General features: G+C 49.3%; 51 protein-coding genes (1 of these 51 running past the window's edge). 20 read left to right on the top strand and 31 right to left on the bottom strand.

From position 1 onward, the window contains the following. Positions 1-182: 182 nt before the first annotated feature. From QEZ41_RS10210 to QEZ41_RS10220, 3 genes are all read right to left on the bottom strand, one after another. The gene (locus QEZ41_RS10210; protein ID WP_289411409.1) at positions 183-1,175 is read right to left on the bottom strand and encodes a response regulator; all 993 of its coding nucleotides are present in this window, start codon (positions 1,173-1,175) and stop codon (positions 183-185) included. Between the two features lie 138 nt (positions 1,176-1,313). Next, positions 1,314-4,220, bottom strand: a complete 2,907-nt coding sequence (locus QEZ41_RS10215; protein ID WP_289411410.1) for an MHYT domain-containing protein — start codon at positions 4,218-4,220, stop codon at positions 1,314-1,316. 2 nt (positions 4,221-4,222) lie between these two features. Then, positions 4,223-5,323: a methyl-accepting chemotaxis protein gene (locus QEZ41_RS10220; RefSeq protein ID WP_289411411.1), complete on the bottom strand. Its 1,101-nt coding sequence runs from the start codon at positions 5,321-5,323 to the stop codon at positions 4,223-4,225. Between the two features lie 541 nt (positions 5,324-5,864). Here QEZ41_RS10220 and QEZ41_RS10225 point away from each other — a divergent pair. Continuing rightward, a complete protein-coding gene (locus tag QEZ41_RS10225) occupies positions 5,865-6,320 on the top strand; it encodes an REP-associated tyrosine transposase (RefSeq protein ID WP_289411413.1) in 456 nt (151 codons plus the stop codon). Positions 6,321-6,444: 124 nt separating this feature from the next. On the opposite strand, the gene QEZ41_RS10230 is transcribed toward QEZ41_RS10225, so the two are convergent. Genes QEZ41_RS10230 through QEZ41_RS10265 form a run of 8 tightly spaced genes read right to left on the bottom strand, consistent with a single transcriptional unit; the run spans position 6,445 to position 16,159 of the window. After that, entirely contained in the window at positions 6,445-6,822 is a 378-nt protein-coding gene (locus QEZ41_RS10230; RefSeq protein ID WP_289411415.1) for a hypothetical protein, read from the bottom strand. Next, the gene (locus tag QEZ41_RS10235) at positions 6,819-7,370 is read right to left on the bottom strand and encodes a chemotaxis protein CheW (RefSeq protein WP_289411416.1); all 552 of its coding nucleotides are present in this window, start codon (positions 7,368-7,370) and stop codon (positions 6,819-6,821) included. The genes QEZ41_RS10230 and QEZ41_RS10235 overlap by 4 nt, the downstream gene beginning before the upstream one ends. After that, positions 7,370-9,052, bottom strand: coding sequence for a diguanylate cyclase (locus QEZ41_RS10240; protein WP_289411417.1), 1,683 nt, complete (start codon positions 9,050-9,052; stop codon positions 7,370-7,372). Before QEZ41_RS10240 ends, QEZ41_RS10235 begins: the two co-directional genes overlap by 1 nt. 32 nt (positions 9,053-9,084) lie before the next feature. Beyond that, positions 9,085-9,447, bottom strand: a complete 363-nt coding sequence (locus QEZ41_RS10245) for a response regulator (protein ID WP_289411419.1) — start codon at positions 9,445-9,447, stop codon at positions 9,085-9,087. A 2-nt stretch (positions 9,448-9,449) separates the two neighbouring features. Further along, complete coding sequence (locus QEZ41_RS10250; protein ID WP_289411421.1) at positions 9,450-11,588, bottom strand: hybrid sensor histidine kinase/response regulator; 2,139 nt, start codon at positions 11,586-11,588, stop codon at positions 9,450-9,452. Between the two features lie 2 nt (positions 11,589-11,590). Then, complete coding sequence (locus QEZ41_RS10255; protein ID WP_289411423.1) at positions 11,591-13,078, bottom strand: CheR family methyltransferase; 1,488 nt, start codon at positions 13,076-13,078, stop codon at positions 11,591-11,593. Then, positions 13,075-14,115: a chemotaxis-specific protein-glutamate methyltransferase CheB gene (cheB, locus tag QEZ41_RS10260; protein WP_289411424.1), complete on the bottom strand. Its 1,041-nt coding sequence runs from the start codon at positions 14,113-14,115 to the stop codon at positions 13,075-13,077. Before cheB ends, QEZ41_RS10255 begins: the two co-directional genes overlap by 4 nt. A gap of 13 nt (positions 14,116-14,128) precedes the next feature. Further along, on the bottom strand, positions 14,129-16,159 hold the full coding sequence (locus QEZ41_RS10265) for a methyl-accepting chemotaxis protein (RefSeq protein WP_289411425.1): 2,031 nt from the start codon (positions 16,157-16,159) through the stop codon (positions 14,129-14,131). 271 nt (positions 16,160-16,430) lie between these two features. Here QEZ41_RS10265 and QEZ41_RS10270 point away from each other — a divergent pair, with 271 nt between their 5' ends. After that, positions 16,431-18,026 (top strand): methyl-accepting chemotaxis protein, encoded by a 1,596-nt coding sequence (locus QEZ41_RS10270; protein WP_289411427.1) that lies wholly within the window; start codon positions 16,431-16,433, stop codon positions 18,024-18,026. 56 nt (positions 18,027-18,082) lie between these two features. On the opposite strand, the gene QEZ41_RS10275 is transcribed toward QEZ41_RS10270, so the two are convergent. Further along, complete coding sequence (locus tag QEZ41_RS10275) at positions 18,083-18,247, bottom strand: hypothetical protein (protein WP_289411428.1); 165 nt, start codon at positions 18,245-18,247, stop codon at positions 18,083-18,085. A gap of 85 nt (positions 18,248-18,332) precedes the next feature. Between QEZ41_RS10275 and QEZ41_RS10280 the strand changes: the two genes are divergently transcribed. From QEZ41_RS10280 to QEZ41_RS10295, 4 genes are all read left to right on the top strand, one after another. Next, a complete protein-coding gene (locus tag QEZ41_RS10280) occupies positions 18,333-19,394 on the top strand; it encodes a FecCD family ABC transporter permease (RefSeq protein ID WP_289411429.1) in 1,062 nt (353 codons plus the stop codon). Continuing rightward, the gene (locus QEZ41_RS10285; RefSeq protein WP_289411431.1) at positions 19,391-20,152 is read left to right on the top strand and encodes an ABC transporter ATP-binding protein; all 762 of its coding nucleotides are present in this window, start codon (positions 19,391-19,393) and stop codon (positions 20,150-20,152) included. The genes QEZ41_RS10280 and QEZ41_RS10285 overlap by 4 nt, the downstream gene beginning before the upstream one ends. A 177-nt stretch (positions 20,153-20,329) precedes the next feature. Beyond that, the gene (locus tag QEZ41_RS10290; RefSeq protein ID WP_289411433.1) at positions 20,330-22,105 is read left to right on the top strand and encodes a methyl-accepting chemotaxis protein; all 1,776 of its coding nucleotides are present in this window, start codon (positions 20,330-20,332) and stop codon (positions 22,103-22,105) included. Beyond that, complete coding sequence (locus QEZ41_RS10295; RefSeq protein WP_289411435.1) at positions 22,014-22,592, top strand: CZB domain-containing protein; 579 nt, start codon at positions 22,014-22,016, stop codon at positions 22,590-22,592. The genes QEZ41_RS10290 and QEZ41_RS10295 overlap by 92 nt, the downstream gene beginning before the upstream one ends. Positions 22,593-23,248: 656 nt before the next feature. Here QEZ41_RS10295 and QEZ41_RS10300 read toward each other — a convergent pair. Then, positions 23,249-24,259, bottom strand: coding sequence for an extracellular solute-binding protein (locus tag QEZ41_RS10300; RefSeq protein ID WP_289411436.1), 1,011 nt, complete (start codon positions 24,257-24,259; stop codon positions 23,249-23,251). Between the two features lie 225 nt (positions 24,260-24,484). Between QEZ41_RS10300 and bioB the strand changes: the two genes are divergently transcribed. From bioB to bioD, 5 genes are all read left to right on the top strand, one after another. Then, a complete protein-coding gene (bioB, locus tag QEZ41_RS10305) occupies positions 24,485-25,534 on the top strand; it encodes a biotin synthase BioB (protein WP_289411437.1) in 1,050 nt (349 codons plus the stop codon). A gap of 169 nt (positions 25,535-25,703) precedes the next feature. After that, positions 25,704-26,870: an 8-amino-7-oxononanoate synthase gene (gene bioF / locus QEZ41_RS10310; RefSeq protein WP_289411438.1), complete on the top strand. Its 1,167-nt coding sequence runs from the start codon at positions 25,704-25,706 to the stop codon at positions 26,868-26,870. A gap of 41 nt (positions 26,871-26,911) precedes the next feature. After that, positions 26,912-27,637 (top strand): alpha/beta fold hydrolase, encoded by a 726-nt coding sequence (locus tag QEZ41_RS10315; protein ID WP_289411439.1) that lies wholly within the window; start codon positions 26,912-26,914, stop codon positions 27,635-27,637. Further along, the gene (gene bioC, locus QEZ41_RS10320; RefSeq protein WP_289411441.1) at positions 27,630-28,424 is read left to right on the top strand and encodes a malonyl-ACP O-methyltransferase BioC; all 795 of its coding nucleotides are present in this window, start codon (positions 27,630-27,632) and stop codon (positions 28,422-28,424) included. Before QEZ41_RS10315 ends, bioC begins: the two co-directional genes overlap by 8 nt. Positions 28,425-28,783: 359 nt before the next feature. Continuing rightward, positions 28,784-29,488 carry a dethiobiotin synthase gene (gene bioD, locus QEZ41_RS10325; protein WP_289411443.1) on the top strand — a complete coding sequence of 235 codons (705 nt, stop codon included), beginning with the start codon at positions 28,784-28,786 and terminating at the stop codon, positions 29,486-29,488. A gap of 22 nt (positions 29,489-29,510) precedes the next feature. Here bioD and QEZ41_RS10330 read toward each other — a convergent pair whose 3' ends face one another. The 5 genes from QEZ41_RS10330 to QEZ41_RS10350 form a co-directional block, all read right to left on the bottom strand. Then, on the bottom strand, positions 29,511-31,361 hold the full coding sequence (locus tag QEZ41_RS10330; RefSeq protein WP_289411445.1) for a Na/Pi cotransporter family protein: 1,851 nt from the start codon (positions 31,359-31,361) through the stop codon (positions 29,511-29,513). Positions 31,362-31,480: 119 nt separating this feature from the next. Then, positions 31,481-31,813: a multidrug transporter gene (locus QEZ41_RS10335; protein WP_289411448.1), complete on the bottom strand. Its 333-nt coding sequence runs from the start codon at positions 31,811-31,813 to the stop codon at positions 31,481-31,483. 122 nt (positions 31,814-31,935) lie between these two features. Then, complete coding sequence (gene mutM / locus QEZ41_RS10340) at positions 31,936-32,748, bottom strand: bifunctional DNA-formamidopyrimidine glycosylase/DNA-(apurinic or apyrimidinic site) lyase (RefSeq protein ID WP_289411450.1); 813 nt, start codon at positions 32,746-32,748, stop codon at positions 31,936-31,938. After that, positions 32,748-33,416, bottom strand: coding sequence for a fumarylacetoacetate hydrolase family protein (locus tag QEZ41_RS10345; protein ID WP_289411452.1), 669 nt, complete (start codon positions 33,414-33,416; stop codon positions 32,748-32,750). Before QEZ41_RS10345 ends, mutM begins: the two co-directional genes overlap by 1 nt. 346 nt (positions 33,417-33,762) lie before the next feature. Next, the gene (locus QEZ41_RS10350; RefSeq protein WP_289411453.1) at positions 33,763-35,157 is read right to left on the bottom strand and encodes an FAD-binding oxidoreductase; all 1,395 of its coding nucleotides are present in this window, start codon (positions 35,155-35,157) and stop codon (positions 33,763-33,765) included. 242 nt (positions 35,158-35,399) lie between these two features. Between QEZ41_RS10350 and serA the strand changes: the two genes are divergently transcribed. Beyond that, positions 35,400-36,629 (top strand): phosphoglycerate dehydrogenase, encoded by a 1,230-nt coding sequence (gene serA, locus QEZ41_RS10355; protein ID WP_289411455.1) that lies wholly within the window; start codon positions 35,400-35,402, stop codon positions 36,627-36,629. Between the two features lie 46 nt (positions 36,630-36,675). Here the strand turns inward: serA and QEZ41_RS10360 are convergent, their stop codons facing one another. After that, positions 36,676-37,605: an alpha/beta hydrolase gene (locus tag QEZ41_RS10360; RefSeq protein WP_289411457.1), complete on the bottom strand. Its 930-nt coding sequence runs from the start codon at positions 37,603-37,605 to the stop codon at positions 36,676-36,678. 94 nt (positions 37,606-37,699) lie between these two features. On the opposite strand from QEZ41_RS10360, the gene QEZ41_RS10365 reads away from it, so the two are divergent. The 3 genes from QEZ41_RS10365 (at position 37,700) to QEZ41_RS10375 (ending at position 39,270) form a co-directional block, all read left to right on the top strand. Beyond that, the gene (locus QEZ41_RS10365) at positions 37,700-38,245 is read left to right on the top strand and encodes a DUF6436 domain-containing protein (RefSeq protein WP_289411459.1); all 546 of its coding nucleotides are present in this window, start codon (positions 37,700-37,702) and stop codon (positions 38,243-38,245) included. Between the two features lie 64 nt (positions 38,246-38,309). Further along, complete coding sequence (locus tag QEZ41_RS10370; protein WP_289411460.1) at positions 38,310-38,999, top strand: Crp/Fnr family transcriptional regulator; 690 nt, start codon at positions 38,310-38,312, stop codon at positions 38,997-38,999. 76 nt (positions 39,000-39,075) lie between these two features. Beyond that, positions 39,076-39,270, top strand: a complete 195-nt coding sequence (locus QEZ41_RS10375; RefSeq protein WP_289411462.1) for a DnrP protein — start codon at positions 39,076-39,078, stop codon at positions 39,268-39,270. Positions 39,271-39,467: 197 nt separating this feature from the next. On the opposite strand, the gene QEZ41_RS10380 is transcribed toward QEZ41_RS10375, so the two are convergent. The 11 genes from QEZ41_RS10380 to QEZ41_RS10430 form a co-directional block, all read right to left on the bottom strand. Continuing rightward, complete coding sequence (locus QEZ41_RS10380) at positions 39,468-40,574, bottom strand: NnrS family protein (protein ID WP_289411463.1); 1,107 nt, start codon at positions 40,572-40,574, stop codon at positions 39,468-39,470. After that, positions 40,571-42,415: a nitric oxide reductase activation protein NorD gene (locus tag QEZ41_RS10385; protein WP_289411464.1), complete on the bottom strand. Its 1,845-nt coding sequence runs from the start codon at positions 42,413-42,415 to the stop codon at positions 40,571-40,573. Before QEZ41_RS10385 ends, QEZ41_RS10380 begins: the two co-directional genes overlap by 4 nt. 221 nt (positions 42,416-42,636) lie before the next feature. Then, on the bottom strand, positions 42,637-44,070 hold the full coding sequence (locus QEZ41_RS10390) for a cbb3-type cytochrome c oxidase subunit I (protein ID WP_289411466.1): 1,434 nt from the start codon (positions 44,068-44,070) through the stop codon (positions 42,637-42,639). A 66-nt stretch (positions 44,071-44,136) separates the two neighbouring features. Continuing rightward, on the bottom strand, positions 44,137-44,577 hold the full coding sequence (locus tag QEZ41_RS10395) for a c-type cytochrome (protein ID WP_289411468.1): 441 nt from the start codon (positions 44,575-44,577) through the stop codon (positions 44,137-44,139). Positions 44,578-45,235: 658 nt separating this feature from the next. Then, positions 45,236-46,006: a MetQ/NlpA family ABC transporter substrate-binding protein gene (locus tag QEZ41_RS10400; protein ID WP_289411469.1), complete on the bottom strand. Its 771-nt coding sequence runs from the start codon at positions 46,004-46,006 to the stop codon at positions 45,236-45,238. Between the two features lie 19 nt (positions 46,007-46,025). Further along, positions 46,026-46,691 carry a methionine ABC transporter permease gene (locus QEZ41_RS10405; protein ID WP_289411470.1) on the bottom strand — a complete coding sequence of 222 codons (666 nt, stop codon included), beginning with the start codon at positions 46,689-46,691 and terminating at the stop codon, positions 46,026-46,028. After that, positions 46,688-47,695, bottom strand: coding sequence for a methionine ABC transporter ATP-binding protein (locus tag QEZ41_RS10410; RefSeq protein WP_289411471.1), 1,008 nt, complete (start codon positions 47,693-47,695; stop codon positions 46,688-46,690). The genes QEZ41_RS10405 and QEZ41_RS10410 overlap by 4 nt, the downstream gene beginning before the upstream one ends. 332 nt (positions 47,696-48,027) lie before the next feature. Further along, positions 48,028-48,513, bottom strand: coding sequence for a serine protease inhibitor ecotin (gene eco / locus QEZ41_RS10415; protein WP_289411473.1), 486 nt, complete (start codon positions 48,511-48,513; stop codon positions 48,028-48,030). 209 nt (positions 48,514-48,722) lie between these two features. Next, on the bottom strand, positions 48,723-49,508 hold the full coding sequence (znuB, locus tag QEZ41_RS10420) for a zinc ABC transporter permease subunit ZnuB (RefSeq protein WP_289411475.1): 786 nt from the start codon (positions 49,506-49,508) through the stop codon (positions 48,723-48,725). Continuing rightward, positions 49,501-50,277, bottom strand: a complete 777-nt coding sequence (gene znuC / locus QEZ41_RS10425; protein ID WP_289411476.1) for a zinc ABC transporter ATP-binding protein ZnuC — start codon at positions 50,275-50,277, stop codon at positions 49,501-49,503. The genes znuB and znuC overlap by 8 nt, the downstream gene beginning before the upstream one ends. Next, positions 50,274-50,759: a Fur family transcriptional regulator gene (locus tag QEZ41_RS10430; RefSeq protein ID WP_289411477.1), complete on the bottom strand. Its 486-nt coding sequence runs from the start codon at positions 50,757-50,759 to the stop codon at positions 50,274-50,276. Before QEZ41_RS10430 ends, znuC begins: the two co-directional genes overlap by 4 nt. Positions 50,760-50,824: 65 nt before the next feature. On the opposite strand from QEZ41_RS10430, the gene QEZ41_RS10435 reads away from it, so the two are divergent. The 5 genes from QEZ41_RS10435 (at position 50,825) to gcvH (ending at position 57,527) form a co-directional block, all read left to right on the top strand. Next, entirely contained in the window at positions 50,825-51,730 is a 906-nt protein-coding gene (locus tag QEZ41_RS10435) for a zinc ABC transporter substrate-binding protein (protein WP_289411479.1), read from the top strand. Between the two features lie 220 nt (positions 51,731-51,950). Then, entirely contained in the window at positions 51,951-54,143 is a 2,193-nt protein-coding gene (locus tag QEZ41_RS10440; RefSeq protein WP_289411481.1) for an EAL domain-containing protein, read from the top strand. A gap of 123 nt (positions 54,144-54,266) precedes the next feature. Then, on the top strand, positions 54,267-55,841 hold the full coding sequence (locus tag QEZ41_RS10445; RefSeq protein ID WP_434556812.1) for an ABC transporter permease: 1,575 nt from the start codon (positions 54,267-54,269) through the stop codon (positions 55,839-55,841). 178 nt (positions 55,842-56,019) lie between these two features. Then, positions 56,020-57,102, top strand: coding sequence for a glycine cleavage system aminomethyltransferase GcvT (gene gcvT, locus QEZ41_RS10450; protein ID WP_289411484.1), 1,083 nt, complete (start codon positions 56,020-56,022; stop codon positions 57,100-57,102). A 41-nt stretch (positions 57,103-57,143) separates the two neighbouring features. Beyond that, positions 57,144-57,527, top strand: a complete 384-nt coding sequence (gene gcvH, locus QEZ41_RS10455; protein WP_289411485.1) for a glycine cleavage system protein GcvH — start codon at positions 57,144-57,146, stop codon at positions 57,525-57,527. Between the two features lie 25 nt (positions 57,528-57,552). Here the strand turns inward: gcvH and QEZ41_RS10460 are convergent, their stop codons facing one another. Then, positions 57,553-57,671 carry the final stretch of a dihydrofolate reductase gene (locus QEZ41_RS10460; RefSeq protein ID WP_289411487.1) on the bottom strand. It continues 391 nt past the right edge of the window, so 119 of the gene's 510 nt are visible here — the last part of the coding sequence; the start codon falls outside the window, past its right edge; the stop codon is at positions 57,553-57,555.

Below are 57,671 nucleotides of genomic sequence, written 5' to 3' on the forward strand. Positions count from 1 at the left end.
GCTTTTGTGGGAGCGCAACTCTTGCGCGATTGGAGCCCGAACCTGGCACAAGTGGTTTTATCCTGTTGCTCATGTGGGCCCCTCAAGTCCGCTTCGCGCATAAGATGCGCTCCCACAGGATACCTTGCTCTAGCCTTCGCTCAGAAGCTGGGTTCCCACAGGGTGCCTTGGCCTGTTTGTAGTTATTCCGGTTTATCTGCCCAGCGGTCGCGGATACGGAGTATTTCGGGTAAGCAGTTGATAAATACGTCGACGAGCATGGGGTCGAAGTGGCTGCCGCTTTGGTCGCGGATGAACTCTAGTGCTTCTTCGATTGGCCAGGCTTTTTTGTAGGGGCGCACGCTGGTGAGTGCGTCGAATACATCGACCAGTGAAACAATGCGTGCTTCGAGGGGTATGTCCTCACCTGCCAAGCCATTTGGATAGCCTGAGCCGTCCCATTTTTCGTGGTGACAAAGTGCAATGGTGGCGGCCAGTTGTAGCAAGCTTGATTTATGTTCGCCGATTATTCGTGCGCCTATGGCTGGGTGTTGGCGCATAACTTCCCACTCTTCTGCGGTGAGTTTACCTGGTTTAAGTAAAATCGCGTCGGGAATACCTATTTTGCCAACATCGTGCATCGGTGCAGCATGTAATAGCTCGTCCGCCTGTTCATCCGAAAAACCAATGGCTTTGGCAATAGTGCGGGCAAAGTGGCTGATGCGCAGGATGTGCATACCGGTTTCGTTGTCGCGATATTCTGCCGCTTTTCCCAAACACTGGACTATTTGTAGGCGGGTTTCTAGGACTTCTTCCGCTTGTACCAAGGACAAATGCGTACGCACACGCGCTTTGACGATAGCTGGGTTGAAGGGTTTGGTGATGTAGTCAACTGCACCTAGGGCAAAGCCTTTTTCCTCATCGCCACTGTCGCTAAGCGCGGTGACAAAGATAATCGGAACGTGACGTAATGCCTGAATGTTTTTCAACTGTTCGCATAGGTCGTAACCGGACATATCCGGCATCATAATATCTAACAGGATCAGGTCAGGCTGTTCTTGCTGCGCCATTTTTAGTGCGGTTTTGCCGTCTTTGGCAAAGATGAGTCGGTATTCGTGCTGTAGGGTATGGCGCAATAGCTGTAGGTTGGTGGCTTCGTCGTCTACTAACAATAGGCTGTGTTTTTTTCTATTCATAGTTTTTATGGCTTCGTTTTTAAAAAATTTACGACCTGTTGGTAATCTCAATCGCGTATAAGATGCGCACCCACAGGATACCTTGCTCTAGCCTTTGCGCATAAGATGTGCTCCCAAAAACGATCTATGTTGGTAACCTCAATCGCGCAAGAGCTGCTCAAGACATGCGCAAGCTTGGTCAAATTCAAAGCTATCAATGGCTGTACGAAGTTGCTCGGTCTGCTCTGTTTCTAGGCTTTGGTAAAGGGTTTCGAGCAGTTGATTATCAAGCTCATTACGTTTTAGCACGACCAATAATTGCTCAATGATTTGGGTAACAGGCTGGTTGGTCCGTGTTGCCGACTGCGACTCCTTTGCTTGGTTATCGTTCTCAACCCGCCATGTTTGGATCTCAGTCTGGATTGCCGCAAACAACGCGTTCAGCTCTGGCAGTTGCTGCAGTGCTTGCTGTTGCTGATCGGTTTTTAGCATGTGTTCTAACTGGGCCGTTTTTTTCGATAACGCGTTGAGCCCTAAGTTACCGGTGACACCACGCAACTTGTGCAGACTAAACAACAGCGCGTCTAAGTCGATAGATTCCGCCGTTCCATGGAGTTGCGGATACTGCTTGGCTGCTGTCTCAAGAAAACTGCTAATTTGCTTTACCAGTTCTTGTCGACTGCCCCACAGGTTTTCGCCTGTGTGCCAGTCAATGGTTTTGGCTTTAATGGCTTTGATAGGCTCTGCGAGCGTTTTCGTGTGTTTGAGTACGCGGCGCATTTCAGCAAATAAGTTGGGTACATCTAGCGGTTTTACCGCAAACCCATCCATACCTGCTTGGCGCGCCTCGTCACGATCACGCTCCATTACGCTGGCGGTCAAGGCAATAATGGGGGTGCGCTTAAGGTTATGCTGTTGTTCATTGCTGCGAATTGTCGCGCAGGCCTGCAAGCCGTCAATGATCGGCATGTGCAGGTCCATCAGCACCAGATCAAAGCTGTCGCTCTGATATAGTTCAATCACTTCTTGACCATTGCTGGCACTGAATACCTCATGCCCTTCGCGCTCCAGTATCAAGCGTAGCAGCTGAAGGTTTTGTTCAACATCATCGGCTATTAGCAACTTTAACTTAGGTAACTGCACTGCTTGCTCAGCCTGCTTTTGTGGTACAGGCTGATCGGCGACTCTCAGCGGCAGGGTTACGCAAAAATTACTGCCCTGTCCCAACTCCGTTTCTACTTCAATTGTGCCACCCATGGTTTCGGCCAATTGTCTGGAAATAGTGGTGCCCAAACCGCTGCCGCCAAAGCGTCGGCTGATGGAGGAGTCGGCCTGGGTAAAGGGCTCAAAAATGCTGCTGACTTGCTCCGGCGTCATGCCAATGCCTGTATCCTTAACCTGAATGCGGACGTTGCCGTTGGCATAATTAAGCTTAATGCTCACTGTGCCCCGCTCAGTAAATTTAATCGCATTGCCGATAAGGTTGGTTAATATTTGCGCAATACGTAGCGAGTCACCAATAAAAAACTTAGGCGTAGACTCGGGGTAGTCTGTGTGCAGATGAAGCCCCTTGCTTTGCGCTGATAAGTTAAGCGTCGCTAGTATTTGCTGGATAAGTGCGGGCATCGAAAAAACATTATTTTCAAGTTCTAAATAGCCCTGCTCAATTTTTGTGGTATCTAAAACATCGTTAATCAGGCTGAGTAAAGAGCGTGATGAATTTTTGATTGTTTGCAGATGCTCTCTTTGTGTCGGCGTCAATTCGGTGTGTAGCAACAAGTCCGTAAAGCCGATAATGGCGTTCATTGGTGTACGTATTTCATGGCTCATGTTGGCTAAAAAGTTACTCTTCGCCTGAGCTGCTTGCTCGGCACGCTCGGCAGCTTCGCGCAATGATCTTTCCAGTGCGTGGCGCTCGCTAATATCGGACAACATGCCGACAAACAGCAAATCATCGGCTTTTTTTTGTGCCACTTTACCCACCGCCAAACGCACGGGTAAGGTGCTGCCATCTTTACGCCGCGCGACCACTTCACGCCCTATGCCAATAATATTAGCTCTTTGCGTTTCACGATAATTAGAAAGATAGCCATCATGCTCAGAATGGTAAGGTTCTGGCATCAGCATTTTGACGTTATGACCTACCACTTCAATCGCTTGGTAGCCAAAGAGTCGCTCAGCTGATTTGTTAAATTCTTGCACTTTACCTTGCCCATCAATGGTAATAATGGCATCCACGGCGGTGTCCAAAATCGCCTGTACGCGAGATTTATTTTCTTCCATGGTGCGGTAAAACATGCTGGTGCGTATCAGTCCGTTTAACGCTGCCACCATGCCGCCGGCGGTAATACACAACGAAGACAAGGCCAGTGCAATGTAGCTTTCCTCTATCATTATGCCGGACAGTTTTGGGCTCGCCACGCCGTAAAACTCTGTTGCTGCAAGAGCAGTGTAATGCATGGCCGCAATAGCAAGGCCAAACAAGATAGCGCTTAGATAAAAGCTGTATTTTTTAGGTAACTTAAGACCTAGGCGAAAACGTATTCTAAGTGCCGCTATGGATAACAACACGGCCAGTGCAACCGATAGCGCAAAGACCCAAGGGTCGTACAGCATGACTAGCGGGGTGACCATCGCCATCATGCCCAAATAATGCATTAGTGCGATACCTAAACCGATGATTGTGCCGCCAATAATAAGCTGCTGAAGGGTAAATTTGGGGCGCGCCAAGATGTTCATAGCCAAGGTAGAAGCCACTAATGCCGGCACAAAAGACAGCATGGTTAAGTCGGCACGATAATCGATCGGTGCAGGCAAAACGAAGGCGAGCATACCGATAAAGTGTGTGCTCCAAATACCTGCGGCCAAAGCAATAGCGCCGGTTATAAGAGCAATTCTCTGATAAAAAAGGCTGGCTGAGTAGCGCGCAATATGGGCGGTTTCCAGCGCCATCAGTGACATAAACACAGCCACCACGATGGAAAGCACGACCAGCCCCATTTTATGTTCGCCCTGAACCAGAGGCAGACCGTCAATTGCAGCTGTTGAAAAAAAGTTGTGTAGCATGATTAGTGTAAATTCGCCTTATTGAGCAAGCGTACCAAGCCTTCCATCACTGTTAGATTAGCCAATTCCATTGCATTAAGCTCCTGCAGTGCGTCTTCTAAACGCCCTTTAATATGTAAGTCGATCGCTTTAATGGCGTGATCATGCACTGCTTTGTGTGGGACTTCCAGTGCCGTGTAGTCGGACATCTGCTGAAACAGCGCACGGCCATCACCGGAGTAGTACCACTGCCCTAAGCGGCAATGTTTTTCATCGGGGAAGTCAGCCGGCGTGGCATCAGAAATACCGAAGAATACTTTGTATACCTCAAGCTTAAGCTCCAGCTCATCAATATTGGCGAGCTCCACGTTGGCCAAAATAGCAGATGAGTTAATGGCTTGCTCCATGCGCTGCGATAGCTGCAGTAAATCATTCATGTTAACGACGGCTTGCTGGCTTTGTACGGCGTGCTCTTCCGCGTCCGCTGCACCCGCTTCAATTACGCTGTGCGCGTCACGGGTTTCTTCCTGAATATTTTTAACTAGGGTGGAAATATCATCGGTAGCTTGCGAGGTGCGCTGGGCAAGATTACGCACTTCGTCGGCTACCACTGCAAATCCGCGCCCTGCTTCACCAGCTCGTGCCGCTTCAATCGCCGCATTAAGCGCCAGCAAGTTAGTTTGATCGGCCACTTCTTCAATCAGCTGCACAATGCCACCGATCTCTTCGGCACGACGACTGAGCGTGCTGACCTTTTCTGACGCCTCACGCATGCGTTCAAAGGTCGACTGCAGGTTGGCGGCGATTTGGGTGAATGCCTGCCGGTTGGTGCTTGAGTGTTCAGCGGCTTGTAACGCTGATTTCTTTTCTTCGTTAAGGGTTAGAGCCAGCTGTTCGAAGGAGTTTTTTACGCCATTGAGTGAGTTACCAAAGGTGCCTAGACTGTTAAAAACACCATTATGGACAGTGCGTTCACGCTGCAACTGCGTCAGGGTGCCAGTTTCTGCGCTTAGCTGCTGTTCTAGTTCATTAACGCGAGCCTGCAGTGCTGCATTTTCATGCAGTAATTGTGCGTTATCCGCTTGGGTTTGTTTAAGTTGTGCTTTTATTCGGCTGGAAAACATAACATCCTCGCTCTGCAGCATCCTGTTGCAGTGATTTCAGAATAAACACTCACAGACTAATGCTCTGTCTCGATAAAATTTCAGCAAGTTTTAACAACTATTGGTTTTGCAGCTCGATGCCGTCCCTGACCAAAATTCGACCTGCTAGCAAAACAACAGTATTAATGACGTGCTGTTATGCTAAGCAAGCCTGAACGAGAATGAATTCTGTTTTCGTAAATTCCTTGATCAAACGCACGGATGATGAAATAAGTACCCAACCGCCTGTGGTGATACTGCTGGAACCCTGCTTCAGTGCTGCTGGTGGGTCCAATCGCGCATAAGATGCGCTCCCACAAAGGTGCCTCCCTCCCACAAAGGCTGGGCTAATACAAAGGTTGAGCTTGCAGGGTATACGGTATGGTTCTTGTGGGAGCGCAACTTTTGCGCGAAAAAGGCGTGAGCCAGACGCGAAGCAAGTCACGATGTCCGCACAAGCGGCTTTCAAATACTGGGCTAAAATAACTGGATACGTCTCTGTCATTACATTAAGGATGATGCTATGCAGGAAAAAGGCTATAAAACCCTTCGTAAAGGACGGTATTCATGCGCGGGCAATCTCTATTTCGTTACTGCATCCACCAACAATAGACACCCTTATTTTACTAATTTTCGTCATGCACATGCCGCTGTTAGTGGTTTTACCGCTACTGCTGTTTTAACAGACTCACAGTTATTGTGCTGGGTGCTAATGCCTGATCATGTGCACTGGCTTTTACAGCTTGGCAATGACAAAACACTGTCGTCATTAATTAGACATATGAAAGCAGCAGCTACTCGAAATATCAGGATGGCGGGGGTCTCAGAACCGATTTGGCAGCATGGCTTTTATGACCATGCTTTGCGCAAAGAGGAGAATATACATGAACTTGCTCGCTATATAGTGGCTAACCCAATACGAGCTGGGTTGGTTAACTCAGTAAGGCATTACCCTTTCTGGGATGCCGTGTGGTTGTAAACTTACCTATAACCCTGCTGTTTTTTTGTTGGTGGCAATTTTGGGTGATACTGGCTGGGTTCAGTGCTGCTGGCGAATTCAATCGCGCAAGAGTTGCGCTCCCACAAGTTGTGCTTTTACACAGCTAAGTTGTGAGTTGTTGGGCGTTGAGTAGGGTGAGTAGTTGGTTGTGGTGCCAGGCTAGGGCTTGGATGCTGGGGTGTTGTTTGGCGTGTTGCATTAGCGGGGGCAGCGGCCAGATTGAGTCAGCATTGAGCTCAATAATTTGTGCTTCCTGCTCTAGGGCGAGCAGCAGCTCATTCTGCTGGCCGCGTAGGCGTAAGGCATAATTTGCGGTCGGGGCAATTTCAGGGGTAGCTGTAAACAAGCCGCTTAGGTCGATGTTTTTTTGCTGATTATGCGCCAAGTCCTCGAATGTGCCCATCGCCACGACATACCTTGCTTCAACCGCAAAGCCATAGCCGTTGTATTGAAACGCCACTAAAACTATCGACTGCATCATGGTGTTTGTGGCTGTGTCTGCGTGCGCCAAGCTTGCAACAGCAAATCCAGATTGAGCAGCGCGATCGGCCAGTCGTTGTAACTTAGCAGCGCCGTGACATAAGGCTGCATGTGTTCCGGCAGGCTGTCTAAGGGTGGCTTTAACTGACTTTCCGGCACATCCACCACTTCCAACAAGGCATCGATGCGAATGCCGGTGGTAATCCCCGCGCCAGCACAGTGCAAAATGGAAGACTCTTTATTTTGCGCCTGCTCAAGACTGGGCAAATGCAGCAGGTGATTCAGGCTAAGCACTGACTCTATGTCCCCGCGCAAATTAATCACGCCTTCCACTGAGTCGTGCATACCCGGAACAAAGTTAACTTTTATATCATTGCTCAGCACTTCTTTCACCGAGTGCCCTGGCAAAGCGAAGTACTTGTCTGCCAGCTGGAAGATAACCAGCTTGATCAGTAGCTCATCCACATCCACTACTTGGTTATCGCCTTGCTGCTTGGCAGTTAAAAGCTCATCCAAAGTTTGCTCTACACTCGATTTGCTGTCTGTCATTAGCTTTTATAATCCACGTTAACTCGGTTGCGGCCATCCATTTTAGCTTGGTAAAGGGCTTTGTCGGCGGCAGCGAAAAGCTCTTCTACTGTGCTGTAGTGGGCATATGAACTGAGCCCAGCACTGAAGGTGCAAGTAAATTGCTCTGTGCCGGTAGAGAATACGATTTTTGAAAAGTCTTCGCGCAAGGTATCGATAAGCTCATAGGCCTGCTCAATAGAAATTTTACGCAATAAAATAGCAAACTCTTCGCCACCGTAGCGACCTATAACATCAGTACCGCGTAAACGATGTTTCAGCACGCGCGATAAAGCTACCAGCACTTGATCTCCGGCTAGATGACCATGTTTGTCGTTCACTTTTTTAAAGTAATCCAGATCCAGCATCACCATAACCAGGTTTTCTTTAGTGCGTCCTATCTGGCCCACTACGTTGTCAATAACGTCCTTGGTGGTGCCGTGATTAAACAATCCCGTCAGGCTGTCTCGAGTCATTAGGCGGCGCAAAGCACGCATACGTTCGGCACGTAAAGCTACGGAACTGACCAATTCACTCGGCACTACGGGCTTGGTAATAAAGCCTTCAACACCCACGCGCATAGCGCTAAATTGCTTTTCGCGATCGGTTTCTGAGGATAGATAAATAATAGGCATACCCAAGTATTCCGGCACCATACGGATGATTCCCGCTAATTCTTGACCGGTGCATTGCGGCATGTACACATCGACCAAAATCAAATCTGGAGAAAAATTCCGTAACACATCGAGCACTAGTGAAGGTTCATGTACCTGCTCAACCAACATACCGGCGTCTTCTAAAATAAGGCTGTGGTACTGGGCGACATCGGGCTCGTCATCCACGATCAAAATCCGGAGCGGTTCTACCAGCTTGTTTTTTAATAAATCATCCAGTGCAGCGGCTAACTCCAAGGGTCGTGCCGGCTTGGTAAAGTAACTGCGACAACCCGCACGAAACGCACTTAAGCGCCCTGCAAAGCAGTCTTGCCCAGAGAGCACAATCGCTGGCAGTTGTCGGCCAAGAGCTTCGTTGACCCGTCTTAGGGTTTCAGTACCGGCAATGCTGCTTTGTGGAAAATGCACATCCATCACCACAGCATCAGGTGCTTGCTTTAATACTGAGGTTTCAAAGCTTTCCACATCGGTAAAACGTCGAATTTTATAGCCAAAACAGCTCAGTTGATAATCAAGGTGGGCGACCTGCTCTGATTCATCGTCGCAGACATAAATTAACGGCGCTCCCTGTTCTTGCCAGTTGTTATTAGTTTGGCTCATTTCAAAACTTGACGTACGATAGGGTCGCTCAACGCTTAGGTCCATTTGCTCGAGCTCTTCTTGCTCTAAGCGCAGCTGTTCCAAAAGCTCATTGAACATTTGGCTTTTACTGCTGTTTAGCACGCCTTTAGTATTCATCAGCCCCTGCGCCAGCTGCTCCCCCATTCCTGCGCCATCAGCCAACCCATCAAAGCCAAATGAACTGCTGGCTCCTTTTAAGCTATGAAAAGCGCGAAACAAGTCGCCCATAATACGCTCGTCATATTCAGCACAGCTGTCTGCTTGCTGAATAGACGCTTCAATTTCTGCTAGGCGCTTGGGCAACTGCTTAACGAAACTGGTTCTAAGCTGAAGTATTTTTGCCTGTAGATTGGAGTTAGTCGATGCCATAAAGAATATTTTTATACCAATGAGCGGTTGAATTAATTAACGCTAGTTAACGCCTCAGCTACCAATTCAGGTAGCGTTTCCGTGAGCGCAAAGTCTTTAGCTAAACAGTGGCTAAGTGCCGGCTCGACTTCTAATAGAGTTGCCGGGTTATCCCCGGTTAGGAGTATAAAAGGCAACTCGCTTTGCTGTGCTTTTAGCTCGCGGAAGAAATCAATGCCTGAAATAAGCGGCATATTCATATCGCTGATAATAAGCTTAATATCCGGATGCTGCTGCAGACACTCAAATGCCTCAACGACATTTTCCGCCACTATACCCTGATAATTATCGTGCTCAAGAATGGCGCAGACCATTTCTGCCGCCAACGCATCGTCATCAACCACTAAAATTTTCATCACTACCCCAATAAAGCCCGTATTGTATCGACCAGATTATTTTGGTCAAAACTACCCTTAACGATATAGGCATCAGCGCCCACTTCAATACCGCGCCTGCGGTCACTGTCTTTTTCCCGCGACGTAATAATAATGATGGGACGGTTTTTATAACGTTCGTGCTCGCGCAAATGTGTGGTCAGCGTGAAACCATCCATAAAGGGCATTTCAACGTCGGTGATAATGGCGTCAAAGTCACCGTTGCGCGCTTTATTAAGTCCGTCTAATCCATCTTCAGCCAGTGTCACCTGGTAACCCCAAGCTTCAAGTACATCTCTTTCAATTTCTCGCGTATTCAGTGAATCATCAACCACAAGCAAATGCTGTTGAGTGATTGATTTGATGCTGTTGTCTGCGGTTTTTTGATGTTTTTTGCGCGCCAGCTCCAGCAAGCGAGGAACATGTATCAGGCTAACCAGCTGCTGATAGCCGTGATTGACCATGCCTGAAACTAGCGGATTATGTGCCAAGTGCTCGGGCAGGGTATTAATAATCAAGTCGTGTTCATCCACCAGCCTATCTATTACCAAGGCTATTTTTTCATGCTGCACGCGCACCACCAGCAGTAATAGGTTTTTGCTTATTTGGCCCGGCGTATTGGTTAAGTTTGGCAAGCCAATAAGCTGGTGTAACTCAAAAATAGGCACAAACTCGTTACGCAGCACAAACACATTACGGTCAGCAACCTCCAGTATTTGCTCTGGCGTTATACGGGTAAGCTCAACAACATATTGCGCACTAAAACCAAGCATATGACCAGCAGTCTCAACCAGCAGCACACGCAACATGGCCAGCGATAAAGGCAAGCGTAAAGTAAAGCTGGTGCCTTTACCTTCTTGGCTACGCACCTCAATCAGTCCTTGTAAATCATCGACTACTTTGCGTTTAACTACATCTAAGCCAACACCGCGCCCTGATATTTCGGTAATCATGCTGGCGGTGGTAAAGCCTGGCAGAAACACTTGGTTAAAAAGCTCTTGTTCGCCCATATTGGCGATTTCATCGGCGGATAACTGCTGCTTGGCCAGCTTTTGACGAATTTTTTCTAAACTTAAGCCTGCACCGTCATCAGACAGCTCGATGACTACCCAACCACCGTCTTGCCACGCAGAGAGCTTGAGCAAACCGGCTGCGGGTTTGCCTTGGTCTAAACGCGTCTGCGGTTCTTCAATTCCATGATCCATCGCATTGCGCAATAAATGCACCAGCGGCTCGGATAGCTGTTCAATAATGCTGCGATCCAGCTCAATGTGCTCGCCGCTAATCTGTGAGCTCACCTGCTTACCCAGCATGCGCCCTACTTCACGTATATGTTTGGCTGCTGGCTCAAACACTTGCTTGAGTGGCAACATGCGCAGACCCATCGCTTGATCATGCAAGCTGTAGATCAAAGCCTCTTGACTGCCCACGATTTCTTTGAGGTTGTTAAATAACGAATCAAATCGCTGTTTACTGAGCACCGCATCTTGCGCTGATTCCCAGCTTAGTTTGAGTGCTTGAGCATCGCGCACCAGTTCGCGCAACCCTGCATGACTGGCCGTTACTTCGGAAATAAGCTTGCTGAGGCTTTCTAAGCTCTCTAAGCGCAAACGTACGCTGTCTGAACTGGCTAATGCTGGTTGCGGCTTACTTGTTTGTGCTGCCGCCACTTCATTAGCCATGCTGACCGGCTGGGCTAGGGGTTGAGCGGTTGTAGGTGCGGATTTTTCACCCGCAGCAAGTGCCAGCAAAGCATCACAAAGTGCCTGCGGTGCGGACGGTAAGCTATTGGGGTCTTGCGAGCTGGCAAGCTGTTCCACCATGTCGCTAAGACTATCTACCGCCTGATAAATCCCGTCCACAATCGGCTGAGTTACTGTTATTTTCTGATCACGCAAAGCACTTAGTAACTCTTCTAAGCTATGTGCTGTATCTGCAATGGATTGCAGCTTGAGCATGCGTGACGAGCCTTTGACGGTATGTGCAGATCGAAACAGACTGTTAATCAACTCCGCATCGCACTGGCCCTGCTCTAAGTTCTTAACGCCCTCGCCCAGATAGCCTAATAAATCACGGGCTTCATCAATAAAACGATTAAGAAACTTTGTTATATCTAACACCATGCCTAGGCCCCACTCACATTATGCCCTGGTTGTTGTTTAGCATTGAGCAAGTAACGCTCTGCAAGAAACAACACATCCTTCACCGGCAACGCCAAGGGCAACCACTCAGAGCCCGAATGTGCTGTGATGTTGTGCGATAAAATACGCCGCACCGTCTGAAACGCTTGTTGCGCTGCCGTACTATCTTGCAGATGTTTAAGCGCATCGGCTAGTTGATAGTGTGCCAGCCAACTTTCTGGGTTGGCATAACAGGCTTTTTTAAAGCTCTGCACGGCCAGCTCTAACTCAGACTGCCATTTATGACATAAACCCTGCGCTATCAGCGCATCAACACACCAAGGTCTAAGCTCCAACGCTTGCTCGATTAATTTTTGCGCCTGGTTAAAGTCTTTTTGGTTCAACGCAATCCAGCCTTTCATCAAGATGGCCGGCGCATTATCCGGCTCTTGCTGAGTAATTTTTTCCAGCCTAACTAATGCCTGCGGATACTGGGCGCTGTCATGTAGCATTTCTACAACCTGCTCCACAGTGACATGATTCGTCACCGTCTGCAGCTTGGGTTGATGCTGCGCAGTGCTGTGCATACTGGCCGCTTTAGTTGGGCTTAAACCGTCTGCTGTTGGTGCGGTATTTTTTGGCTGCTCGACTTGAATATCGAGCGGTCGCTGATAATTTGCTTGCTGGAGTAACTCGGCTCCCTGCACAAAATAGTATTGGCCTTGTTCTTCAATCAAGTCGAAGATATCAAAATCATTACCTAGGGTTTCTGAACTGCCCAAAAGTAAAATCGCATTGGGTTGCATCAGTTTTTGCAACTTATGCTGAATAGCTTTACGCGTATCCAAGTTAAAATAAATCGAGACATTGCGAAAAAAAACCACGTCATAGTAGTTATCTTCTGCTGGATAGTGTTCTGCTTTTAGGTTAAAGGGGAAAAAGCGTACGGCTTGACGGATCTCGGGGTTAAGTTGATAGCCTTGCGGTGTTGCCTGAAAGTATTTTTTTCGCAAGTCTTCGCCCAATGCACGAAAAGAAAAGGCTGAGTACACCCCCACTCTGGCTTTGTTGAGGATGTGCTCATCCAAATCCCCTGCATCAATCTGCACCTGGCTAAGCATATGTTTGCCCCAGGTTTCTTGAATAGCCATGGCTAGGCTGTAGGGTTCTTCACCGGATGAGCAGCCAACGCTGAGAATACGTACTGTTCTGTTTTGCGCCAATTTTTGTAGCCGGGGTAATAATGTTTGCACAAACAGCTTGATTTGCGCTGGTTCGCGATAAAAGTATGTCTCGTTCACCGTCAGCTGATTAACGAGTTCTGTTAACTTGGCAGGACTGCCCTTTATTTTTTCAAAATAACTGACCAGACCTAAGCCAAGGCTTTCGCTGTTTTTAATCACTTCCTTATGCAAACGCTGTTCAGCTATACCATTAAATTCGAGCCCCGAGTATTGCTCAACAAGGTGTTTAAACGGCTGAAACTGGCTCATCTTGCACCTGATACAAGTTGGTTGAGCTTGTGGGGTATTTTATCCAGCGCAATAATTTCATCGATACAGCCTAGGCTTATGGCTTCAAAATTCATACCAAAAATAACCGAGCTGGCTTCGTCTTGCGCCAGAGTTATACCGCCACTTTGCTTGATTTTTTGCATGCCGCTGGCACCATCACGCCCCATACCTGTCATGATCAAGGCGATGGCGTGGCGGCCAAAATGCTGCGCTACCGAATCAAAAAGATAATTACAGCAAGGCCGATAAATATCCTGTTCTTGGCGTGGCAAGAGTTTAATTCTGTGGCTGGCATCGACCGTCATATGCTGCTCTGAGGGCGACAAGTAAACTTGCTTCGCTTCGATACGCTCGCCATGCACGGCAACTTTAATCGGCAAGCTGCTAAAGCCAGATAGCCACTGCACCATGCCATCCACAAAGCCATCGCTCATGTGCTGGCTAATTAGAACAGGCGCTTGTAGGTTGGCGTCAAGATTCGCTAACAAATAGGATAACGCCTGCGGCCCGCCAGTGGAGCAAGCAATGGCAACCACCTGTGTGAAACTCTGCGGCGCAGCGTCTGTGTCTTGGGGAGCCTCGTATAACTCAGGCATATAGGTCTTGCGGCGCATGCGGGTAATCACAGGCACACCTGCTAAGAGTCGTACTTTATGAGCAAACTCAGTGGTGTCGTGCTGGGTAAAGCGTGGCTTTTTTATCACTTCCAGCGCACCTAAGCTCAACGCTTCATAGGCTTTTTGCGCATCATCTTCACCGCTGACTACCAAAATAGGTACGGCTTTGCGGTGCATAATTTGATCAATGACCTCGGCACCACTCATGACCGGCATTTCTAAGTCCATGCACACAACGTCGGGCTTTAACTGCTCAACCATCGCTACTGCTTGCTGGCCATTATGTGCTTCGCCCACCACGCTAATATCATCGGTGGCATGCAAAATTTCGCGCAAAAAATCCCGTGATATTTGACTATCATCGACAAGCAGTACACGTATAGGTGGTTTATTGTGCATGCGTTTGCCTCATCTATGGCTGCTCACTGAGGTTCTTTTTGGCTGGTGTTTGGGTCAGAGTAAATTCATTCACCAACGCATTCAGCGTATTGGCCATGCTCAGCAATTCCTCGCTGATGTCGGTAATATTTCTAACTGACTCAGCATTATTAGTACTCGCATTGGCAATATCACGCAAGGCGATAACCACTTGGCTACTGGCTGTTTTTTGCTGCTTAGTAGAGAGCGAGATTTGCTGCGCCGCATTACTGGTACGACTAGCCGCCAGTACCAAATCGTTTAATTCGCCAGCGGTGCTGGCACTCACATCCATGCCGGCCTGTACAGAGTTGACTGCTTTTTCTGAGGTAATCACTAGACGGCTAATGGAACCTTGAATCGTTTGAATACGGTCCTCAATACTGCGCGTTGACTCACTAACACTGTCGGCTAAGCGACGAATTTCACCAGCTACTACCGAGAAACGCTTACCCGACTCGCCCGCACTAGAGGCCTCCAGTGCCGCGTTAAAAGCAATCAGCTTGGTCTGTCCGGCCAGCGTATTAATTAAGTCCATGACCTTGCTAATTTCTTTAGACTGATTACCTAGGTCCAAAATATCCTGCAAGCTTTGCTCGTAGTCTGCATGTATCGCCGCCATGCGCTGCTGCAAGTCTTGCATGGCTTGCGCGCCTCTCTGACTACTCGATAGCGTGTCGTTTGCCACATCAACCACTGACTGTGAATGGTCGGCAATCTGTGTGGACGAGGCAGATAACTCCTCCATAGTTGAGGTGATTTCTGCAACCGATGACGACATTTGCTCAATCGCTGCCGCCATGGATTGGCTAACCTGCTCATGCACATCGGTATTTTTATGCACTAAACCCGCGGTGTAGGCCAGTTGGCTAGCTGAATTATTTAAACGATCGGAAGACGCTAATATTTCTTCTATAGCGCCGGACATGCGCTCAAGCAGTTTGTTAACCTCAGCAGCTAAACTACCAATCTCTGCTCGATCATTAATTTCAATACGTGTGGACAAATCCAAACTCTTAGTAATCGCACTTAACTGCGCCTGCACAAATCGCAACGGACGCGTCAATCTGCTTGATAGGGGATAAATCAAAAACATCGCGCCAATTAAGAGCAAAATACTAATGCCGATAGCCGTCATGGTTTGCTGTTGAATCGGCTGGGTTAACTGGCTTTTAGGCAGTTCTAAAATCAAAAAACGCTTGAGGCTGTCGACCCACACACTGGAGACAAAGTAGCTTTCGTCTTGTAGCTGCTGCTCAAACACGGACTGTTCAGCTTTATTAAGCAGCTGCGTGAAGTTGCTGTTTTTTTTCAGCTCATTAAGAATCGAACCAGCCGCACTAACCTCAATACCGCCTTCTTGTGTGACCAATGAAACAAAACCTTTCTCACCCACACGATATTGACTGATTAATTCAGACAGCGCCTTCATATCCAAGGCCACACCGGCCACCAAAATAGGCCCACCCTGCTCGTTTAGTTTTTTGCTGCGGTAGTTAATAAATAATTTTAGCTGCGCACCGCTAAACTCATTGGTATCTAAATGCAGCTCGTATTCGGCTTGCGAGTTTACAAAAGCAAAATACCATGCGTCATCTGGGTTATCTTTGCGAATACGACGCTGCGCCACCTTATCACCGGAAAACTGGTAATAGTTGTTGTCCCAAGCAGTATCAACCGCTAGAAACATGGTTTCCACGTCTAAAGCCTGTTGCACACTGTGCATTTTTTGCATCAGGGCAGCGTCTTTTTCAGCAGAGTCCGCTTGCTCTAACCATGCATGCAAGCCCGCATCATTCACCAACACTCGTGAAGTTTGCAGGCTGGGCTCTAGCTGCAAACTGACTTCGGCAGCCAGCTTTTCGAGCTGATTGGGTATTTCAACGCGGGTTAAGTTTTCAATGCGTGTATTAATGTAAAACTGGGCCTGAAAAATAATGGATAGTAGGGTTACCAACACCATAAAAACGCCAAAAACCACAGACAGTCGTAGCGCTAGCGGTAAGCGCTGCCAGAAGTTACCCATATTCAATGCCTTTATTTTTAATTTGATTTGCCGTCAGGTATAGACTGCTTGCTGAATTATAGAATAGCGTTAAAACCATGCACTTAGCAGGATCAGCAACCGGTTTTTATTGAAAAACAGCTGCGCATACACATCTTATTACTCCAACTTTGTTTTATGTACCCCTACTGATCGCGCAGTATATCAATTTTTAAAATATCTTTATCTTTAAGTTCATTAGCAAGCTGTCGATACTGTATATTACTGTTCAATTCTATTTTTGGCCTATTGTATGAAAATCAATCTTCCTGTAGTGGATAAAGAAATCTCCTTCGCACAAGACGCACAGCTTATTTCGACTACCGACCTAAAGGGCACTATTACTTTTGTAAACGATGCCTTTGTCGATGTTTCGGGCTTTTCTCGAGAAGAATTGATCGGGCAAAGCCATAATATAGTTCGCCACCCTGACATGCCCCCCGCTGCTTTTAAAGATCTTTGGGAGACCATTAAGTCTGGTCAATCCTGGAAGGGTATGGTGAAAAACCGTTGTAAAGACGGACGCTACTACTGGGTTGATGCCTTTGTATCGCCAATTTCAAAAGACGGGCAAACTGTTGGTTATCAGTCTGTGCGCACCTTACCGACGCACGAGTGTAAAAAGCGTGCACAGACTCTGTTTCAACAGTGGAGTAAAGCCGATAAGAAAGCTGGGGTTAGCTTTAAAAGCGGCCTTTCTATTGCCAGCCTATTAAACCTTGCAGTGTTAGTCCCCGCCATTGTTAGCGTATGTCTGCTGGCGTACTTATTTAATTGGCAAGCGGCTGCAGTAGCTGCCTCAGGGTTTACTGCCAGCGTTATAGGCACTGCTTGGGTGGGCAGTCTTATTAAAAACATGGTTAACTGCGCGAAAAATATCGCCCACAACCCAGCCATGAGCTACATCTATACCGGCATGAGAAACGATCTTGGTCTAGTGCTGTATGCATTACAGGTACGCACCTCTGAGCTACGTGCCGTTGTATCGCGACTCGAAAATACTGGACTGTATTTAGTGCGCGTTAAAGACAGCAGCGTAAGTAACTTACAGCGCTCAAAACAAGCCATCGCCAGTCAGGGCAAGATTGTTGCCGATGTGGTAATGGCTATGGAGCAGCTGGTCGCCAGCCAAGTGGATATCAGTCAATCCTCATCGCAAATGGCACAGGGTTCAGGTGAATCACAACGCATCATGCAAGCTGGACAGCAGTCCATTAGCCGTTTAATGGACTCTATCAGCAGCCTGTCTAGTGAACTGGAAAATATTAAAGCTCAAGTCCATGCCACCGCAGAGCGCAGTGTTAACATCGGCACTGTGCTGGATGTGATTACCACGGTTGCCGAGCAAACTAACCTGCTTGCACTTAATGCGGCTATTGAAGCTGCACGCGCTGGTGACGCTGGACGCGGTTTTGCGGTAGTAGCCGATGAAGTGCGTAAATTGGCTCAGCGCACCAATGAATCTGCAGCTGAAATCCAAACCATTATTGCCGATCTGCAAGCTGACACAACCGAGTCGGCACAAGCAATCGAGCTGGGGGTTCAGCGCTCTGAGCAAACCATCGAGATCGCCAGCGAAGTGGATCAAGAGCTGGGGCAAGTGGTAGAGCAGGTACGCCACATTAGTCAACTGGCACTGGCCATTGACGGCTCGATTCAAACTCAGTCCGCCTTAAGTGAGCAAACCAGGCAACGTATGCAGGAGCTGAGTCAAAGCGCTGAGCACGCAATAGCCGCAGGAGATGAGGTCGCCGCCGACAGCGACAAGTTAGGCTGGCACATCAACAACCTGAACATGTTGGCTAGGCATTTCTTGTCAGTCACGGTACGTAACAGCCAAAAACTTTAAACAGCACGTTCTTTTTTCGGCGGTGTGGATTATGAAGCTGGCTTAGTTGCTACCTGTTAACCAATCGCGCATAAGATGCGCTCCCACAAGGTGCGGTGCACCAAAGGCCGGCAGCGCAGCGACTGCTTTGTAGTGACTGCTTTACTGTGGGAGCGCAACTCTTGCGCGATGGGATCTTCAGCCGGCTCAAAAACCAAGCCAACGCTAATGTCAATCGACATCACCTGTTAACTAAAGAGCTGATAACATAGCGTTTTTCTAAATATCCTGCTGCGAGCCACTCAGCGCAGCAGCAGTTGTGAATTTTTGAGACGCACTGACACCATGCAGCAAGCAATCAGCCCAGCCATTTCTTTAGCCCAGCAAACTCCAAAGCGAATTCGCATAGCTTGGCTGCTCTTGCTGGGCATCCTGTTAATGGCTGTGATGGGCGCTTTGTTGGCGGGTTCTTTTTCTGTTAGCTTCGCTGAAATCGGCCACGTCATCTATGTTCGCCTAGCGGGGATGCCACAAAGCGGCACGCTAGACACTATCATTTGGCAAGTACGCATTCCGCGCATTTTTGCCGCACTATTGCTGGGCACCAGCTTGGCGGCAGCCGGTGCGGTATTTCAGGCGTTGTTGCGCAACCCTTTGGTCTCGCCCGATATTTTAGGTGTATCCGCCGGCTCTGGCTTAGGCGCCGTTATCGCCATGCTTCTAGGTTTATCCTTATTCTGGTTGCAGGTGCTGGCTTTTCTTGGCGGGTTAGCGGCGGTTTTTTTGGTTTATAGTATTGCCAGTCTATTGCGCCAGCGCGATCCCATATTAATGCTCGTATTAGCCGGTATCGCCATCGGCACTATGCTGGGCGCAGGAATTTCCGTAGTTAAAGTAATTGCCGATCCCTACGATCAACTCCCCGGCATTACCTACTGGTTACTCGGTGGTTTAAACGGTGTGAGCATGGCTGAACTAAGCTGGGCAGCACCGTTAATACTAGCCGCATTAACGCTGGTTTATCTATTGCGCTGGCATATTAATGTGCTCAGCTTTGATGATGAGCAAGCCTCGGCATTGGGCATAAATGTAGCTCAAAGTCGTTGGGTACTGATTGCTGCCGCCACGCTGATGACCGCCTGTGCGGTATCTTTTAGCGGAATTGTTGGTTGGGTCGGCTTACTGGTACCGCATATTGCAAGGCTTTGGGTCGGCCCGAATATGTCGCGCTTACTGCCATTCAGCATTGTGTTGGGCGCAAGTTTTGTCCTACTGACCGATACCCTAGCACGTAGCGTCAGCGAACTAGAGCTTCCGCTGGGCGTGTTGACCGCGTTATTGGGCGGCCCGTTTTTCTTGTTTGTTTTACTGCGCAGTAATCGCCCATGACTATTTTTTTGCGTGCTCAGCAGCTATGCATTGGTTATAAAGGCCAAGCATTAGGCTCAGCCTTTGATATTCAATTAACCGCTGGACAGGTGATTGCGTTACTGGGCCCTAATGGCAGCGGCAAAACCACTTTACTCAAAACCTTACTCGGTTTATTGGCGCCAGTTAGCGGACAAATTCACCTGCTGGATAAAACCCTCAGTGATTGGCCCGCTAAACTCAGGGCACAACACATCGGCTATGTGCCTCAAGCTGTGCAAAGTCACTTTTCTTTTAGCGTTTTCGAGATGGTATTGATGGGTCGCAGCGCCTACCTCTCAGCTTTTAACCAACCCGGTGCCAACGATCAGAGTATTGCACTGGAGTGCTTAGAACAATTACAGATTACACACCTTGCCACGCGCTCATTCGCTGAACTTAGCGGTGGTGAACAGCAACTGGTTATGCTGGCACGCGCCTTGGCACAACAACCGAAAATTTTAATTCTGGATGAACCTACCGCCAGCCTTGATTTTGCTAATCAAATTCTGGTGCTTGAGCATATTAATCAACTCAGAGCACAAGGTTTAGCCATTCTTATTAGTACTCACCAACCGGAACACGCCCTGCAAAGTGCTGATTATTTGGCTTTATTTAAGCAAGGCACTTTAACTAAAACTGGCACCGTTACTGAGCTGGGCACTGCTGACAATATTGCTTGGCTGTATGACTTAAGTGTCGAGCAGGTTGAACAACAGTTATTCCTCCACCCACGCTAGAAAAACTTTGCCGCGCCATCAACCAGCTCAACAGATAAACTTTACTATTGCTTAAAGTTTGGTATTCGCGTGCCGAAGTATTATTGCAGCCTTGCTTGATAGCAATGCGCTACTAGCCATATACTTTACTAATTTTAATTTAATGCCAGACATAATTTAAAGGGATAGATATTATTTATGCTTAATAGACTCAGCATCCGTACACGTACCTTACTCGGTTTTATTTTGGTATTAATTATTGGCATTGGTGCTCTGCTGCCGCAGTTCCTCAATACGCTGGACAAGCAAGCCGCTTACCACGAAAACCTCTATATTGAGAGCTTGCAGGCGGCCGTACAGGAGCAAATTGGGACTCAACGTGCACAAGCACTCAATCTTGCTGCCGCCATTGCCAACCAACCCAGCTTGCAATACTTTTTTGCCCAGCGCGATCGTCAAGCGCTCCTCGAAGAACTTTTGCCAACCTTTAAGTACCTGCAAGAAAACGCGGGCATTGAGCAGATGCAATTTCACTTAGCGCCAGCAACTTCATTTTTGCGGCTGCATGCCCCCGATAAATTCGGTGATGATCTGTCTAGCTTTCGCCGTACTGTAGTGGAAACCAATAATCAGAAAAAAGAGATTTCAGGGCTTGAGTCTGGGGTGGCTGGTTTAGGTATTCGAGGCGTGGTGCCCGTATTCTGGGAAGGTCGACACCTAGGTAGTTTTGAGCTGGGTTTGTCTATGCGCCAAGCGTTCGTCGACACCTTTAAAACTAATCACCATGCTGACATCGGTATTTTGCGTCCCGACGGCAGCAGCTTTAAACCGCTGATTACCACCTGGCAAGGTGACAGCATGTTCAACACCTCTGAACTACAAAGGGTGATGAACGGCGAAACCGTTAGTCAACGTCTGGAATCTGCAGGCAAACAAATTCTAGCCACAGCCAGTCCTTTAAAAGACTTTAGCGGGAACATTATCGGTGCGGTTACTGTGTATACCGATCGCTCTGCCAGTGCTGCGGCTTTTAATGATACCGTGGTAAGCACAATCATCATCGCCCTTGCGGTTTTATTTGCCGGTTTATTAGTGGCCTGGTTTATTGCACGCAGTATTACTAGCCCTGTTATCAGACTCACCGAGGCACTGCGTAATATTGCTGAAGGCGAACAAGACTTACGCCTGCGCCTGCCTGTGGTCGGAGATGATGAGCTCACTCAGGTTGCCAAGCTGTTTAACACCTTTGTTGGTAAAGTTGAGCACACTGTTTTACGCGTACTGGAGCATCTGGGCGAGCTGGGTTCAAGAACTGAATACAGCTTCCGTATGACGGGTGAAGCTTTTGAGGTGTCACAGACCCAGCAAGTTAAAACCCAAGAAGTCTCTGCGGCCATGAACGAGATGTCTGCTACGGCGATGGAAATTGCACAGAACGCAACCAACACCGCCGAAGCCACTGAGCTGGTCGAAACCAGTTCGGTAGAAGGCAGTAAAGCGGTTAATCACGGCAGTCAAGCGATGCTAAGATTGGCAGAAAATGTCATGCAAGCCAGTAGCAGTATTCAAACCCTAGATGAATACAGTAAAAACATTGGTTCGATTCTAGATGTGATTACCGGCATTTCTGAACAAACCAACCTGCTTGCACTTAACGCAGCGATTGAAGCAGCGCGAGCTGGTGAACATGGTCGTGGCTTTGCGGTAGTCGCTGATGAAGTGCGTCAGCTGGCTCAGCGCTCCAAGTCGGCCACCACTGAAATTCACGAAATGATTGTGCAGCTTCAAGAAGGCGTGTCTCAGTCTGTTGCGCTGATGGAGCAAAGCCAAGATCAAGCCACCTCAGTAGCGCAATCTTCAGAGATGATGCAAAGCGCGCTGAATGATCACCTCAGCCATTGCCCGCGTCAGCGATATGAGCGCACAAATTGCCTCGGCAGCGGAAGAGCAAACCAGTGTGGCGGAAGATATTAACCGTAACTTGGTGAGCATTAATGACGGCGCCGTGGTAGCGGTGGATCACTCCTCCAATATCAGTTCTGCCACCAGCGATATGGGCGGCACCATTGGTGAGCTAATGTCTGAAATGCGCGCTTTTAAAGTTGATATTCCGGTGCAGGTTGAGCTAGCGATGGCCAAAAGTGCACACAGCGCTTGGCGTGTTCGCATTAGAAGCTTCCTAGACGGTCGTGCTTCATTAGAACTAAACGAAGCCACCAGCCATAATGATTGCGATTTAGGCGTTTGGTGCCGTAGCAATGGCGCACAATTTGCCGCGATGCCTGCCTTCCAAGAACTACAAAAACCGCATGAGCGTCTGCATAAACTGATTCAGGATATTATTAAAGCCAAGCAACAAGGTAACGAACAAGACGCTGAGCGCATGTACGAGGATGTAGAGCTGTACTCAGAGGAAATCATCGGCTTACTGAACCGTTTAATCAGCGAAGTTAGCCACTAAATTACATAGGCTTGGTCTTTGAACTGGCTGAAGGTCCTATCGCGCAAGAGTTGCGCTCCTACAGTAAAGTGGTCTGGTCTAAGGGTTGGACACAGTTCTGGTTGGTACGGCTCTTGTGGGAGCGCATCTTATGCGCGATTGGGGTTAATCCTAACGCCTAACCATGCAGTGATAGTCCGCATCGCCCAGAAACCTGGCTTCAACAAGCCTTGCCAGCAAACGTTTGCATAAGCTTAGCTTTTGAGCTGGCTGAAGGTCCTATCGCGCAAGAGTTGCGCTCCTACAGTAAAGCGGTCTGGTCTAAGGGCTGGACACAGTTCTGGTTGGTACGGCTCTTGTGGGAGCGCATCTTATGCGCGATCGGGGGTTAATCCTAACGTCTAACCATGAAGTGATAGTCCGCATCGCCCAGAAACTTGGCTTCAACAAGCCTTGCCAGCAAACGTTTGCATAAGCTTAGCTTTTGAGCTGGCAGAAGGTCCTATCGCGCAAGAGTTGCGCTCCTACAGTAAAGCGGTCTGGTCTAAGGGCTGGACACTGTTCTGGTTGGTACGGCTCTTGTGGGACTTGACTTGCAGGGAACCAAAATTAGGCTGTGGCAGTGAATTTAAATTTGCACACAGCCTAATCTCAGTGTTCATTACTTAATTTACTGCTTAACGCCAGCCAGCACGATCCATCAAGCGTATTGCTTCAGCTTGGCGCTTACCGGCAACCTCAACTGGGATGCTGTCTGCTTTAAACTCGCCCCAAGCCGCTACCACTGGATCAATCTCGGCTGCTGGGCTGGCAGGAAACTCCATATTGGCGCTTGCAAAGAAATGCTGTGCTTGCGCGCCGGTCATCCATTCGAGCAGTTTTTTCGCTGCTGCTGCATTGGGTGCGTTTTTGGTAATTCCAGCACCAGAAAGATTCACGTGAACACCACGATCTTGCTGGTTAGGCCAGAAAATTTTTACTTTCAAGTCAGTCTGCTCTTGGCTCAAACGGCCGTAATAATAGGTATTCACCACGCCCACATCGCACTGACCAGCATCAATCGCCTTCAGCAAAGCGGTATCATCAGAGAACGGTTCGGTCGCTAAGTTACCCACCCAAGCACGTACCAATTGCTCAGTTTTCTCTGCGCCATGAGTTTCAATAAAGGTGGCAGTCAGTGATTGGTTGTACACTTTTTTACTGGTACGCAAGCACAAACGGCCTTTCCACTTTTCATCAGCCAATGCTTCATAGGTGCTCAATTCATCTGGGTTTACACGCTCAGTAGAGTAAACAATAGTACGCGCACGCAGGGATAAACCTGTCCAGCTATCGGTGCTGGAACGGTATTGGCTGGGAATATTCGCCTTGATTACGTCTGAGCTATAAGGCTGCAAAATACCCATTTGCTCAGCCTGCCATAAGTTGCCCGCATCCACAGTAATCAGCATATCGGCTGGTGTATTCGCACCTTCTGCTTTTAAGCGCGCCATCAGCGGTGCTTCTTTATCGGTGATGTATTTGATTTGCACACCGGTTTCGGCAGTGTATTGATCAAAAACAGGCTTGATCAGGCTTTCTATTCGGGATGAATAAACAACAATCTCATCACTGGCAAAAGCCTGACCTGATACTGCAGCTGCAGTGGCTAGAGTGATAGCGGTAAGAAGGGGAGTGCGAATTTGCATAGCAACCTCGGGGGTTAGGTGAGTGATGTTGAAGCGCTTAGAGTACGGTAGTGTGTTTACGCATGAGCACTTATCAAAAAACATCTAAATGATAGTCAATCGCATTTGATAACACAATACGTTATCAACAAATATATCAACTAAATTGTAAACCGTCACAATTCATATAGTTGACAGATGCATGCATATGCCTGAAAATTTCGCGTCAACCTCAAGGATGCCGCTATGTTTACAATTCGCCACGACTGGACACTCGATGAGGTCCTTACTTTACTGCAACAACCCTTTAACGACCTGCTTTTTCAGGCGCAACAAGCGCACCGACAACACTTTGATGCCAATCGCGTACAGGTTTCTACGCTGCTGTCGATTAAAACAGGTGCGTGCCCTGAGGACTGCAAATATTGCCCGCAATCAGGTCATTACAATACCGAGCTGGAAAAGGAAAAACTCCTTGAGGTGCAGCAAGTACTGCATGAAGCACAACAAGCAAAAATGCAGGGTGCCACGCGTTTTTGTATGGGCGCTGCATGGAAACATCCCAGCAAAAAAGAAATGCCTTACGTGCTGGAAATGATTAAAGGCGTCAGAGCATTAGGGCTGGAAACCTGCATGACACTGGGTAAGCTCGATGAGCAACAAACCAAAGAACTAGCTGATGCTGGGCTGGATTATTACAACCACAACCTAGACACCTCGCCTGAGTTTTATAACCAGATTATTACGACGCGCAGCTATGCAGATCGCCTGCAAACGCTCAATTATGTGCGCGAGTCAGGTATGAAAATCTGCTCCGGCGGAATCCTAGGCATGGGCGAGTCATTGGCCGACCGCGCCAAACTGCTGATTGAGCTGGCTAATTTGCCGGAACACCCGGAAAGCGTGCCTATTAATATGCTGGTTAAAGTGCCGGGCACACCCTTGGCCGATGCTGAAGATATTGATCCTTTCGATTTTATCCGCATGCTGGCCGTGGCGCGGATTATGTTGCCAAAAAGCCATGTGCGCCTGTCCGCTGGGCGTGAGCAAATGAACGAGCAGATGCAAGCACTTGCCTTTTTAGCCGGTGCGAACTCTATTTTTTATGGCGACAAGCTGTTGACTACAGGTAACCCACAGGCTGAGCGTGATCGCGACCTGTTTGCCCGTTTAGGTATTCAGCCTGAGCAGCGCCACGACCACAGCGACGAGTCGCATGCCGCGACAATTGAGCAGTACGTACTAGAACAACGCACCTCCAACCTATTCTACAACGCGGCCGAGCAAAGAGCATGACCACAGGTTTTTTAGCGCCATCCTGCTGGGTTTCCTGCAGGAGCGCAAAAAATTTGTGGGAGCGCATCTTATGCGCGATTACAGCCCGAAACCGGCATCTGATGAGCCTGCCCACACACTCGCATCGTCCAGATGCTGGGCTCCAATAGAATTTCGCCCCTTATAAGCTATGAAAAGCCTCAACCTTAAAGAACGCCTGGCGCAGCAACAAGCGGCACAGCTTTATCGCCGACCGGTATGCCTTGAAAGCCCTCAGGGCGTACAGATTCGCATCCAAGGGCGCGAATATCTGTCTTTTGCCAGCAACGACTACCTTGGTTTAGCCAATCACCCTGACGTAGTCGCTGCTCTGCAACAAGGGGCAGCAACTTGGGGTGTAGGCGGTGGTGCAGCGCACTTGGTCACCGGCCATCTTTTGCCCCACCAGCAACTAGAAGAAGCGCTGGCACACTGGACTGGTCGTGAGCGCGCTTTGCTATTTAGCAGCGGTTATCAAGCTAACTTGGCCGTGATCTCTGCCCTGCTTGGCAGTGGCGATACTCTACTGCATGACCGCCTTAATCACGCTTCATTGTTAGATGCAGGCCGTTTATCAGGGGCGCGTTTTTCACGCTACTTGCATAATGACATGGACAGCCTTAGTACTCGTTTAAGCCGTGCACGCGGCAACACTCTGATTGCTACCGATGGCGTATTCAGTATGGATGGCGATCTAGCGCCTTTACCTGATATTTGCCGCCTCGCGCAACAACAGGACGCTTGGGTCATGGTCGATGATGCTCATGGCTTAGGCGTGCTCGGCAAAACCGGCGCTGGCTCATTGGAGCTCTTTAATCTATCCAGCCAAGAGGTTCCCGTACTCATGGGTACGCTAGGTAAAGCCTTGGGTACCAGCGGTGCGTTTATTGCCGGCAGCCACGAATTAATTGAGGCACTGATACAGTTTGCGCGCCCGTATATTTACAGTACCAGCAGCTCACCGGCTTTGGCTTGTGCCACCCTGGAGAGTCTGCGCATCGTGCAAAAAGAACACTGGCGACGCCAACATCTGCAGCAATTAATTGCACTGTTTCGCCAAGGTGCGCAGACACTGGGACTACAGCTGATGCCCAGTACAACAGCAATTCAACCGATACTCATTGGTGACAGCGCACAAGCCATGCGGCTTGCACAACAATTACAAGAACATGACCTGTGGATTACCGCAATTCGCCCGCCCACTGTGCCCAATAGCAGCGCCCGTTTACGCATTACCCTCAGCGCCGCCCACAGCACAGCCCATATTGAGCGTCTGTTAGAAACATTGGCGAACATCCTGCCAAAGGAGCAAGAATAAGTGACCCTTTATAAACAAGCAGCCAACTATCGAGCATGGTCATGACTAAGCAGACATTAATCCTCTTGCCCGGTTGGGGACTCAGCAGCACTACGCTGCAACCTTTAGCTGAACTATTGTCACGAGACCTGTGCGTAGAAATACGAGCACTGCCGGATTTTAGCCAAGTCGATTGGTTAACACAGTTGGAACAAGAACTGCCCGATAACTGCTGGCTCGCGGGCTGGTCATTGGGTGGAATGTTGGCAACGCTGTTAGTCAGCCGTCAACCTGAGCGCTATGCGGGTCTAATTACTCTAGGCAGCAATGCCAGCTTTGTTGCTCATGCTAACTGGCCGCACGCCATGGCATCGCTTACTTTCTCTGTATTCGCCAAGGCCGTGAAGCACTGCCCCAGCATGGCACTTAAGCGTTTCATCAGCCTGTGCGCCCAGGGTGATGATCAGCATAAACGGCTTGCCCAACGCCTAGTCGCGCTAAATGAAAATAAAACAAACCCATTAAGTAGTGAAGCGGCCATAGCTGGCCTAGAAGTGCTAGCCGAGCTGGATAACCGTGCGCCAATAACCGATTATAGCGGCGCACAGCTGCACCTTTTGGCAGAACAAGACGCCCTAGTACCCAGCGCAGTGCTGAAAGACATGCAGCAACTAAATCCCCTTGCCCGGGTTGAGCTTATGCTCGGCAGTCACGCTTTTGTGCTCTCTGATGCACAGCTGGTGGCCGAACGCATGTTAGATTTTATCCACGAGACTCAGCATGCTTAGTTCAGTTATGCCATTGCACGAAGTCAATCCCATTGCCACATGTTTTTCGCAAGCGGCCTGCAGTTACGACAGTGCGGCACACTTGCAGCGCGAAGTGGGTCAGCAATTATTACAGCTGTGTCCTTCTGCTCTAGCTGTCCAGCACTGGCTCGATCTGGGTTGCGGCACCGGTTATTTTTCTCAGCAACTGGCGCAGCGTTACCCACAGGCTCAGGGGTGCGGTGTGGATATCGCCCAAGGTATGTTGCAACATGCGCAGCGATTGCGCCCCTATGCGAGTTATCTGTGTGCTGATGCGCAAGCATTACCCCTCGTCAGTAACAGTGTGGATTTAATTTTTAGCAGCATGGCTTTGCAATGGTGTGATGATTTTGCCGCCGTGTTAGCCGAAGCTAAGCGAGTGTTAAAACCCAATGGGATTATTGCCTTTACCAGCGTAGCCGAAGGCACCCTGTACGAGCTAAAGCACAGTTGGCAGGCGGTCGATAACCAACCGCACATTAATCAGTTTCGTCGCTTTGCGGACTATCAGCGATTGTGTGAGGCCAGTGGTTTAAAGGTTGTGCACTTGCGCTGCCAAACGCTGCAACAGCATTTTTCTAGCGTGCGCGAGCTAAGTCAAAACCTTAAGCAGCTTGGCGCCCACCATGTGCAAACGGGCCGCAACAATGGTTTAACCAGTCGCCAGCAATATATGAAGCTCAGTCAAGCTTACGAACAACAGCGCCAGCCCCAAGGCTTACCAGTAACCTGGCAGATGGTCTATGCCGTGCTGCAAGCGGTTTAATTGAATTATGTGGGAGCGCAACTTTTGCGCGATGCGGACTGTCCGGCAGCGGTTAGGCTTAATCCTAAAAATTTGGATTTGGCTTAACTGACGCAGAACTTCAACCAAGGCACAGTCAAATGTGGGACCTGCCTTGGCAGGGAATTAGAGCCTCTTGCTCCGTTACGGCTTGGGTGCATTTCCCGTTCCCCGACAAGTCGGGTCCCACAAAAGCGAGCGTCATGACTGGGCATTTGAGTGGCTGGCTAAGCTGGCTCCAACAGTTGAGGCTTACTTGTGGGAGCGCAACTTTTGCGCGAATCGAAGGTACCGCTGCTTTAAACGCATTTTTTACACAACTCAGACAGGCAATATGATTAATGGGTAACGCTTTTTTTATCACTGGCACCGACACCGATGTAGGGAAAACCACCGTCGCGGCGGGATTGCTCTGTGCCGCACGCCGACAGGGATTCAGCACCTTGGCTATCAAACCCGTCGCCTCGGGCTGTGATTTAACCCCGCAGGGGCTACGCAATAGTGACGCACTGGCACTAGCACAGCAATCCAGCATCAAACTGCCCTACGCGCAAATTAACCCTTTTGCTTTTGCCCCAGCGATTGCACCACATCTGGCTGCACAGCAGGCTGGCGTAAAGTTAGACGTGACCACCTTGCAACAGGCGTGCCTGCAGGTCGTTAACCAACAGGCTGACTTGACGATAATTGAAGGCGCAGGCGGTTGGCGCGTACCCATCTGTGCTAGCCAAACTATGGCGGATTTAGCAAAAGCATTGCAGTTACCGGTCATTTTAGTGGTGGGTGTACGCTTGGGTTGTATCAACCATGCGCTCTTAACCGCAGAAGCCATTGCCCAAGATGGTTTAAAGCTAACTGGTTGGATTGCCAACTGCCTAGATCCGACTATGCCTGCTCTGGCAGACAACCTTATCAGCCTAGAACAGCATCTTAAGTCCCCATGCTTAGCTCAGGTCCCATGGGTGGCCGATGACAATATAGAGCACATTGCAGAACACTTCTCAGCGTTAATGCCGCAACTGCTCGCTGTATCAGATCCAGATTAAGTCTTTTTATTGAATCAGGTCATCAAAGCTCAATCAGCGGCGCTTCTTCATCACCAACCAAGTGACGCAGTCCGCGCAGTAGTTGATTTTCTTCCATCAAACCTAGCTGCAGCACGTTTCTTAAACTCTGCGTAATTCTGCTGCTGTAGCCGAGATCATTAATCAACGAACTGGCCTGCATGCTATCAAGCTGTTGTTTACGCACTTCAGAAAAAATGCGTTGACGAAACTCAGTGTCAAACTTTGCTGCCTGTTTATCCAACCACTCCAAACGATTGCGCCAAATATCATCCGGCAAATCCAAGCGACTCACCTCGCGCACCTGACGTAGCACCCAGAGTAAATGACGGCGCAAATCCAAATAATGGTTATGCACGTACGATCGATCATCACGCAGATAGCGGCCCAGATTTTTTTGTAAATGTTTGGCATCTTTTACCGCGTCTACCAGCTGCAACGCCGCCAACTGGCAGGTCAGTAAAAAGCTTTGATGCTCCTCATCCATTTCCACGGTCAAGCGGCTCATAAAACTCAGTAAATCCGAGTAAACGCCCTTGATATGCCTCTGATACAGCAGCTCTGCGTCCAAACTCGTGACATCATCAGGGCGCGCATTAAGACAAGTTTCATCCACGCGCGATGCAGTCAATTGCGCTACTGGCTGATACAGCGCGTGACAGATCACCTCCAGACTCAAACGCCCTAAATGCTGTAATTCTTGTACCACCGCACGCGATGCCGTATCGGCAGAAGTTAAGGCTGAATCGCTTAAATAACGTGCTTTAGTAACAGGCACAATCAGCTGCTCTTGCAAGCTTGGTTCGGGTGTTTTTTTATCCGTAATCAGCACCGCCGGCTCAACCGGGTCAGGCAAGTAACGCAACAAAGCCTGCTCTAGCCAGCGCTGGATTGGCCAAAAAATAGTCACACCCGTCAGGTTAAAAATAGTTTGAAACAGCGCCAGTTGCAGTAGTGAATTACCGTCCACCATGATGGTTTGTACTAGCCATAGTAAGGGCGTGAGCAGCACGAAGGTCACCACACCGGTAACTATGTTAAACATAGTGTGCACCAGCGCCAAACGTTGTCCACTGCGATTGCCGCTGAGCCAGCCCATAATAGCCACATTAATACTGCTGCCGACACTGCCGCCAATAGCGATCGACATGCCCTGCCATAATTCAATTTGTCCTGCCGCCAAAGCCGCCAGCACCAACATGAGCGTCGCATGGCTCGACATCAACATCGCCGTTAATGCCATCCCCATTGCCACAAAAATCAGCTGTCCAACATAGCCGGTCTTAATCTGCTCGGTTAAGTCTAAGCTGCCACCTAAGTCAGCAAAGCCGCCTTTCATCTGCTCAATGCCCATAAAAATAAAGGCAACGCCAAAGATGATACGCCCCGCTGCTTTACCTTTATCGCCTTGAAAGCCGGCCAAAACACCAAACACCAACATGGGTAACGCCAAGGGCGACAGGCTCACGTTTTGTCCGGCAGCGGCCAACAACCACATGCCGCCGCTTGTGCCTAAGTTAATGCCCAATAAAATTGAGATGCCACCAGCTAACTGAATGAGTCCCGTACTGATAAAGGCGATGGTGAGCATGGACATCAGGGTGGTTGACTGCAGAACCATGGTGCCAACCATGCCAAACAGAAAACCCTTAAACTGTGTGGCTGTACTGCGCTCTAGCCACTGCTCAAGCTTACCGCCGGCCAGTTGCTTAAGCCCTTCTTCCAAACACTGCATGCCAAACAAAAATAACGCGATCCCAGAACTCAGGCGCAACCACGCCGTGCTGTACCAAAAACTTATCGATAGCACTATGGCAGCGAGTAGCAGGAAAAAGTATTTTTTTGTTAGTGCCATTATTCAGTGTGACCGTAGAGTTTGTGTCGGCTGGCATGCATTATCACTTATTTTGTACGCCCAAACCAACAAAGGCCGCGCTCCGAAAGGAGGCGGCCTTAAACAAACTTGATTTGAATCTACTGTTCGGCTTGATAACCCGATTTGGTGCAACCTAGGCAACGAACAAAAGCGGCCTTGCCCGGTTCGACCACCAAGGCTTTACCGGCTTTATCCACTGTGCCGCTTAAAGCCGTAAAAGGCAGAGTAACAACAAACAAGCCTGTACCTATAACGGTACCCGCGATTAAAAACGGGCGGGCAATCACAGCATCTGCAACCATGGCATAGGCTTCAGGAGTATCAGTGTTGTACTCTGGGTTACCACTTGGATTGCCCCCGGCCATTGCAGGTAACGAACCTAGGCCCATTACTAAGGCAAGTGCAGCAGCGATTACACGAAATAAGCTCATAACAGCGTTCCTTCAGCAGTTTATTGATAGACAATTTAACTATATAGGCGACTGATTGTTTTGTCAGCGCATAGTTGTTTTTTCAACTAACTAATTACCACTTTCGCCAAGTACATCAAAGATTAACGCTGACATTTTGTACAGTACACGCTTGAACGCTGACCTAGCTTGACCTCTTTTAACACTGTACCGCATTTTAAACAGGGCTGCCCAGCACGACCGTAAACAAACAGCTTTTGTTGAAAATAACCCGGTTTGCCATCACCACCAACAAAGTCTTTCAATGTCGTGCCGCCTTGTTCAATGGCGGCAGCTAAGATGCGTTTGATCTCATCCACCAATAACACGCAGTGTTTTTTGCTTAACGTGCCCGCGGCTTTACGTGGTTCAAGGCCCGCCGCAAACAGCGCTTCATTGGCGTAAATATTGCCCACGCCCACCACCACGGCGTTATCCATAATAAAGGGCTTGATGGCTTGTTTGCGCCCCTGCAGACGCGCATGCAAATAGTCTGCAGTAAAATCATCACTCAGTGGTTCAGGGCCAAGCTTGAGCAACAGCGGATGCGCAGCCAGTTCCGTTGTCCACAGCATGGCTCCAAAACGACGCGGATCGGTGTAGCGCAGCATCTGCCCCGAGGCCAATTCAATATCCACATGATCATGTTTGGCTATGGGCTCATTATGCGGTACTAGGCGCAGACTACCGGACATACCCAGATGACAAATCAGCGTGCCCACCTCTGCATGCAACAATAGATACTTGGCGCGGCGCTCGATCTTGGTAAAGCGTTGTCCTGACAGGCGCACATCCAAATCATCTGGAATAGGCCAGCGCAAGCGTGCATTGCGTACCACCACGCGTTCCACCTGCTGATTGAGCAAGTGCGGCTCAATCCCGCGGCGGGTGGTTTCTACCTCGGGCAGTTCAGGCATTAGCGGACAAAGGTTTCAAAGCGGCTTTTCAACTCAGGTAGCTCCATAATCACCTGATCACCAGACTGCAAAGGTCCTACGCCTGCGGGTGTGCCGGTGAGAACAACATCGCCTGGCTGCAAGGAAAATTGTCCGGAAATATGTTGAATAAGCGGCACAATCGGATTGAGCATTTCGCTACTATTGCCCTGCTGACGCACGTCACCATTCACGGTGAGTCGTACTTGGATGTTATTGATGTCGCTGACGGCATCGCCACTGACAAAAGGCGCGAGCACGCAGGCGCCATCAAAGCTTTTCGCTACTTCCCACGGCCAGCCTTTTTTCTTAAGTTCGTCCTGGACATCACGCAGGGTTAAATCCAGCGCAGGCGCGTAGCCAGAAATGGCATCCAATACTTCTTCTTCGTTGGGACGCTTAGACAAAGGTTTACCAATCAGTACGGCGATTTCGATTTCAAAATGCACCGCGCCGCGTTCCTGCGGAATATTAAAACCATTCACTGGGCAAACCACTGAGCTGCCAGGCTTGATAAATAACAGCGGCTCGTCAGGGACTGGGTTGTTAAGTTCTTTGGCGTGCTCAGCATAGTTGCGCCCTACACACACCACTTTACCCATGGGGTAGTGAATATTAGTGCCATCTTGGTATTGATGTTGGTAACTCATTTTTGCTTACCTTCTTTAATTCGCTGGTGAAATTGGCTTAGGTGTCAGTCGCAAGCGATGCATATTCCGTAAAGTCGCCGTGAATACATCCCTGTAGGCTCCACGGCGGCATCCATGCCGTCAAGGCTTTGCTCCATATACAACGCTCGCGCCCAGTTTAAGCGTTAGCGTTGGCTGGCGGTTTTGCTGCGTGCGGCTTGCACTGCTCTTAATGTTGCGAGCATGGCGTATGTTTAAGCAAAGCTTTGGCCGCCAAGGATGGCGACCGAGAGCCTACATGGACGTACTCGCGGCGTCTTTGCGTGACGTGCGCCATGCTCGCAACCTGCACAGTATGCACACCTCATCAAACAGCAAAAATTTTCCCCGGATTCATAATGCCATTAGGATCGAACACGGCTTTAACCGCTTTCATCACTGCGATTTCTTCTGCGCTACGACTGTAATACAGGTAATCACGCTTAGTCATACCTACACCGTGTTCGGCAGAAATCGAGCCGTTGTATTTTTGTACTGTTTCAAACACCCACTGATTAACCGTGGCGCATTTGGCAAAGAACTCGTCTTTATCCATCGTCTCAGGCTTGAGAATATTCAAATGCAGGTTGCCGTCGCCAATATGACCAAACCACACCACTTCAAAATCAGGGTAGTTTTTAGTGACAATCTCATCAATATCACGCAAAAACGCTGGAACCTTACCAACAGTTACTGAAACGTCGTTTTTATACGGCGTCCAATGAGCAATGGTTTCGGAAATGTATTCGCGCAACTTCCACAGGTTTTCTAACTGCTGCTCGCTCTGGCTCATCACGCCATCCAGCACCCAGCCTTCTTCCATACAGCGCTCAAATACCGCCAACGCCTGATCCATCACCTCTTCGCTTGCGGCTTCAAATTCCAGCAACGCATAAAACGGGCACTCAGTATCAAAAGGAGCAGGTACATCGCCACGCGCCAAGACTTTCGCCATGGCTTTATCGGAGAAAAACTCAAACGCTGTGAGGTCTAGTTCTTTTTGAAAAGCGTGTAACACCGGCATGATGGAGTCGAAATCCGGCGCGCCCAATACCATAGCAGTAAGATTCTTCGGCGCGCGAGTCAGGCGCATAGTAGCTTCAACTACAAAGCCAAGCGTGCCTTCTGCACCAATAAACAACTGACGTAAATCATAACCGGTGGCATTTTTTATCAAATCCTTGTTGAGCTCTAACAGCTCACCTTTGCCGGTAACCACTTTAAGACCAGCGACCCAGTCGCGGGTCATGCCGTAGCGAATCACCTTGATGCCGCCGGCGTTAGTGCCAATATTGCCGCCAATCTGGCTGGAGCCGGCTGAAGCAAAATCGACCGGATAATACAAACCCTGCTCTTGGGCAAACTGCTGCAGCTGCTCGGTCACTACACCCGGCTCACAAACCACGGTGCGATCCATCTCGTTAAACTCAAGGATACGATTCATATAGTCAAAGGACACCACCACTTCACCATTGGCAGCCACCGCCGCGGCAGACAAGCCTGTGCGCCCACCAGACGGCACGAGCGCGACGTTACACTCATTGGCCCAGCGTACAATGGCCTGCACCTGCTCCACACTGCGCGGAAAAGCAATCGCCATGGGGGCTGGGGTGAAATGTTTGGTCCAGTCGATACCGTGACTGGCTAAGGAGTCGGTATCAGTTAAGAGCTTGCCGCTATCAACAAGTGTTTTAAGCTCTTCAATCAGGGCTTGATGGGTCATTGTGTTACTCTCAGTTTTTTCATCACGGCCCTGAGCAAACTTCAAGGCAAAAAAGTTTAGGTTAGTTGTAGAATTATACAGGCACAGAGGAAATCATGCTGACTTTACTCTGGCTTATGATAGCATAGACACCCCGCTAATCGCGCACCCTGCCGATTCCCGGGCCGGTCTTTTTAGTCACCGTTCCGGCCAGCATTGACTGTCCGTTTCATTGAACACTTCAGGACAACAGGTTTACGCAGATGAGTAAGACATCGCTTGATAAAAGCAAAATTCGCTTTCTTCTTCTTGAAGGAGTACACCAGAACGCTCTCGACACACTGAAAAAAGCGGGCTACTCCAACATTGAATACATAACCGGCGCATTGCCCGAAGATGAGCTGAAAGAGAAAATTGCTGACGCACACTTTATCGGTATTCGCTCTCGCACCCAGCTCACCGAAGAGGTGTTTGAGTGCGCCAACAAACTAGTCGCTGTAGGTTGTTTCTGTATTGGTACTAACCAAGTTGACCTGAACGCTGCACGCGAACGCGGTATTGCCGTCTTTAATGCCCCTTATTCCAACACCCGCTCAGTCGCAGAACTAGCAATCGGCCAGGCCATCATGCTCCTGCGCGGTATTCCCCAGAAAAACGCCGAATGTCATCGTGGCGGCTGGATGAAAAGCGCAACAGGCGCGTATGAAGTACGTGGTAAAAAACTCGGTATTATCGGTTACGGTTCTATTGGCACACAACTTTCCGTATTGGCCGAAGCCATGGGCATGCAAGTGTACTTCTACGATGTGGTCACCAAGCTGCCCTTAGGTAATGCGGTACAGATTGACAGCCTAAACGAGCTACTGGGCATGGCGGACGTTGTCTCGCTGCACGTACCACAATTGCCTTCCACACAGTGGATGATTGGCGATGAACAGATTCGCGCTATGAAAAAAGGCAGTATTCTGCTTAACGCAGCACGGGGTACCGTGGTGGTTATCGAAGCCTTGGCAGAAGCAATCAAAGACGGTCATTTAGCCGGTGCCGCCATTGATGTATTCCCCGTTGAGCCGCGCGCCAATGGTGAGGAATTCACCAGCCCACTGCGCGGTCTAGACAACGTTATTTTGACTCCGCACATTGGCGGCTCAACCCAAGAAGCGCAAGCCAATATTGGCTTTGAAGTGGCCGAGAAGCTGGTTAAATACAGTGACAACGGTACGTCGGTCTCTTCTGTTAACTTCCCTGAAGTGGCACTACCTTCACACCCCGGCAAACACCGTATCCTGCATATTCACAAGAATATCCCAGGCGTAATGGGTGCGATCAACAAAGTCTTTGCTGATAACAACATCAACGTTTCCGGTCAGTTTTTACAAACCGACGACAGCGTTGGCTATGTGGTGATTGATATTGCCGCCGAGCACTCTGAATTGGCACTGAGTAAGCTGCAGGAAGTTGAAGGCACCATGCGCTGCCGGATTCTTTACTAAGTCAGTCATGCGCGGGTGATAGCCTTGCCCGCGCGCCCGCTTAACCTTACAAGAACCTCTCAATAAAACTAAACTCTTGCTGCCGGTAATGTGCCTGCTCATTGACTAAATGATGTCCAGCGCCCGGTAACATGAAGAGTTCAGGTTGCTTAAACTTATCTTCTAACACGTTAAGATTGTGTCGCCAGTCCACCGTCTGATCGCCATCTCCCTGCAAAATTATCGGGCTCATCTTTTTAGCCTGTGCCTTCTCAATTTGCGGAATCCAACGCGATAAAGCACCCACCCAAGCCGTGGGCAGCACATTCGCTTGCAGCGGATCGCGCTGCAAAAACTCAACAAAATCTTTATCCGTCGAATTATTGGTGCGCTGCCTAGGCACCTGCTTAACAAAAGGACGTAGGCTTTGATAGAGCAGTTTCGATTGGCGCCAAGCCCGCGGACGCACTAGGGGTGCAAAGAGTATTAAGTGGCCTATTTCTGACAATGGCTGCTGGTTCAGCGCATAATCCAGCGCAATAGCACCCCCCATACTTTGTCCCGCCAAGTGCCAAGGCGCAGGCAAAGATAATTGCTGCGCCACCTCAAACAACGCAGCCAATACCGCTTGGTACTCAGAAAACTCAGAGATACTGGCGCGCGCACCCGTAGACAACCCATGCCCTGGCAGATCACAACTCAGCACGGCAAAATTATTATTCAGTGCCCAGCGAAATAAATGTCCGTACAATCCCATATGATCATAGTAGCCATGAAGCACAATCAAGGTCGCCACTGCGCGCTGCGGTATAAAATAGTGCACTGCTAGCTGATAATTAAGCACTTGCATACGCCCAAGGCGCTGCTCTATATTGCTCGGTTTAAAATCCAGCCGATAGAAATCACGCCAGTTTTGTGTCCAAGCGGGCTCGACCTGTTCGGAAAACAGCTGGGGTAAAGAGTTTTGCGGATTTAAACTGATAAAATCAGGCGGCATAGGCTTTAATCGTCTGCGACAATCTGTTCATTTAGTTAACTCTTGAGACCTGTCAATCTAGACTGACTCTGCAAGCATAGCGCACTTAATAAAAATGATTAAAAAATTTCTTATTGCCTTAGTAATTCTACTCTGGGTGGGCGTTTTGCTCAGCGCGCTCTGGTGGTACAACACCACCTACATTCGTACCGAATTTTTTGCGGGTCAAGAATTACAGCTGCCACAAGACATTGCTGGGCCGGGTCGGATTCGCTTGGTACATTTTTGGGATCCCAGCTGCCCCTGCAATCTTGGTAATCAGCAACACCTCGGCGAGCTAACTCGCGACTACGCCGACAGCGTTGATTTTTATCATGTGCAAATGCCCGGCAGTAACGGTCACCTGCCGAAAACACTAAACAGGCTAAAACCTATAAAAATCCACGTTAATACTGATATTTTGCCGGCAAGTCCCGCCGTTGCAATTTGGGATGAATTTGGTCAACTCGCCTATTTTGGCCCCTATAGTGAAGGGGCTATCTGCAACTCCAGCAATAGCTTTGTAGAGCCCGTTCTTGAGGCGCTCAAGCAAGGGCGCTCGGTGTTATCTGGCAGCAACCTAGCTGCTGGATGCTTTTGCACTTGGCAACCTTCACCCTAGCGCGACAAGTGTGCTAGTCTTGGACTCAGCAGTCTGTTTACATGCCTCAAGCCGAGAACCAACTATGGAACCGCATCCGCTATACCAGAAGATTTTGCGCGAGCATCATCTTTTCCAGCCACTCACCGAAACACAACTTGCCAAATTGCTGGAAGAAAGCCAGCTGGTTAACTTAGAGAAAGACCAGTACGTATTTCATCAGGGTGAGCCCTGCGTCAACTTTGGCTTTGTAATCTCCGGCAGCATTAAAATTTACCGCCTCACACCAGACGGGCAAGAGAAGGTTTTTGAAGTTGTAGGCGATCGCAAGACCTTCGCCGAAGCTATGATGTTTATGGATCACCAGCAATACGTCGCCACATCTCAAGCAGTGACGCCCACACAAATGCTGCTGATACCCAACACCAGTTATAAAGCTTTGATTAAAGAAAATAGTGAACTCTCCACTGCGCTACTGGCTGCCTTGTCTATTCGGCTGCACCAACGCCTTAATGAAATCGAAATTCTCTCACTGAAAAACGCTACTCACAGAGTGATTCGCTATATCCTTTCACAAGCGTTGCGCTCCTGCAGCAGTTGCCAAACCCCTAGCTTTGAGTTGCCGATTGCCAAGCGTTTAATCGCTGGTCAGTTGTCGATCCAACCAGAAACTTTTTCACGCATTATTCACCACCTCAGTCATGAAGGCATTATTCGTGTTGAAGGCCGCCTGATTTGTATTTTGGATAGGGACCGCCTAGAAAAGTACGAGTAATCTTTGATTGCTATCAAGCTGTTTTGACAAGCTTACGTGGCATATTTGTATGCACGCTTTAAACAGGGTGAACACAATGGCCACGTGTCTTTATTGCCAGCAAGATAATCCAGACGACCTCGCAACTTGCCAACACTGTGGCATGGCACTGCCGCAGCAGCAAAAACAGCGCGCCGCGCAACGCTTGGTGCGTTTCAAGTGGTTTGTGATTGCCCTAACTATTTTCTGCGCAATCATGATTATCTGGTTACCCCGCTCGATGCCCAGCTAGGTTTAACCCCTGCAATTCATGGGTATGAATGCCTCCCTTAGGTAGGAGCGCAACTTTTGCGCGAATGTGACTAGCCGGCAGCGCCTAAGTTAGGTTTTTAACCGGCAGCGCCTGAGTTGGCTTTGTCATCCGCCAGCACTTGAGTTGGGTTTAGAGCCCGTATTGCGCATAAGATGCGCTCCCACAAGTGCAGTGTGTTATCTGCACTGCCAAAATACCCAGATCAGGCTGGCGAAGCCGAGTGACCAGCACAGCATGGCGCTGTGCACTAAGGGTAGGTAGGCGGCTGGAAAGACAGGCGCAAAAATGCGTAGCAACGCCCCCATGACTAGCAAAGCCGTCGCCAGATGACTGGAGCGCAGCGCGTTGGCGTCTTTAAAGCGTTTCACTACCGTCACCCGTGCCATAATGCTTACCATTAACACACCCATCGCGCCCACTGTCAGCGTGTGTATGGCAACTAAACCAGCCAGCGGCGAGTAGGCCCCCGCTGCCAGCAGCAACAAAGCTGTGCCCAGACTGGCGTAACCAAAAAACAACCACAGAATATCCAGTCGCCGCCAATAGCGCCAAGGTTGCCAACGTAACAGCCTTAGCCAAACAACAACTCCTGCCACCCCTAAAGCCAACGCCTGCAGTAGCGCGGTTGCATCGAGCACTTGCAACAACAAAGCCAGCGTGAGACTGATTAAACCCGCACCCTCCAAATTCGGCTGAACTCGGTTTTCCATGCGGATGTTTTGCTGCAGCCAAAAACTCGCCAAGGTAGGTGCTATTACTCGCCCACCCATAAAAAACATCAGTGCCGCCAGCACCAACAAGCCGTGCGCTAACAGCCGGTGCAACACCAACGCATCGTAGCCAGCCAAGGTGGTAGCAATACTAAATAAAATAATGATAGGCGCGACACTTTGATTACGCCATTTCTTGGCACGCCAAAAACGCGGTACCACCCAATAACTCAATAACGCAGCACCGGCAGCAGCAAACAACATCACCGGCAGGCTAAAGGGCCAAGCCAAAAAACCAATACGCGCCAGCAACCACAAAGCGATATAGCCCAAGAGCTGCGGCTTGGGCATAGGTCCCAACAAGTAACCAGACACCACCAAAAATGCCATGCCAAACAGCATTTCATGGGCATGACCAAAGGGTGTCTGTAGTCCAGCAGGTACAGGTAGGTAACCCAGCATTCCCAGTACCGACAACGGTAGCATCAGCACGCCATAGGCAGCGGCTAGGGGAAATAGCCATTGCCTGGCTTGTACTTTGACGGGTTTGCGAGACGTGTTTACTAGGCTCATGGCTCAGTTAGTAGCCGGTATAACTGCGGTAAGCGCGTAGGCAACTGCCCGGGCTCTTTAATCAACGTATAACCATTAGCGCCGAACATATAGGGCAGATAGTCACCCGCTTTTTGATCAATGGTGATACAGAATGGCAGCAAGCCTGCCTTACGTGCTTCTAATACCGCTTGGCGGGTATCTTCCACACCGTAGCGTCCCTCATAGACATCCAAGTCATTGGGCTTACCATCGGTAATCAATAACAACAGTTTGCGCTGATGTGGACGCTTGCTCAGTAACTGGGTAGCTTGACGAATCGCAGCACCCATACGGGTATAATAACCGGGTTTTAACGACTGAATCGCACCGCACACCTTGGCGTTATATTTGTTGTCGAACCCTTTAATTTCTATCATCCGCACATGCTGGCGACGCAGCGAAGAAAAGCCATACACAGCAAAGTCATCGCCAACTACGGATAACGCCTCGGAAAATAACATCAGGCTATCGCCGACAACATCAATCACACGACGCTCGTTATCCACGTGGGCATCGGTCGACATAGACAGGTCTGCTAGGGCTAAGCAGGATAAGTCACGCTGCTTGCGCTGCAGATCCATAAACAAACCCGGCTGTTGGGTTTGCCCCTGTTTACGCTGCACGTAAAAATCCACACAGGCTTGCAGATCCAGTTCACTGCCCTGCATTTGCTGTTTATACCAACGTGGCTCACTGCGTAGGTTTTCAAACTGACGGCGTACTTTATGTGCTAAAGCAGTTAAACGCTCCGGCAAGGGCATAGGCTCTTGCAAGCGTGGCTGCATCATTTGCACGTTAACGTAATCCTCGCGCAAACAATTTCGGCGAAAATCCCATTCAGGCAGCTTGATACCCTCGCCCATCGGCAAATCATCAACATCGGCTGGAGGCAAGTCCAAGTGCAGCTTTAAGCCACCGCCCTTACGTTTGCGTTTTTTCGACAGCGCAATCTCGTCCAGATCATCGGCGACCCGTGCAGCATCAATATCATCGTTATCATCACCACAACGATCAAGATCAATGTGCTCTGTCCAGGTAAAGAGACTTTCTAAACGAAACAGCAACAAACCCTGCTTGCCGGTATTGTCATCTACACGGCTGGCTTGTTTGCGTACCTCTTTCCCCTCACCTTGAGAGCGACCTAATAAATCGCCATCTTCCTCTTCTTCCCAGTGCGTTTGCTGGGGATCACCCAGATTAAGCGGCGGATAGAGCCACAAAGCCACCGGCCATGGCGCACTCTCACTCACTGGAAATTCGGTAATAGAGCCGGGTTTTAATAATGCTTGACGAATCGCCTCTTCCACAGCGGCCTCTGCCGGCGGAAGATCTTCTGGTTTAGGACGCAAGGCAATATGCGCCAACACCAGTTCGGCATAGCGCGATTGTAAGGCGGGATATTGCTCTAACAGCTCCGCAATCCATGTTTGGTTATCGCGCGCCCAGTGGCGCATAGAGCCTGCATGGGCGGCAAGAATGGTTAGCCAACGATAGAGCTCGCGGTTGTATTGCGTTTCTGGGTATACCGCGATGCTGGCTGGTAGACGCACGCTATGCGAATCACGCCAAGCAACTGACAGCTGCTGGGCTGTGCCAGCAATTTTTTGCAAGAAAGAGCGCCTAACCATCATTTGCCGGGCATGCGCCGCTTCTAAGCTGACTTCATGACCGCCACCCATGGCGCGGAATAATAACGCTAGGCCAGGCTGGATGGTTTCTAATTCTATCCGAGCATCTGGGTATTCAGGATCAGCTTTGCGCGTAATAAAGCGGTGCCAAATACTACCTGCTAACTCTTCAACTTCAATCGCAAAACTCATGCTCTTTCCTCCTGTACCCCTAGATACTGCGAGCTGTAGGCAGAAGAACAATACACGATTAAAACCGTCGCTGTCGCGCATTAACATGCGCTCCTACAGCTCCTAGCTGTACCCAACTAAACTGGGGTTTTCTAGAGAGTTATTTATACAACAAATAACTCTGTACAAAATCCCGCTTAACATACGCTGGATTATTATAACCCAGCGCATGTTGCATTGTTTTAGCCTATTTCATTAGCCAAAACAGGTTTGCGAGTATCCTGAGCAGTTTGCAGCTTCTTGCTGAAACTCATCAAGTAGCACACTAAACCAACCAAGAAGCCAACACCAGCAATGAAGCGTAACCAGTAGAACAGCATTAACTGATCTTGAGTCGCCATAAAGGACATTGCGGCACCATCTTCAGGGATACGACGTAACCATACTTCAACCACACCAGCACCGGTTAGGAACAGAGTGATAAACACCATGCTCACAGTCATTAACCAGAAGCCCCACATTTCCATGATTTGCGCTTTGTTACTTGGCGCCTCACCAATACCACGTAAGCGCGGCATAGCGTAGGAAACGACGGTCATCACAATCATGGCGTAAGCGCCGTAGAAAGCCATATGACCGTGGGCAGCAGTGATTTGCGCACCGTGTGTGTAGTAGTTAACTGGCGCCAACGTATGTAAGAAGCCCCACACACCTGCACCTAAGAACGCCATTACTACAGTACCCATTGCCCAAAGCGAAGCAGCTTTGTTCGGGTGCTCACGACGGCGACGGTTAATCATATTAAAGGCGAACAGTACCATCACAAAGAATGGCAGCGGCTCTAGGGTGGAGAAAATCGAACCAACCCAAAGCCAAACCGTTGGTGCACCAATCCAGAAGTAGTGGTGACCTGTACCTAAAATACCGGAAATCAATGCCAGCGCAACAATCACATACAACCACTTCTCAATCACTTCACGGTCAACACCGGTGATCTTAATCAATACGTACGCCAGAATGGCCGCCATGATTAATTCCCACACGCCCTCTACCCACAGGTGAACAACAAACCACCAGTAGAATTTATCGCGACTGAGGTTTTCTGGGTTATAGAAAGCGAACAAGAACAACAACGCTAAACCAATCAAGCCGGTCATCAATACGATGTTAACGGCCGTTTTGCGGCCTTTAAGTACCGTCATACCTACGTTATAGATGAAGCCCAGGGCTACGATAACAATACCCACCTTGGTTGGCAGGGGTTGTTCAAGGAACTCACGACCCATGGTCGGTAGCAAATCGTTACCTGTTATGGCTGCCAAACCAGCATAGGGTACAAACAGGTAGCCTAAAATGGTCAGCACACCAGCACCAGCAAACACCCAAAACAGCAGCATTGCTAGTTTAGGACTATGCAGCTCACGGTCAGCTTCTTCTGGAACCAGATAGTAAGCCGCACCCATAAAGCCAAATAGTAACCAGACAATCAACAGGTTAGTGTGGACCATACGGGCCACGTTAAAAGGAAGTAACGGGAATAGGAAATCCCCGATAATATATTGCAGCCCCATAATCAGGCCGAACAGAATTTGACCCACAAAAAGTATGAGCGCAAACACGAAATACGGTTTGGCCACTTTCTGCGACTCAAATTTTACTAGGGTTTGACTGGACATAGTCAGTCCTCCAATAACAAGCAATTCAATTCAATCAATGCCATCTAAGGTTCAGCTAAAGCAGCATTAACCTTCTTTGTTTGGTGGCCAATTATTAGTGTTAATTTTGGCGGTCCATTCCAAGAACGCGGTGAGATCATCGAGCTGCTCATCGGTTAAATTGAATTGCGGCATTTGCCGGCGACCTGGGACATTGGTTGGCTGCGCCTTCATCCATGCTGGCAAGAAGAACTTAAAGCCGTCTTCACCACCACGACGGTGAAATACGTTACCCAGCTCAGGAGCAAAATATGCACCTTCTCCAAGCAAAGTATGGCAGCCGATGCAGTTATTGGTTTCCCATACGTGCTTACCGCGAACGATAGAGTCGGTTAACTCAGCGTCGTTGGTGCGCTCTGGAAAGGTTTTTTCTGTGTGGTATGCCAATGCAAGGAAAACCAGAATGAAGAACAAACTGCCTCCATAATAGATATTCCGTGCCATACCTTTTGTGAACGTTTCAGACATGATGCAATGCCTCCTGATGAGTTTTACGGGCCCATCATAGAAACACCTTGTTGCAATTACCCTTGATAGCAATCAAGAATACCAACTAACTTACTAAACTATTCCCATGCAGCTCGCGTATTTACTGCCTACGCAAACCTTAACAGCCATGCTGCATAAGCGTTTGCTGACGTCATTCAAGCCACAAAAAACGAGGCTCTTCGCATTTAAGGATGTAGAAAAAACCTGACCGGCTGGAAAAGGAGTCGGGGAACTTAGGAAATGTAAGTTCCCACAAGAGCTGTGCCAAGCAACGCGGCTGCGTGCCAACCGCTTTACAGTGGGGCTGTGGGATTGTGGGAATGTGGGGTTGTGGGGTTGTGGGGTTGTGGGGTTGTGGGGTTGTGGGAGCGCATCTTATGCGCGAAGCGGACTTGAAATCACGCAAGAGCAACAGGATAAAACCGGTTGTGCCGGATTCAGACTCCAATCGCGCAAGAGTTGCGCTCCCACAAGAGCTGTGCCAAGCAACGCGGCTGCCAGTGGGACTGATAGCCAGGTGCTTGCTGAAGTCAGGAGAGTTTAGAAATCAGCTACACCCTTAAATGCGAAGGGCCAAAAACCACTGTGAATAAAAAAGGAGCCACAAGAGCTCCTTTTTTAGTTAATAACCGCTGAATTAGAACGCTGGAACCACAGCACCCTGATATTTCTCCAGAATAAAAGTTTTTACTTCTTCTGTTTTTAATGCATTAACCAGCTTTTTTATCGCATCTGCCTGCTGATTATTATCACGCGTGACCAAAATATTCACGTAAGGCGAGTCCGCACCTTCAATGACCAACGCATCTTCCATCGGGTTTAAACCGGCTTCCAGCGCATAGTTGGTATTGATCAGCGCCAAGTCCACCTGATTTAACACACGCGGCAAGGTCGCTGCTTCCAACTCACGAATGCGTAGTTTTTTCGGGTTGTCGGCAATGTCGCGCGCTGTGGCGGTAATGCCTGCCTCTGGCTTGAGCGTTAACACCCCCGCAGTTTGCAACAGCAGTAACGCACGGCCACCATTGGTTGCATCGTTAGGAATGGCGACCTGTGCGCCATCTTTCAGCTCGGACAAGTCTTTGATTTTGCTAGAGTAGGCACCGAAGGGCTCTACGTGGACACCAGCCACACTGACCAGCTTAGTACCTTTACTGGCATTAAACTCATCCAAGTAGGGCTGGTGCTGGAAGAAGTTGGCGTCCAAACGGCCTTCGGCTACTTGGATATTGGGCTGCACATAGTCCGTAAAGACTTTAACTTCGAGGGTCACGCCCTGCTTAACCAGCGTAGGTTTGAGAAATTCTAAAATTTCTGCGTGCGGCACCGGTGTTGCTGCCACTTGCAACGTTTGTGCTTGAACTGAAAAAGCTGCGAAGGTGGCCAAGGCCACTAAAATGCGTTTCATGTGTATGTTTCCTCTTTTATTATCGTCTAGAAAAATGAACCACTAAGCGGTCACCAATCATTTGTAAAATCTGTACTAAAATCAGTAGCAACACCACAGTCACTACCATCACATCGGTTTGAAAGCGCTGATAACCAAAGCGTATGGCTAAATCGCCTAAACCGCCGGCGCCGACTACGCCCGCCATGGCGGTATAGGATACCAGCGTAATGGCGGTAACGGTGACTGCGGCAATAATGCCCGGGCGCGCCTCGGGTAATAAGGCGCTGATGATAATTTGCTGGGTGGACGCGCCCATGGCTTGCGTGGCTTCAATGATACCGCGATCGACCTCGCGCAGGGCAGTTTCCACTAGGCGGGCAAAAAATGGTGTGGCCCCCACCACCAAAGGCGGAATAGCGCCAGCCACACCTAATGAAGTGCCGGTTAACACCACGGTGAGTGGAATCATCACGATTAATAGAATAATAAAGGGCAACGAGCGCAGTACGTTCACCAGCAACGATAGCAAGCCATAAAAGGCTTTGTGTTCAAACAGCTGCCGTGGGCCTGTTAAAAACAGCAGTACACCCAAAGGTAAGCCCAGCACAATAGTGAACAGTAACGAACCGCCGAGCATCAACAATGTGTCTAATGTCGCCAGCCAGATTTCATACCAATCAATGTTGCTCATTAAACCGCTCATGGACGCACTACCTCAATCTTCACGCCTGCCGCGCTTAGCTGTTGCTCAGCCAGCTCGACCTGCTCGCCGGTTAACGCAATGGTCAGCTGACCGCAGGGTTCATCTTTAATCCGCCCAATGCGTCCGGCTAAAATGCTGTAGTTAGCACCTGTGGCTTGCATCACCTGGCTCAGCACAGGCGCGTAAGTGCTTTCGCCGAGAAAGGTTAGGTGCAGTATGCGCCCGGCAACATGGGCAAAATCCTCTTGCTGGGTGCCGTCTTCGCCCTCAGACAACTGGACAAAGCGTTGCGTGGTAGGGTGTTGCGGCTGTAAAAACACCTCCGCCACCGGCCCGCTCTCAATCACTTGCCCCTCTTCCATCACACCCACGCGGTCACAAATACGGCGGATCACATCCATCTCATGGGTGATTAGCACAATGGTTAAGCCCAGCTCTTGGTTGATTTGCCGTAAGAGCTGTAACACCTGCCCAGTGGTTTCTGGGTCTAGGGCGCTGGTGGCTTCATCGCAAAGCAAAATACTGGGGCCAGTAGCCAGTGCGCGGGCGATCCCGACGCGCTGTTTTTGTCCGCCTGATAACTGGGCTGGGTATTTGCTCGCCTGATCCGCCAAACCAACCCGCTCTAGCAGTTCACGCACGCGTTTATCGATCGCCGAGCGCTCGTACTCACCTGCAAGGCGCATGGGCATAGCCACGTTTTGCGCCACGGTTTTGCTCGACAGCAGGTTAAAGTGCTGGAAAATCATACCGACGCGGCGACGAAACCCACGTAAACCCGCCGCATCCAGCGCGGTCACCTCAACGCCATCGGCGATAATTCGTCCTGTGGTGGGTTGTTCCAGGTGATTAATTAAGCGCAGCAAGGTGCTTTTGCCTGCGCCGGAATAGCCAATTAAGCCAAAAATCTCACCGCGATTAACGTGCAAATCCGTTGGTTTAACCGCTGCAATGCTACGGCCTTTCACCTGAAAGGTTTTACTGACCTGTTGAAATTCAATCACTGTTTAATTTTACCGATAATGCGCACAATAAAGAGCCCGTATTGTCCATGAGCAACCTCTGAGTTACAAGAAACTTACTCTAGAGTTACGCTCCAACAAAGTGCCCTGCTGGAGCGCAGCTTCTGGGCGATGCGTATTATAAATACTCGCTCAGGAGTTGCCGGAGAATCATCGCGCAAAAATTACGCTCCCATAGCCAAATGGTCTGCTCTAAGGACAGGGCATAGCAATTGCGGGAGCAACTGTCGCACTTCACTACCTTAGTGGCACGGTTTCTGTGGGAGCGCATCTTATGCGCGATAGCAATTAAGCAAATAAGCTAGCGCTTAAGCTTACTGTGGCTGTGTCTGTTGGTATTTGGCGGGTGCGCTCCATACTCGGTAACGCAGTTCTATCTCTACTGGGGCGTACAGCACAATGGGTAACTTGCTGTTATAAGGCAGCAACGTATTACTCAGATTGACCGGCACAAAAGCCGGGGTTTGCTCCCCATCTGGGCAAGCCATCAATGTACTTATCGACCCCTTCAAACCGTCAACCTGATAATAGCTATAACCCCAACCATCTAAGCTATGCTCGCTCATTTCTGCCGCCAGCGAGCGAGTATTGCAGTCGGTCAGCATTTGTTTACCGGGCAACAACTCTACTTGGTAGCGGCTTTCATCCTGCTTTGCGGGCAACCAAATAACATGCCGCTGATAACCTTCTTCTGCTTGCGGATAAGGCGCAACATCGGCTAGGTTTTGCTGCGAATTGGCCGCACAGCCGCTGAGGGTGATCGCAATTGAAACAATGAATACCGGAAAAAATTTACGCATAGAATTCTAACTCTTGAAAACAGCCTGTATTGTCCATGAGTCATCCAGCAGTTACAAGAATTTTACCATTCACGAAAAAACTGCGTTCCAACAGAACCGAGCCAGTAATGCACTCATGTGGCAGCGCAGCTTCTGCGCGATAGCTGATTATTAAGCAGCTTAATAATTAAGGCTGACACTAAAACTGCCGACACGATTTTTTAGGGGGCTTAACGCCTTGCCGGCACTAGTGAGCTGACAACAAACAAAGCGGCTGCACAGACGACGATGGAGGGCCCTGCTGGGGTATCCCAATACCACGACATCGCCAAGCCTAAACACACCGAAAACATGCCCAGCACCGTTGCGATAATAACCATCTGCTCAGGGCTACGCGCATGGCGTTGCGCGGTCGCCGCTGGAATTATCAGCAAGGAAGTAATCAGCAGCACGCCAACGATTTTCATCGCCACACCAATCACCAACGCCATAAGCACCATCAACGCCAGACGTAATCCAGCGACAGGCAAACCCTCTACCTGCGCCAACTCCTCGTGTACAGTAATCGCCAATAAAGGTCGCCATAACCACAACAGACCCGCCAAAACCAAGGCGCTGCCCAATACGATCCAAGCCAGATCGGTGCTGGTCATCGCCAGTAAATCGCCAAACAGATAGCCCATTAAATCGACCCGCACCGAGTCCATAAAACTCAGCGTCACCAAGCCCAGCGATAAAGTACTATGGGCGAGAATCCCTAATACCGTATCTGAAGCTAGCGGCTGACGTTGCTGCAAGCCCACCAGCGCCAGCGCCAGTAACACCGAACCGAAAACCACCGCTAGCCCTAAGTGAATATCCAGCAACAAGCCCAGCGCAATACCAAACAGCGCCGAATGCGACAGCGTATCGCCAAAATAGGCCATACGCCGCCAGACCACAAAAGCGCCCAAAGGCCCTGCCACCAATGCCAACGCCAATCCCGCCACCAACGCATAAAGTAAAAAATCAGGCATGATTGCAGTCCGGTCCGTGGTTGTGTTGTTCGTCAGTTAATACGCAGCCATGCAAGTCATGAGCGTGATCGTGCTGGTGGTGGTAAACCGCTAAATCTTGCGCCGCTTGCGTGCCAAACAGCTCAATAAAGGCAGGATCATGACTGACCTGCTCAGGCAAGCCCGAACAACAGACATGGCGATTTAGACAGAGCACCCGATCGGTAGCGCGCATCACCAAATGCAAATCATGCGACACCATCAGCACTGCACAGCCGTAGCGTTCGCGCAACTGACCAATCAAGCTATACAGCTCCAGCTGGCCATTCACATCCACCCCTTGCACCGGCTCATCCAACACCAGCAGCTGCGGTTTACGCAACAATGCCCGCGCCAGCAGCACGCGCTGTAATTCACCACCGGAAATACGCTGCAGCGGGCTATTAAGAACCTTTAAAGCGCCCACTTCAGTGAGTGCAGCTTCAATTTGCACCAAGCTCACGCCGGGCACTAAGCGTAAAAAGCGCCACACACTTAACGGCATGGTTTCATGTACCGCAAGTTTTTGCGGCATATAACCAATGCGTAACTTAGGTGCGCGCCATACAGTGCCTGTATCTAGCTGCAACAAACCCAGCAACACACGCACCAAGGTGGTTTTACCTGAGCCGTTAGGGCCGACCAGCGTGACAATTTCACCTTTGTGTAGAGTAAAATCAATATCCTCCAGCACTAGCTGGCCAGCAAAGCTCAAGCGACCTTGCTCAATACGCAGTAATTCTGTGCTCATAACTCAGCCTGACAAGGGGCGCACAAGCCAAAAACTTCAATCACCTGCCCTTCTACCGTAAAACCTGCTTTGTGGGCTTCGTCGGCAATCGCCGCATCGATAGCACTATGGGGCAGCTCTCTGGCAAACCTGCATAAGCGGCAAATAAGAAACTGTGCCTGATGGGGTTGTTGCGGATAAGCGCATCCGATAAACGCATTGAGCGAGGCAATTCGATGAATCAGACCATGTTCCAATAAAAAATCTAACGCACGATACACAGTCGGGGGTGCGGCTGGACGACCCTCTTCAGACGTCAGCTGCGCCAAAATGTCATAAGCGCCCATAGGCTGGTGACTTTGCCACACCAGCTCCAACACACGCTTGCGTAAAGGGGTAAGACGAAGCTGTTCTTCATCGCACATGACCTGAGCAATGTTCAGCGCATCATCAATACACTGCTGATGCCCACTGGCCACACATAAGGAATATTTTTTCTGCATATCTCTTGCTAACTCAACAAAAAGTAATGTTATGATATAACAATTCTTTCCTTGGAGACCAGCGCATGGCCCGTTTATTGGCTACTTTTTTATTGATTGTCTGCAGTACAGCCGCTCAAGCACAGGTAAATATCCTCACCAGCATTAAGCCATTGCAACTTATCGCCCAAGCCATTCAGGGTGAACAGGGCCAAGCGCAAGTATTGTTGCCACCCGGCGCATCACCTCACTCGTTTAGCTTGCGTCCATCAGATAGAAAACGTTTAGCTGAGGCTGAGCTGTTTTATTGGATTGGCCCAGACATGGAAAACTTCTTAACTGCGTTGGCCAAGCAACACCAGCAAGCCAGCATCGCCATACAAAGCCTGCCCAATCTACAGCTGCTGTATTACACAGCAGAACATGAAGATGAAGAAGATGATCACGAGCACCATGATGAACATGACCATCATCACCAACCCGGTGGGCTCGATACGCATCTTTGGCTGTCGATACCCAATGCGCTGGTAATCGCTGAACGCATGGCAACTGATTTAAGTCGTTTGGATGCACAGCACGCGCCAGTCTACCAAAACAACCTAGCCGCTTTTCAGCAACGTCTGAAAACTCTAGATAATGAATTAGCGCAGCAGCTTGCCGAGGTGCAAGATAAAAACTTTTTTGTTTTCCATGAAGCATTTAACTATTTTGAGCAGGCTTACGGCCTGCAGCACGGCGGCGTACTGGCTATTAATGCTGAGGTTCAACCAGGCGCCCGTCACTTACAACAAATGCGTAAACGCCTTGAGCAAGCTGGTCCTAGCTGTATTTTCACAGAACCACCTGCACCACCGCGCCTTGCCTTTAGTCTCAGCAAAGACTTGCCCATTCAATTACAAGAAGTAGATGTACTCGGCGTACAGGCACAAAACTATGAGCAATTGTTACAGGGGCTAGCCAATCAGCTTAAGCAGTGTTTAAGCAGCCTCTGAAAACAACAGCTTAACTTGCCAACACCTATTTAAAAACTCGCCTTGCACAACTGAGCGCCTAGCCATATAGTGGCACACTGATACTATCTTGATATGGATCAGATTTTACTCCTGCATTTTCATCATAAACTTGTTATCCAGCTAACGAAAACCAGCAAGGCAACCGCTCTCTAGCAAGGGCTTTTATTCTTATAGGTAGGTGAACAAGGGTAGCTCTATTATGTTTTCGCAAGACGAACTGAGTGCTCTAATTAAACGAGTCGGCTTGGATGTCGCCAGTCTCGAGGAACGTAGCCGTTTCCTTGAGTGGCAAGAAGCCGACGCTGCACGCCTTAAACAAGTCGCCCCACTTCTTGAGAATGCTCTTGCGCCCTACTTTAAAAAGCTTGCGCAACATTTAACTAAGTTTTCTGACCAGCCCAACCTCGCTCTGTGCGAAAGTTCTTTGCAAAGTATGACGCAAAAGAAACAGGCCTACTATCAAAAACTGTGGGACGGACCAAGAGATGAAGACTTCATTCGCAACCGCGTAGGCGTGGGTCTGGTACACCACAAAATTGGCCTTGAACCGTATCAATATCTGGGTTCATTCCGTATCTTTCTTGAACACATGCTAGAACAAATCTGCGGCCAAAACCAACAAACCGAGCTGTATTCAAGTTTACTAAAAGCCGTATTTCTCGATATTTCCCTTGCTTTAGAAAGCTATTACGCCAGCAGCTTTAAGGATTTCGAAGAAGACCGGCAACGTTTTTCCCGCTCTATGCGTGGCGCCAATGATGGCATTTGGGAGTGGGATTTAAAAAACGATGTGCTTTATCTATCCGATCGCTGGCTTGAAATTGTTAAGCTTGAGCGTGAAGCGATACCCAACCCGAGCACGCGGGACTGGAATGACCGTATCCACCCCGAAGATCGACACTTATTGCGCCAAGCTGTTCGCAACCATTTAAATGGCCGCAGCAACTCTCTGGACCATGAATACCGCATTCGCCAAGGCAACGGGGAGTATATCTGGGTACTCACTCGTGGCACGTTGCAGCTAGATGAATATGGCAATAGGCGCATCTCAGGCACATTGGCAGATATACATGAGCGTAAACAAAATGAGCAAAAGATGTCCTACGCCGCCTTCCATGACCCACTTACTGGACTACCCAACCGCTCACGCCTAGACCAGTTTCTGCAAGAAGCTGTACAAAATAACGAACGCAATCAAGGTAAAAAAACAGCGTTGTTGTTTATTGACTTGGACAATTTTAAGTTTGTGAATGACAACTATGGCCATAATATTGGCGATATGCTGTTGATTGAAATTGCCCGTCGCTTGCAACAATGCTTACGCCCTGGCGATCATCTGGCCCGTTTTGGTGGTGATGAATTTGTTGTACTGCTCAACGACTTGGTACAGATTAACGACGCTAAGCATGTAGCGCAGCGCATGCTCGATGCCCTACAAGCCCCTGTGCACATTCAAGATAATTGTCTAGCCATGAGCGCCAGTATCGGCGTCACTGACTTACCCCACAGCGATAACCTCACCGATATTTTACAAGCCGCTGATTTGGCACTCTATCAAGCAAAAATGGCTGGCAAAGCCCAATACGCGCTTTACACAGAATGCATGCAAAGTGACGCGCAAAAGCAGCAGATTAAACAGCAAGCCCTACTTTGTGCGCTCAGCAATCAAGAGTTCAGCTTGCATTACCAACCCATTTTCGCAGTCACTGAAGAGCAGCCTAGAGTGGTTGCTGTAGAAGCTTTATTACGCTGGAACTATCAGGGTGAGTGCCTTGAGCCTAAAGACTTTCTCGGCACGCTGGATACGGTTGGCGGACTGTTTGATGTAGGCGGTTGGGTCTTAACTACAGCCTGCCAGCAGGTTAGGCAGTGGCAACAGGAATACAATCAGGAATTAGCCTGCGCCATTAATATTGCACCCTCGCAGCTAAAAAACAAAAACCTAATCCAGCAAGTTAAAAACGCTTTGGCCATCTCAGGACTCAAGCCTGAACAGCTCATTCTTGAGATTACCGAAGAACAACTACAGGTAGACTGCTTGGTTATCCCAAAATCATTACGCGCATTAGCTGATCTTGGCGTCCGAATCGCGCTGGATGATTTCGGCTTAGGCTATACCTCCCTGAGCTACTTAAAACGCTTCCCCATACATATCCTTAAAATCGATAAGCAGCTGATTAATCAAAAAGACAATGACGATGTGCACCGCAACTTTGGGCAAGCCATTATTAGCCTGGGACACAGCCTAGGACTCGATGTGGTTGCCGAAGGCGTTGAGCAAGCGACGCAGCTTAGCTTTGTCCAACAGCATAACTGTCAATACGCACAGGGCTATTTTTTAGGCACGCCCGTGACTGCCGAACTGTTTATTCAACATTTGCAATGTGCCTAAGGCACTGAATTACACGCACAAGCAGGGTATAATCTGGGACTTATTTTTGTAGCCCATTCGCAAACCCGAGGTTTCCCTGTGGTTCAACCTACCCAGCTACGCTGGTATTCGATTGCCCTATTCATGTCAACGCTCGTGCTGCTGCCGCTGGTGGTATTGCTGCTCAGCTGGCATCAGGTTGATCGTGAAATTTGGAGTCATTTGTGGGAAACGCAAATGACTCAGCTACTGCTTAACACCGTAACGCTACTGTTCAGTGTTGGTTTGGGGGTGATTTTATTAGGCGTAAGCCTAGCTTGGTTAACCAGTCTATGTGAGTTTCCGGGTCGTCGCTGGCTGGATTGGGCTCTGATGCTGCCGTTTGCCATCCCCGCCTACGTGCTGGCTTTTGTTTTTGTTGGTTTGCTGGATTTTGCCGGCCCCGTACAAACAGCATTACGCACATGGATTGACCCGGGCCTGCGCTTTCCTAGCGTACGTTCAACCGGCGGCGTCATTATTGTCTTTGTGTTGGTTTTTTACCCTTACGTATACCTGTTGGCCCGTAGTGCCTTTTTAGCTCAGGGTAAAGGCTTTATGGAGGCGGCGCGGGTATTAGGTCTATCACCCTGGCAAGCGTTTTGGCGCGTGGCTTTGCCGGTTGCCAGACCCGCCATTGGTGCAGGCGTTGCGCTGGCATTAATGGAATGTTTGGCTGATTTTGGTGCGGTGTCAGTTTTTAACTTTGATACCTTCACTACCGCTATTTATAAAACATGGTACGGTTTTTTTAGCCTATCTAGCGCCACTCAGTTGGCAAGTTTGCTGCTGCTGTTTGTTGCTTTATTATTATTTGCTGAACATCGCTCCCGCGGCGCCATCCGTCCTAGCAGTGAACGCCAGCGTGGCAAAGCGCTGTATCACCTAAAAGGCTGGAAAGCGTTTTTTGCCACCGGCTGGTGTGTTTTGGTTTTTTTATGCGCCTTTGTAATTCCTATTATCCAGCTGGTATTTTGGTTTTGGCAGCGTGGCCGCTTTGACCTAGATGAACGCTATATCGCCCTGATCTCACACACTATTTACCTGGGTTTACTGGCTGCAGCCTTTACGGTTATCGCCGCCATGCTCTTGGTTTTTGCTAAACGCCTTACCCCTACACACAGCATGAAAGCGCTAACCGGGTTTTCTACACTAGGCTACGCGCTGCCCGGCTCGGTTCTGGCGGTAGCCATCATGTTGGCTTTTAGCTATTTAGATGGGCATGCGATTATTCCGCTATCAAAATGGTTAGGCGGCTCAGGCAAACCCATTCTGCTGGGTAGCCTTGGCGCATTATTATTGGCCTACGTCATTCGTTTTATGGCTGTCGCCCACGGCCCACTTGAAGGAGCTTTGGCGCGCATTAGACCCTCACTACCTGAGGCATCTCGCAGCCTTGGGGTTAACAGTTTTGCCTTGTTTAGACGCGTTTACCTGCCCTTACTCATGCCAGGCACATTGTCAGCGGCACTGCTAGTATTTGTCGATGTGTTAAAAGAAATGCCCGCTACCTTGTTGATGCGCCCTTTTGGCTGGGATACTTTAGCCGTACGTATTTTTGAAATGACCAGTGAAGGGGAGTGGTCTAGAGCCGCACTTCCAGCACTGACCTTGGTTTTGGTAGGATTATTGCCCGTTATTTTACTTATCCGTCGATCGGCTAAGCGCTTTGGACAATGATTTGAAGCATAGCGGCTTAGGGTTATACTGGGCAGGCTTCGAAATACAGTCTAAGCTTGCGCGAAACCCTAGGCACGTCATCAAGCTGCGCCAATCAAATACGTTACCCTGACGCGCAGCGGCTCATCCGACATGTATTGTAGTATCGTTGTTACCGTCACGCCCATTAGGAGCTACCATGGGATTACGCACACCTATGTATGATATGCATCTAGCCTTAGGTGCTAAAATGATTAACTTCAGTGGCTGGGAACTGCCACTGCATTATGGCTCTCAGGTTGATGAGCACCACCATGTACGTAACGAGTGCGGTGTTTTTGATGTCTCTCATATGTGCATCACGGATGTCAGCGGCACTGATGCCGAACCCTTTTTACGCTTGATGCTCAGCAATGACGTAGCCCGCTTAACAGCCAGCGGTGCAGGTCACTACAGCGCTATGCTTAATGAGCAAGGCGGCGTGATTGACGATTTAATAGTATTCCGCACAGCTGAAGGTTTTCGCCTCATTACCAACGCGCTGACTTGCCAAAAAATTCAAGGCTGGCTTAAACAACACACCCAGAATTTTTCCGTCAGCATTCAATTGCGTGATGACTTGGCGCATTTCGCCATTCAAGGACCTGAGTCAATTGAGCGCTTGAGCGAAGTACTTAATTCAAGCCGGGCGCACATTATTCAAAATCTTGCCGCGTATCACGGCAGCTTTGATGGTGATTGGTTTCTGACACGCACTGGCTACACCGGTGAAGAAGGCATTGAAATTATGTTGCCCGCCGATCAGGCAGTAGACTTTTTCAATGAATTAATCGGTTATGGCATTACCCCAATTGGTCTTGGCGCACGCGATACATTGCGCCTAGAAGCCGGCTTTACTCTGTTGGGCAATGACATGGATGAAAACCATAGCCCTTACGCAGCCAATATGCACCACGTAGTTGCTTTGGAGCCAAAAGAGCGCAGCTTTATTGGTCGCAACGCACTAGAAACACAACTAAGCAACGGCATCCAAGAAAAATTGGTGGGCTTAGTACTGGAAGAACGTGGGGTTTTGCGCGCTGGCCAACCTGTACGTATTGAAGGCGTAGGCCAAGGCACCATTACCAGTGGTAGTTTTTCACCCACCATTGGTAAAGCAATTGCTTTGGCACGCGTACCTATACAAACCGGTGAGCGCGGCGAAGTAGAGATTCGACAAAAATGGTATCCGGTGCGCGTAGTCAGTCCGCGCTTTGTTCGCCACGGTAAGATTTTAATTTGACCCAAATAACAAAAACAACTAACTCACTAGGAGATAACCCAATGAGCACGACTCCTGCAGATTTACGCTACGCATCCACTCACGAGTGGGCCCGCTTAGAAGCAGATGGCATCATCACCGTAGGCATTACCGATCACGCACAGCAGGCTTTAGGCGATATTGTTTATTTGGAATTACCCCAGCCTAATAGTCAGCTGAGTGCCGGACAGATCGCTGGGGTAGTTGAGTCGGTGAAAGCGGCCTCTGATTACCACGCCCCTGTTAGTGGCAAGGTAACTGAGGTGAATGAAGGCTTAACAGACGCACCCGAAGGCATTAACAGCCACCCCTACCAGAGCTGGTTTTATCGCTTACAACCCGATAACCCAGCAGAGCTGGAACAATTGCTGGATGCAGACGCCTACAACGCAAGCTGCTCAGCCTAATCAGCTGAGCAAGAAAGCTTATTAATTAACGCCGCTGCCACACCTCAAAGGTATACGCCGGCGTTTGGCCCTGCGCGGCAAAAGGTTGAGCATCCGTGCGCTGCCACTCATCAAAGGGCAACTCTGGGAAGTGCGTATCACCGG

It is taken from the genome of Thiopseudomonas acetoxidans, assembly GCF_030362935.1.
GTDB lineage: Bacteria > Pseudomonadota > Gammaproteobacteria > Pseudomonadales > Pseudomonadaceae > Thiopseudomonas > Thiopseudomonas acetoxidans.

Bases quoted from the DNA above. Each gene is read 5' to 3' on its own strand.
- QEZ41_RS10210 (WP_289411409.1), bottom strand. From the start codon at position 1,175: ATGAATAGAAAAAAACACAGCCTATTGTTAGTAGACGACGAAGCCACC.
- QEZ41_RS10215 (WP_289411410.1), bottom strand. From the start codon at position 4,220: ATGCTACACAACTTTTTTTCAACAGCTGCAATTGACGGTCTGCCTCTG.
- QEZ41_RS10220 (WP_289411411.1), bottom strand. From the start codon at position 5,323: ATGTTTTCCAGCCGAATAAAAGCACAACTTAAACAAACCCAAGCGGAT.
- QEZ41_RS10225 (WP_289411413.1), top strand. From the start codon at position 5,865: ATGCAGGAAAAAGGCTATAAAACCCTTCGTAAAGGACGGTATTCATGC.
- QEZ41_RS10230 (WP_289411415.1), bottom strand. From the start codon at position 6,822: ATGATGCAGTCGATAGTTTTAGTGGCGTTTCAATACAACGGCTATGGC.
- QEZ41_RS10235 (WP_289411416.1), bottom strand. From the start codon at position 7,370: ATGACAGACAGCAAATCGAGTGTAGAGCAAACTTTGGATGAGCTTTTA.
- QEZ41_RS10240 (WP_289411417.1), bottom strand. From the start codon at position 9,052: ATGGCATCGACTAACTCCAATCTACAGGCAAAAATACTTCAGCTTAGA.
- QEZ41_RS10245 (WP_289411419.1), bottom strand. From the start codon at position 9,447: ATGAAAATTTTAGTGGTTGATGACGATGCGTTGGCGGCAGAAATGGTC.
- QEZ41_RS10250 (WP_289411421.1), bottom strand. From the start codon at position 11,588: ATGGTGTTAGATATAACAAAGTTTCTTAATCGTTTTATTGATGAAGCC.
- QEZ41_RS10255 (WP_289411423.1), bottom strand. From the start codon at position 13,078: ATGAGCCAGTTTCAGCCGTTTAAACACCTTGTTGAGCAATACTCGGGG.
- cheB (WP_289411424.1), bottom strand. From the start codon at position 14,115: ATGCACAATAAACCACCTATACGTGTACTGCTTGTCGATGATAGTCAA.
- QEZ41_RS10265 (WP_289411425.1), bottom strand. From the start codon at position 16,159: ATGGGTAACTTCTGGCAGCGCTTACCGCTAGCGCTACGACTGTCTGTG.
- QEZ41_RS10270 (WP_289411427.1), top strand. From the start codon at position 16,431: ATGAAAATCAATCTTCCTGTAGTGGATAAAGAAATCTCCTTCGCACAA.
- QEZ41_RS10275 (WP_289411428.1), bottom strand. From the start codon at position 18,247: ATGTCGATTGACATTAGCGTTGGCTTGGTTTTTGAGCCGGCTGAAGAT.
- QEZ41_RS10285 (WP_289411431.1), top strand. From the start codon at position 19,391: ATGACTATTTTTTTGCGTGCTCAGCAGCTATGCATTGGTTATAAAGGC.
- QEZ41_RS10290 (WP_289411433.1), top strand. From the start codon at position 20,330: ATGCTTAATAGACTCAGCATCCGTACACGTACCTTACTCGGTTTTATT.
- QEZ41_RS10295 (WP_289411435.1), top strand. From the start codon at position 22,014: ATGATCACCTCAGCCATTGCCCGCGTCAGCGATATGAGCGCACAAATT.
- QEZ41_RS10300 (WP_289411436.1), bottom strand. From the start codon at position 24,259: ATGCAAATTCGCACTCCCCTTCTTACCGCTATCACTCTAGCCACTGCA.
- bioB (WP_289411437.1), top strand. From the start codon at position 24,485: ATGTTTACAATTCGCCACGACTGGACACTCGATGAGGTCCTTACTTTA.
- bioF (WP_289411438.1), top strand. From the start codon at position 25,704: ATGAAAAGCCTCAACCTTAAAGAACGCCTGGCGCAGCAACAAGCGGCA.
- QEZ41_RS10315 (WP_289411439.1), top strand. From the start codon at position 26,912: ATGACTAAGCAGACATTAATCCTCTTGCCCGGTTGGGGACTCAGCAGC.
- bioC (WP_289411441.1), top strand. From the start codon at position 27,630: ATGCTTAGTTCAGTTATGCCATTGCACGAAGTCAATCCCATTGCCACA.
- bioD (WP_289411443.1), top strand. From the start codon at position 28,784: ATGGGTAACGCTTTTTTTATCACTGGCACCGACACCGATGTAGGGAAA.
- QEZ41_RS10330 (WP_289411445.1), bottom strand. From the start codon at position 31,361: ATGGCACTAACAAAAAAATACTTTTTCCTGCTACTCGCTGCCATAGTG.
- QEZ41_RS10335 (WP_289411448.1), bottom strand. From the start codon at position 31,813: ATGAGCTTATTTCGTGTAATCGCTGCTGCACTTGCCTTAGTAATGGGC.
- mutM (WP_289411450.1), bottom strand. From the start codon at position 32,748: ATGCCTGAACTGCCCGAGGTAGAAACCACCCGCCGCGGGATTGAGCCG.
- QEZ41_RS10345 (WP_289411452.1), bottom strand. From the start codon at position 33,416: ATGAGTTACCAACATCAATACCAAGATGGCACTAATATTCACTACCCC.
- QEZ41_RS10350 (WP_289411453.1), bottom strand. From the start codon at position 35,157: ATGACCCATCAAGCCCTGATTGAAGAGCTTAAAACACTTGTTGATAGC.
- serA (WP_289411455.1), top strand. From the start codon at position 35,400: ATGAGTAAGACATCGCTTGATAAAAGCAAAATTCGCTTTCTTCTTCTT.
- QEZ41_RS10360 (WP_289411457.1), bottom strand. From the start codon at position 37,605: ATGCCGCCTGATTTTATCAGTTTAAATCCGCAAAACTCTTTACCCCAG.
- QEZ41_RS10365 (WP_289411459.1), top strand. From the start codon at position 37,700: ATGATTAAAAAATTTCTTATTGCCTTAGTAATTCTACTCTGGGTGGGC.
- QEZ41_RS10370 (WP_289411460.1), top strand. From the start codon at position 38,310: ATGGAACCGCATCCGCTATACCAGAAGATTTTGCGCGAGCATCATCTT.
- QEZ41_RS10375 (WP_289411462.1), top strand. From the start codon at position 39,076: ATGGCCACGTGTCTTTATTGCCAGCAAGATAATCCAGACGACCTCGCA.
- QEZ41_RS10380 (WP_289411463.1), bottom strand. From the start codon at position 40,574: ATGAGCCTAGTAAACACGTCTCGCAAACCCGTCAAAGTACAAGCCAGG.
- QEZ41_RS10385 (WP_289411464.1), bottom strand. From the start codon at position 42,415: ATGAGTTTTGCGATTGAAGTTGAAGAGTTAGCAGGTAGTATTTGGCAC.
- QEZ41_RS10390 (WP_289411466.1), bottom strand. From the start codon at position 44,070: ATGTCCAGTCAAACCCTAGTAAAATTTGAGTCGCAGAAAGTGGCCAAA.
- QEZ41_RS10395 (WP_289411468.1), bottom strand. From the start codon at position 44,577: ATGTCTGAAACGTTCACAAAAGGTATGGCACGGAATATCTATTATGGA.
- QEZ41_RS10400 (WP_289411469.1), bottom strand. From the start codon at position 46,006: ATGAAACGCATTTTAGTGGCCTTGGCCACCTTCGCAGCTTTTTCAGTT.
- QEZ41_RS10405 (WP_289411470.1), bottom strand. From the start codon at position 46,691: ATGAGCGGTTTAATGAGCAACATTGATTGGTATGAAATCTGGCTGGCG.
- eco (WP_289411473.1), bottom strand. From the start codon at position 48,513: ATGCGTAAATTTTTTCCGGTATTCATTGTTTCAATTGCGATCACCCTC.
- znuB (WP_289411475.1), bottom strand. From the start codon at position 49,508: ATGCCTGATTTTTTACTTTATGCGTTGGTGGCGGGATTGGCGTTGGCA.
- znuC (WP_289411476.1), bottom strand. From the start codon at position 50,277: ATGAGCACAGAATTACTGCGTATTGAGCAAGGTCGCTTGAGCTTTGCT.
- QEZ41_RS10430 (WP_289411477.1), bottom strand. From the start codon at position 50,759: ATGCAGAAAAAATATTCCTTATGTGTGGCCAGTGGGCATCAGCAGTGT.
- QEZ41_RS10435 (WP_289411479.1), top strand. From the start codon at position 50,825: ATGGCCCGTTTATTGGCTACTTTTTTATTGATTGTCTGCAGTACAGCC.
- QEZ41_RS10440 (WP_289411481.1), top strand. From the start codon at position 51,951: ATGTTTTCGCAAGACGAACTGAGTGCTCTAATTAAACGAGTCGGCTTG.
- QEZ41_RS10445 (WP_434556812.1), top strand. From the start codon at position 54,267: ATGTCAACGCTCGTGCTGCTGCCGCTGGTGGTATTGCTGCTCAGCTGG.
- gcvT (WP_289411484.1), top strand. From the start codon at position 56,020: ATGGGATTACGCACACCTATGTATGATATGCATCTAGCCTTAGGTGCT.
- gcvH (WP_289411485.1), top strand. From the start codon at position 57,144: ATGAGCACGACTCCTGCAGATTTACGCTACGCATCCACTCACGAGTGG.